The organism is Limnobacter sp. (genome assembly GCF_964228395.1).
In the GTDB taxonomy this organism is placed as follows: Bacteria; Pseudomonadota; Gammaproteobacteria; order Burkholderiales; family Burkholderiaceae_B; genus Limnobacter.
On record NZ_CAXQZX010000129.1, the window covers coordinates 1 to 57,671 of the forward strand.

Annotated in this window: 52 protein-coding genes (1 of these 52 running past the window's edge); 24 read left to right on the plus strand and 28 right to left on the minus strand. The window is 53.5% G+C overall.

All coding sequences use genetic code 11. From position 1 onward, the window contains the following. Positions 1 to 95: 95 nt before the first annotated feature. On the plus strand, positions 96 to 647 hold the full coding sequence (locus ACEQU8_RS10870; protein WP_370263539.1) for an NUDIX domain-containing protein: 552 nt from the start codon (positions 96 to 98) through the stop codon (positions 645 to 647). On the opposite strand, the gene ACEQU8_RS10875 is transcribed toward ACEQU8_RS10870, so the two are convergent. Further along, entirely contained in the window at positions 610 to 1,494 is an 885-nt protein-coding gene (locus ACEQU8_RS10875; protein ID WP_370263541.1) for an alpha/beta fold hydrolase, read from the minus strand. The genes ACEQU8_RS10870 and ACEQU8_RS10875 overlap by 38 nt on opposite strands. Before the next feature lie 132 nt (positions 1,495 to 1,626). Beyond that, positions 1,627 to 2,118, minus strand: coding sequence for a flavodoxin family protein (locus ACEQU8_RS10880; protein ID WP_370263687.1), 492 nt, complete (start codon positions 2,116 to 2,118; stop codon positions 1,627 to 1,629). Positions 2,119 to 2,242: 124 nt separating this feature from the next. Here ACEQU8_RS10880 and ACEQU8_RS10885 point away from each other — a divergent pair, with 124 nt between their 5' ends. The 4 genes from ACEQU8_RS10885 (at position 2,243) to ACEQU8_RS10900 (ending at position 8,738) form a co-directional block, all read left to right on the plus strand. Next, positions 2,243 to 2,560, plus strand: coding sequence for a hypothetical protein (locus ACEQU8_RS10885; protein ID WP_370263542.1), 318 nt, complete (start codon positions 2,243 to 2,245; stop codon positions 2,558 to 2,560). A 90-nt stretch (positions 2,561 to 2,650) separates the two neighbouring features. Further along, positions 2,651 to 3,991: a TolC family protein gene (locus tag ACEQU8_RS10890; protein ID WP_370263543.1), complete on the plus strand. Its 1,341-nt coding sequence runs from the start codon at positions 2,651 to 2,653 to the stop codon at positions 3,989 to 3,991. Next, the gene (locus ACEQU8_RS10895) at positions 3,988 to 5,604 is read left to right on the plus strand and encodes an efflux RND transporter periplasmic adaptor subunit (RefSeq protein ID WP_370263545.1); all 1,617 of its coding nucleotides are present in this window, start codon (positions 3,988 to 3,990) and stop codon (positions 5,602 to 5,604) included. The genes ACEQU8_RS10890 and ACEQU8_RS10895 overlap by 4 nt, the downstream gene beginning before the upstream one ends. After that, positions 5,601 to 8,738, plus strand: a complete 3,138-nt coding sequence (locus ACEQU8_RS10900; protein WP_370263546.1) for an efflux RND transporter permease subunit — start codon at positions 5,601 to 5,603, stop codon at positions 8,736 to 8,738. Before ACEQU8_RS10895 ends, ACEQU8_RS10900 begins: the two co-directional genes overlap by 4 nt. On the opposite strand, the gene ACEQU8_RS10905 is transcribed toward ACEQU8_RS10900, so the two are convergent. Next, positions 8,735 to 9,376 (minus strand): trimeric intracellular cation channel family protein, encoded by a 642-nt coding sequence (locus tag ACEQU8_RS10905; RefSeq protein WP_370263688.1) that lies wholly within the window; start codon positions 9,374 to 9,376, stop codon positions 8,735 to 8,737. The two genes, ACEQU8_RS10900 and ACEQU8_RS10905, sit on opposite strands and share 4 nt — an antisense overlap. Positions 9,377 to 9,533: 157 nt before the next feature. Between ACEQU8_RS10905 and glk the strand changes: the two genes are divergently transcribed. From glk to ACEQU8_RS10925, 4 genes are all read left to right on the plus strand, one after another. Next, positions 9,534 to 10,487 carry a glucokinase gene (gene glk, locus ACEQU8_RS10910; protein ID WP_370263548.1) on the plus strand — a complete coding sequence of 318 codons (954 nt, stop codon included), beginning with the start codon at positions 9,534 to 9,536 and terminating at the stop codon, positions 10,485 to 10,487. Between the two features lie 69 nt (positions 10,488 to 10,556). Next, on the plus strand, positions 10,557 to 11,180 hold the full coding sequence (locus ACEQU8_RS10915) for a cation transporter (RefSeq protein ID WP_370263549.1): 624 nt from the start codon (positions 10,557 to 10,559) through the stop codon (positions 11,178 to 11,180). A 16-nt stretch (positions 11,181 to 11,196) separates the two neighbouring features. After that, the gene (locus ACEQU8_RS10920) at positions 11,197 to 11,670 is read left to right on the plus strand and encodes a MerR family transcriptional regulator (RefSeq protein ID WP_370263550.1); all 474 of its coding nucleotides are present in this window, start codon (positions 11,197 to 11,199) and stop codon (positions 11,668 to 11,670) included. 434 nt (positions 11,671 to 12,104) lie between these two features. Continuing rightward, positions 12,105 to 13,733 (plus strand): phosphoethanolamine transferase, encoded by a 1,629-nt coding sequence (locus ACEQU8_RS10925; RefSeq protein ID WP_370263552.1) that lies wholly within the window; start codon positions 12,105 to 12,107, stop codon positions 13,731 to 13,733. On the opposite strand, the gene ACEQU8_RS10930 is transcribed toward ACEQU8_RS10925, so the two are convergent. The 3 genes from ACEQU8_RS10930 to ACEQU8_RS10940 form a co-directional block, all read right to left on the minus strand. Beyond that, a complete protein-coding gene (locus ACEQU8_RS10930) occupies positions 13,615 to 14,457 on the minus strand; it encodes a phosphatase PAP2 family protein (protein WP_370263555.1) in 843 nt (280 codons plus the stop codon). The two genes, ACEQU8_RS10925 and ACEQU8_RS10930, sit on opposite strands and share 119 nt — an antisense overlap. Positions 14,458 to 14,501: 44 nt before the next feature. Next, positions 14,502 to 15,830, minus strand: a complete 1,329-nt coding sequence (locus tag ACEQU8_RS10935) for an ABC1 kinase family protein (protein ID WP_370263557.1) — start codon at positions 15,828 to 15,830, stop codon at positions 14,502 to 14,504. 110 nt (positions 15,831 to 15,940) lie between these two features. Continuing rightward, positions 15,941 to 16,252, minus strand: a complete 312-nt coding sequence (locus tag ACEQU8_RS10940) for a hypothetical protein (protein WP_370263558.1) — start codon at positions 16,250 to 16,252, stop codon at positions 15,941 to 15,943. A 188-nt stretch (positions 16,253 to 16,440) separates the two neighbouring features. Here ACEQU8_RS10940 and ACEQU8_RS10945 point away from each other — a divergent pair, with 188 nt between their 5' ends. The 3 genes from ACEQU8_RS10945 to ACEQU8_RS10955 all read left to right on the plus strand — a co-directional run bounded on the left by ACEQU8_RS10945 (position 16,441) and on the right by ACEQU8_RS10955 (position 19,113). After that, positions 16,441 to 17,157: a heavy metal response regulator transcription factor gene (locus ACEQU8_RS10945; protein ID WP_370263560.1), complete on the plus strand. Its 717-nt coding sequence runs from the start codon at positions 16,441 to 16,443 to the stop codon at positions 17,155 to 17,157. After that, the gene (locus tag ACEQU8_RS10950) at positions 17,154 to 18,476 is read left to right on the plus strand and encodes an ATP-binding protein (protein ID WP_370263562.1); all 1,323 of its coding nucleotides are present in this window, start codon (positions 17,154 to 17,156) and stop codon (positions 18,474 to 18,476) included. Before ACEQU8_RS10945 ends, ACEQU8_RS10950 begins: the two co-directional genes overlap by 4 nt. A 124-nt stretch (positions 18,477 to 18,600) precedes the next feature. Continuing rightward, positions 18,601 to 19,113, plus strand: coding sequence for a hypothetical protein (locus ACEQU8_RS10955; protein WP_370263564.1), 513 nt, complete (start codon positions 18,601 to 18,603; stop codon positions 19,111 to 19,113). Here ACEQU8_RS10955 and ACEQU8_RS10960 read toward each other — a convergent pair. Next, a complete protein-coding gene (locus ACEQU8_RS10960; RefSeq protein ID WP_370263567.1) occupies positions 19,110 to 24,086 on the minus strand; it encodes a PAS domain S-box protein in 4,977 nt (1,658 codons plus the stop codon). The genes ACEQU8_RS10955 and ACEQU8_RS10960 overlap by 4 nt on opposite strands. An 81-nt stretch (positions 24,087 to 24,167) precedes the next feature. On the opposite strand from ACEQU8_RS10960, the gene ACEQU8_RS10965 reads away from it, so the two are divergent. Then, positions 24,168 to 25,094: a DMT family transporter gene (locus ACEQU8_RS10965; protein WP_370263569.1), complete on the plus strand. Its 927-nt coding sequence runs from the start codon at positions 24,168 to 24,170 to the stop codon at positions 25,092 to 25,094. 12 nt (positions 25,095 to 25,106) lie between these two features. On the opposite strand, the gene ACEQU8_RS10970 is transcribed toward ACEQU8_RS10965, so the two are convergent. The 3 genes from ACEQU8_RS10970 to ACEQU8_RS10980 form a co-directional block, all read right to left on the minus strand. Then, on the minus strand, positions 25,107 to 25,673 hold the full coding sequence (locus ACEQU8_RS10970) for a fasciclin domain-containing protein (protein WP_370263689.1): 567 nt from the start codon (positions 25,671 to 25,673) through the stop codon (positions 25,107 to 25,109). Positions 25,674 to 25,834: 161 nt separating this feature from the next. Next, complete coding sequence (locus tag ACEQU8_RS10975; protein ID WP_370263571.1) at positions 25,835 to 26,368, minus strand: histidine phosphatase family protein; 534 nt, start codon at positions 26,366 to 26,368, stop codon at positions 25,835 to 25,837. Between the two features lie 71 nt (positions 26,369 to 26,439). Then, positions 26,440 to 29,514 carry an ATP-binding protein gene (locus ACEQU8_RS10980; RefSeq protein ID WP_370263572.1) on the minus strand — a complete coding sequence of 1,025 codons (3,075 nt, stop codon included), beginning with the start codon at positions 29,512 to 29,514 and terminating at the stop codon, positions 26,440 to 26,442. A 195-nt stretch (positions 29,515 to 29,709) separates the two neighbouring features. On the opposite strand from ACEQU8_RS10980, the gene ACEQU8_RS10985 reads away from it, so the two are divergent. Further along, positions 29,710 to 30,240, plus strand: a complete 531-nt coding sequence (locus ACEQU8_RS10985; protein ID WP_370263574.1) for a YgjV family protein — start codon at positions 29,710 to 29,712, stop codon at positions 30,238 to 30,240. On the opposite strand, the gene ACEQU8_RS10990 is transcribed toward ACEQU8_RS10985, so the two are convergent. After that, positions 30,166 to 31,992 (minus strand): ATP-binding protein, encoded by a 1,827-nt coding sequence (locus ACEQU8_RS10990; RefSeq protein WP_370263576.1) that lies wholly within the window; start codon positions 31,990 to 31,992, stop codon positions 30,166 to 30,168. The genes ACEQU8_RS10985 and ACEQU8_RS10990 overlap by 75 nt on opposite strands. A gap of 223 nt (positions 31,993 to 32,215) precedes the next feature. On the opposite strand from ACEQU8_RS10990, the gene metH reads away from it, so the two are divergent. Continuing rightward, positions 32,216 to 36,013 (plus strand): methionine synthase, encoded by a 3,798-nt coding sequence (gene metH, locus ACEQU8_RS10995; protein WP_370263577.1) that lies wholly within the window; start codon positions 32,216 to 32,218, stop codon positions 36,011 to 36,013. On the opposite strand, the gene ACEQU8_RS11000 is transcribed toward metH, so the two are convergent. After that, positions 35,937 to 36,590: a GNAT family N-acetyltransferase gene (locus ACEQU8_RS11000; RefSeq protein ID WP_370263579.1), complete on the minus strand. Its 654-nt coding sequence runs from the start codon at positions 36,588 to 36,590 to the stop codon at positions 35,937 to 35,939. The two genes, metH and ACEQU8_RS11000, sit on opposite strands and share 77 nt — an antisense overlap. Positions 36,591 to 36,676: 86 nt before the next feature. Here ACEQU8_RS11000 and ACEQU8_RS11005 point away from each other — a divergent pair, with 86 nt between their 5' ends. From ACEQU8_RS11005 to ACEQU8_RS11045, 9 genes are read left to right on the plus strand one after another with little or no spacing between them, the layout of a single operon-like run. After that, a complete protein-coding gene (locus ACEQU8_RS11005; RefSeq protein WP_370263581.1) occupies positions 36,677 to 38,791 on the plus strand; it encodes an FHIPEP family type III secretion protein in 2,115 nt (704 codons plus the stop codon). Beyond that, positions 38,788 to 39,732: a hypothetical protein gene (locus ACEQU8_RS11010; RefSeq protein ID WP_370263582.1), complete on the plus strand. Its 945-nt coding sequence runs from the start codon at positions 38,788 to 38,790 to the stop codon at positions 39,730 to 39,732. Before ACEQU8_RS11005 ends, ACEQU8_RS11010 begins: the two co-directional genes overlap by 4 nt. Beyond that, on the plus strand, positions 39,729 to 41,108 hold the full coding sequence (locus ACEQU8_RS11015) for a FliI/YscN family ATPase (RefSeq protein ID WP_370263584.1): 1,380 nt from the start codon (positions 39,729 to 39,731) through the stop codon (positions 41,106 to 41,108). Before ACEQU8_RS11010 ends, ACEQU8_RS11015 begins: the two co-directional genes overlap by 4 nt. A 4-nt stretch (positions 41,109 to 41,112) precedes the next feature. Then, entirely contained in the window at positions 41,113 to 41,529 is a 417-nt protein-coding gene (locus ACEQU8_RS11020) for a hypothetical protein (protein WP_370263585.1), read from the plus strand. Beyond that, positions 41,520 to 42,623 (plus strand): FliM/FliN family flagellar motor switch protein, encoded by a 1,104-nt coding sequence (locus ACEQU8_RS11025; protein WP_370263586.1) that lies wholly within the window; start codon positions 41,520 to 41,522, stop codon positions 42,621 to 42,623. Before ACEQU8_RS11020 ends, ACEQU8_RS11025 begins: the two co-directional genes overlap by 10 nt. A 3-nt stretch (positions 42,624 to 42,626) precedes the next feature. Beyond that, on the plus strand, positions 42,627 to 43,283 hold the full coding sequence (sctR, locus tag ACEQU8_RS11030) for a type III secretion system export apparatus subunit SctR (protein ID WP_370263588.1): 657 nt from the start codon (positions 42,627 to 42,629) through the stop codon (positions 43,281 to 43,283). Positions 43,284 to 43,289: 6 nt separating this feature from the next. Next, positions 43,290 to 43,553, plus strand: a complete 264-nt coding sequence (sctS, locus tag ACEQU8_RS11035) for a type III secretion system export apparatus subunit SctS (RefSeq protein ID WP_370263589.1) — start codon at positions 43,290 to 43,292, stop codon at positions 43,551 to 43,553. Next, positions 43,550 to 44,350 (plus strand): EscT/YscT/HrcT family type III secretion system export apparatus protein, encoded by an 801-nt coding sequence (locus ACEQU8_RS11040; RefSeq protein WP_370263590.1) that lies wholly within the window; start codon positions 43,550 to 43,552, stop codon positions 44,348 to 44,350. Before sctS ends, ACEQU8_RS11040 begins: the two co-directional genes overlap by 4 nt. Further along, complete coding sequence (locus ACEQU8_RS11045; RefSeq protein WP_370263591.1) at positions 44,347 to 45,408, plus strand: flagellar biosynthesis protein FlhB; 1,062 nt, start codon at positions 44,347 to 44,349, stop codon at positions 45,406 to 45,408. Before ACEQU8_RS11040 ends, ACEQU8_RS11045 begins: the two co-directional genes overlap by 4 nt. A gap of 70 nt (positions 45,409 to 45,478) precedes the next feature. Here ACEQU8_RS11045 and ACEQU8_RS11050 read toward each other — a convergent pair whose 3' ends face one another. The 16 genes from ACEQU8_RS11050 to sctJ form a co-directional block, all read right to left on the minus strand. Then, positions 45,479 to 47,359 carry a hypothetical protein gene (locus ACEQU8_RS11050; RefSeq protein ID WP_370263593.1) on the minus strand — a complete coding sequence of 627 codons (1,881 nt, stop codon included), beginning with the start codon at positions 47,357 to 47,359 and terminating at the stop codon, positions 45,479 to 45,481. 21 nt (positions 47,360 to 47,380) lie between these two features. After that, a complete protein-coding gene (locus tag ACEQU8_RS11055; protein ID WP_370263594.1) occupies positions 47,381 to 48,289 on the minus strand; it encodes a hypothetical protein in 909 nt (302 codons plus the stop codon). Between the two features lie 2 nt (positions 48,290 to 48,291). Then, positions 48,292 to 49,299: a type III secretion system translocon subunit SctE gene (sctE, locus tag ACEQU8_RS11060; RefSeq protein ID WP_370263595.1), complete on the minus strand. Its 1,008-nt coding sequence runs from the start codon at positions 49,297 to 49,299 to the stop codon at positions 48,292 to 48,294. 8 nt (positions 49,300 to 49,307) lie between these two features. Then, positions 49,308 to 50,579, minus strand: a complete 1,272-nt coding sequence (locus ACEQU8_RS11065; RefSeq protein ID WP_370263597.1) for a hypothetical protein — start codon at positions 50,577 to 50,579, stop codon at positions 49,308 to 49,310. 44 nt (positions 50,580 to 50,623) lie between these two features. Further along, positions 50,624 to 51,229, minus strand: coding sequence for a hypothetical protein (locus ACEQU8_RS11070; RefSeq protein WP_370263599.1), 606 nt, complete (start codon positions 51,227 to 51,229; stop codon positions 50,624 to 50,626). An 81-nt stretch (positions 51,230 to 51,310) separates the two neighbouring features. Continuing rightward, entirely contained in the window at positions 51,311 to 51,568 is a 258-nt protein-coding gene (locus ACEQU8_RS11075; RefSeq protein WP_370263601.1) for a hypothetical protein, read from the minus strand. 46 nt (positions 51,569 to 51,614) lie between these two features. Further along, positions 51,615 to 51,764, minus strand: a complete 150-nt coding sequence (locus tag ACEQU8_RS11080) for a hypothetical protein (RefSeq protein WP_370263602.1) — start codon at positions 51,762 to 51,764, stop codon at positions 51,615 to 51,617. A 10-nt stretch (positions 51,765 to 51,774) separates the two neighbouring features. Continuing rightward, entirely contained in the window at positions 51,775 to 51,990 is a 216-nt protein-coding gene (locus ACEQU8_RS11085; protein WP_370263603.1) for a hypothetical protein, read from the minus strand. 11 nt (positions 51,991 to 52,001) lie between these two features. Continuing rightward, on the minus strand, positions 52,002 to 52,343 hold the full coding sequence (locus ACEQU8_RS11090; RefSeq protein ID WP_370263604.1) for a hypothetical protein: 342 nt from the start codon (positions 52,341 to 52,343) through the stop codon (positions 52,002 to 52,004). Further along, positions 52,336 to 52,872 carry a hypothetical protein gene (locus ACEQU8_RS11095; RefSeq protein WP_370263606.1) on the minus strand — a complete coding sequence of 179 codons (537 nt, stop codon included), beginning with the start codon at positions 52,870 to 52,872 and terminating at the stop codon, positions 52,336 to 52,338. The genes ACEQU8_RS11090 and ACEQU8_RS11095 overlap by 8 nt, the downstream gene beginning before the upstream one ends. A gap of 2 nt (positions 52,873 to 52,874) precedes the next feature. Further along, entirely contained in the window at positions 52,875 to 53,246 is a 372-nt protein-coding gene (locus ACEQU8_RS11100) for a hypothetical protein (RefSeq protein WP_370263608.1), read from the minus strand. Between the two features lie 4 nt (positions 53,247 to 53,250). After that, complete coding sequence (locus tag ACEQU8_RS11105) at positions 53,251 to 54,456, minus strand: hypothetical protein (protein ID WP_370263610.1); 1,206 nt, start codon at positions 54,454 to 54,456, stop codon at positions 53,251 to 53,253. Then, complete coding sequence (sctC, locus tag ACEQU8_RS11110) at positions 54,453 to 56,255, minus strand: type III secretion system outer membrane ring subunit SctC (protein WP_370263612.1); 1,803 nt, start codon at positions 56,253 to 56,255, stop codon at positions 54,453 to 54,455. The genes ACEQU8_RS11105 and sctC overlap by 4 nt, the downstream gene beginning before the upstream one ends. Then, positions 56,239 to 56,937, minus strand: coding sequence for an HrpE/YscL family type III secretion apparatus protein (locus ACEQU8_RS11115; RefSeq protein ID WP_370263614.1), 699 nt, complete (start codon positions 56,935 to 56,937; stop codon positions 56,239 to 56,241). Before ACEQU8_RS11115 ends, sctC begins: the two co-directional genes overlap by 17 nt. Continuing rightward, a complete protein-coding gene (locus ACEQU8_RS11120; protein WP_370263616.1) occupies positions 56,900 to 57,658 on the minus strand; it encodes a hypothetical protein in 759 nt (252 codons plus the stop codon). Before ACEQU8_RS11120 ends, ACEQU8_RS11115 begins: the two co-directional genes overlap by 38 nt. Next, positions 57,655 to 57,671 carry the 3' portion of a type III secretion system inner membrane ring lipoprotein SctJ gene (sctJ, locus tag ACEQU8_RS11125; protein ID WP_370263617.1) on the minus strand. It continues 742 nt past the right edge of the window, so the window shows 17 of its 759 coding nt (coding positions 743–759); the start codon falls outside the window, past its right edge; its stop codon occupies positions 57,655 to 57,657. Before sctJ ends, ACEQU8_RS11120 begins: the two co-directional genes overlap by 4 nt.

Sequence of the window (57,671 nt, forward strand, 5' to 3'; positions counted from 1 at the left end):
ATGGTGCCTGTGCCCTACACCAGTGGCACCTACGGCCCGCCATCGGCCACGGCCATGGCTCTGCGAGCCGGGGCTTTGTGGTCTGAGGATGGCCTATGAGCAGCGACAAAGACCCCCACCTTCTAGAAACCTGCATCGCCAGTACCCGTGTTTTTGATGGGCAGTTGATGAAGGTCAATCGTGATGAAGTGCGCTTGCCCAATGGCGAACAATCGGTGCGCGAATACACGGTGCACCCAGGGGCCGTGGCCATTTTGCCAATTTTGGACGATGGTCGGTATGTGCTGGAGCGACAGTTTCGATACCCGTTGCACCGCGTGTTTTTAGAGATTCCTGCGGGCAAAATTGACCCGGGCGAGGACCCCCTGGCCACGGCGCACCGCGAACTGCTGGAAGAAACTGGCTATGTGGCGCAGCGCATGGACTTTATCACCACCATTCACCCGGTGATATCGTACTCGACCGAAAAAATCGAGTTGTATGTGGCGCGTGGTCTTACTTTGCAAGAACGGCAACTGGACCACAACGAGTTTTTGGATGTGGTGCTGGTGGAACCCGCCGAATTGCTGTCTCAAATTCGGGCGGGGCAGGTGAGCGATGTAAAAACAATTATTGCGGCACTGTGGATGCAACAGTGGGATGCTTGAGTTGAGCCAGCATGTGCGGCCAAATGGCCCGGTGGCTGGGGCGGAACATGTCCACATGCCCAATGGCGGGCAGTTTGAATTGTTCGGGTTTTATTTCAATCATGCGCGCCGGCGCTTGAGGGGCCAGCCGCATGATGTCTTGCACATTGGCCGGGGTGGCAATGGGGTCATCGCTGGCATACAAGTACACCAAGGGTGTGTTCAACTGCCGGTAAAAATGTTCTTGCACCCCTTGGCCAAATTCGTTTTCGACGTAGCCCGGGCTGCTGCACCATTTGGCCCACTGCAAACCCACCCCCTTGGGCAGGTTTTCGCCCCAACCGAATTTTTTGGAAGGCACATAACCTAGGGTGTTGGCGGTCAAGGGAATCATCAGTTTGAGCATGAGCCAAGCCGAAATTCGCCCCGGCCAACGCAGGCGCTTGACATAACCTGATGATGAGGCCACGGCCAAAGCGCGCTCGATTCGATGGTGGTTGTTCATCAAGCCAAGCAACTGGCCTCCAGCGCTGTGGCCAATCAACCAGGCTTTTTGAGCCCCGGTGTGCGACAGTAAAAAATCCAGCGCTGCAGGCATGTCGTAGAGCCCCCAGTCTTGCTTTTTGGCGGTGCTTTGCCGCACATGTGGCGCATTTAACGAGGCACCAATTCCACGATTGTCAAAGGTGAGCACCGTGTGCCCTTGCTCCATTAACCATGTGGCAAATCCCTTGTAAAAGCGCTGCGTGATGCCCGTGGCAGGCGCGATTAAAATGGGTGTGAGCGCCGATGGGTTTTGGGGTTGATAGATTACCCCGGCAAGGGTTGCCCCTTGGGCTTGAATGGAAACAGGGTTGATTTGGCTCACGTGCTTTCCTTTTGCATCGGATTGATTCAGAAAACCAAGGGCCACAGTGTAATTGGCAACGGTTGCCGGGTCAGTGACCCAATACGCAACACTTTGTTGCGCACGATGAATGAATGCTACACATGCGTAGTATCAAAAAATTCCTTGAGCAAGCCCTGCAGCAAACCCTTCACCCAGGTCAAAGCCACGCTGAAGGTCACTGGCCCCCAGTTGCTTTTTGGCCAAAATGGCTTGCGCAGTTTGGGCATGGGTACACACCACAAGGGCTGGTGCTATGGCGTTAAGCCGCCAGCCAGTGGCTATTCTTTGGATTTGTCGAACAGCACCCTGCCCATCGCTGCCAGCACACACCACGGTGGCAAAAGGGCGACCATTGATTTGATCCAGCACGTCGTAGTAGGTGCGGTCAAACAGATCTTTCATTAAACCGCTCATGCTGCCCAGCATTTCGGGCGCAGCAAACACGTAGGCGTCGGCTTGCAGTACATGCTCGCTGGTGGTCTCGGTTGCAGGCTGAACCAGCACCTTCACATTGGTTTCAGCGCTGGCGCCGTTGCCTACAGCTTGCGCCATGGCATGCGTGGCCCCAGTGCGGGAGTGGTAAGCGATCAGCAGGGTTTTCATGGTCAAATCGGGCATGACTAGGTGTTTTCAGTATGCCACGGGCCATTGGCGTGGCATTTAAGGAAGGGTGCCATGTGCGGCGGCATTGTGATAGCATTTTTGCGTTGTTAAGTACGATTCTGTCATGCGTCGAGTCACCGTCAGTGCCATGCTGTTGTTTGCGCTGCTCTTTCAGAGCCTGGCGCAGGCCATGCCATGTTGTGACGAAGGCCAAGGCATGGGCGATCGCGGGGCGATCGAGCTTGTGGTCTCGGATGCAAGCTCCCAAGACGCAAATGACCCATGCACAGTGGCCTCGCCCGTGTGCTGTGCAGTGCCCTCATTAATTCACGCCGACGTGCCTTTTAAATCATTGGCCATGGCCGCCGTGCATGTGCCCACGGTTCACCCCTTGGCCCTGAATTTACATCCCAGTTCGCCAGACCGGCCGCCCCGCGGCTAAAGCCCCAACCCCGATTTAACTGGGCCACCGCACATGCGGCATGGCCCCCGTTTGGTTTGTGTGCAGCCTTGCGCTGCACTGGAGGCACCCATGTTGGCAATTAAACCTTTAAAAATATTCGCTTGCGCCGCTCAGGCCATGGTCTTGGCGTGGGGCCCGGCCAGGGCAGAATCGCCCGAGCGGGTTGACAACGTCGAATACACCTTGGCACAGGCCTTGGCTGATGCGCCTGGTGTTGTCGACAACACAGTGCTTACGCTAGCCCAAGCCTTGGCACTGGCAGAGCAGCATTCGCAGGCCCTGCGCGCACAAGATTCCGCCATGCAGGCGGCGCGCCACCAGGCGGTCGCTGCCTCGCAGCTGCCCGATCCCATGCTGATGTTAGAGGTCAGCAATATTCCGGCCGATGGGCCTGATCAATTCAGCCTCGGCGCTGATTTCATGACCATGCGGGGGGTGGGCTTGTCGCAAACACTCACCCGGCAAAACAAGCGTCTGGCCCAAGCCGATGTGTTCAGCAAGGGGGCAGACCTGGAGCAGGTGCGAAAGTGGCAGGCGCTAAGCGAATTGCGCATGGGCGCCGCCCAGGCTTACCTGGATCACTTTTACCTTCAAGCCATGCTTGAACTGTTGCAACAGCAACGCACCGAGTTGGCTTTACAGGTGCAGGCGGCCGATGCCTTGTACCGCGCTGGCCGTGGGGCTCAGGCCGACTGGTTTGCTGCCCAAACTGAATTGGGTTTGATGGACGTGCGCATTCTGGACGCGCAATCGCAGTTGCAAAATGCCGCTGCTGAGTTGGCCCGTTGGTTGGGGGATGTCGCCCCCTTCAGGTCATTGATGGCGGTTGATATTAAGCGCACGGCGTTGGCCGGCAAGAACCTTCAAGCCGAGTTGGGCAGGCAGCCCCAGGTGTTGGCGCTTCAAACCCTTGCCCAACAGTTATATGCCGAGGCTGAGGTAAGGCAGCAGGAGAAAACCGCCGACTGGACTGTCTCGGTGATGTACGCGGGGCGAGGGCCCGCTTTTTCAGACATGTTGACCTTGGGCGCATCCCGCCCATTGTTTGTGGATGAAGACCAGCGGCAAAACCAAGCCCTGGCTGCAGCCAATGCCCGGGCTGCTCAAGCCCAGGCTGAGCGCACGGAGATGCTTCGGAAACAGGTGTTGCAAGTTCAGCGTTGGCAACAAACCTGGCAGAGCAACCTGAAGCGTCTGGAGGACTTTGACCGCAGCTTGATTCCCTTGACCCAGCAACGCACCGAGGCTGCACTGGCGGCGTACCGCGGTAACACCGGTGGGTTGGGCGATGTGTTGGCTGCCCGCCGAATGGCTTTGGACATGCGCATGGAGAAGCTTCGCATAGAAATGGAAACCGCCCGCTTGTGGGCACAACTTGAATACCTGATCCCTCCCGAGGTGCAACCATGAAAAAAACACACATTGCAATGGCCGTGTTGGCCGCTGGCGCCTTGGCTGGTGGTGGCTATGGCCTGTGGGCTTTGGGCATGAGTCAAGGCATGCAAATGATGTCTGCCCCAATTGGCGCGGCGCAAACCAACACCGAAGGCGGGGTGGCTGACAACCCTGCCAACTGGACCATTCCCCAAGGTGAGGCAGCCACTCGCCGCCACATGGCCACTGGCATCAAGGCCGGGGATGTGGATCCGCAAACCGGGCTGGTGGTTCAGTATTACCACGACCCCATGGTGCCGGGTCGCAAGTTTGACTCTCCGGGCAAAAGCCCTTTCATGGACATGATGTTGGTGCCTGCCTACGCTGGCGCTGGCGTTGCTGATGCAAGCTCGGTTCAAATCAGCCCCCGGGTGCAACAAAATCTGGGCATACGCACAGCCGTTGTTACCCAAGGCGCTTTGGCCACCGAGGTGATCACCAATGGCACGGTGCAGTGGAATGAGCGCGAGCGGGTGGTTATCCAGTCCCGCGCAACTGGGTTTGTGGAAAAGCTCAACGTGACGGCCACGCTGGACACCGTCAAGGCAGGCCAGCCTTTGTTGACCCTGTACGTGCCAGACTGGGTGGCCGCGCAGGAAGAATTTTTAGCCATTGCCCGCATGCAAGGCCAAGGCCTCGAGCCCTTGCTGGAAGCGGCACGCCAGCGCATGCGGCAGGTGGGCATGAGCCCGGCGCAAATTCGCTTGGTTGAGCAAAGTGGCAAGGTGCAACCCAGAATCGCCATCACCTCCCCTCGAGCTGGGGTGGTCACCGACTTGATGGTGCGCGAAGGCATGACCGTGCAAGCAGGCAGCACCTTGATGGATATCAATGGTTTGTCTACGGTGTGGGTACAGGCCGAGGTGCCAGAGGCTCAAGCTGCGTTGGTGCGCCCGGGCATGAGCATCAAGGCCCAAGCCCAGGCTTTGCCAGGCCAGCAATTTGAAGGTGAGTTGCAGGCTGTGTTGCCACAGGTCAACCCCAACACCCGCACTGTGTTGGCACGCATGGTGTTGAAAAATCCCAAGCAATTGTTGTTGCCCGGCATGTTTGTGCAGGCCACTTTGCTGGGCGGTCAACGCAGTGAAGGGGTGCTGGTGCCCAGCGAGGCGATCATTCGAACGGGCAAGCGATCGGTGGTGATGTTGGCTGGGGAGGACGGGCGCTTCTCGCCGGTTGAAATTAAAACAGGCCTGGAACAGGGCGGGCAAACCGAGGTGCTGCAGGGTTTGAAGGCGGGGCAGAGCGTGGTTTTGTCTGGCCAGTTCCTGATTGATTCTGAAGCCAGCCTGCGTGGCCTGGAGGCGCGCCTGAACACCGATGACCCTGGCGCTGCCGTGCATCGCACCGATGCGGTGGTGGAGGCTGTTGGGGAAGATTACATCACTGTGACCCACCCGCCCATGCCCAGCCTGGGGTGGCCCGAGATGACCATGGACTTTGCCCTGCCTGCCGAGGTTGAGGTGCCACGCTCCAGCCTGAAAGCCGGGTCGAGCGTCGACATGGAATTCCGCTTGGTGGAAGACGACATTCCCGCCGTGGTCAGCATTCAGCCCAAGAGCACACCATCCAGAGGGGGGGCACAATGATTTCCAGCATCATTCGGTGGTCGATTGCCAATCGGCTGCTTGTGTTGATTGCCACCCTCATCGTGAGCGCATGGGGTGTGGTGTCCTTGTACAAAACTCCCCTGGACGCGCTGCCTGACCTGTCGGATGTGCAGGTCATTGTTCGCACCAGCTACCCTGGCCAAGCGCCGCAAATTGTGGAAAACCAGGTCACCTACCCGCTCACCACCACCATGCTATCGGTGCCCGGGGCCAAGGATGTGCGGGGATTCTCGTTTTTTGGTGACAGCTTTGTGTACATCATTTTTGAAGATGGTGTGGATTTGTACTGGGCCCGCTCCCGCGTGTTGGAGTATTTAAACCAGGCGCAAAGCAGTTTGCCAGCGGCGGCCAAAAGTGTGCTGGGGCCCGACGCAACCGGCGTGGGTTGGGTGTACCAGTATGCTCTGGCCGACACCACCGGCAATTTGGACATTGCCCAGTTGCGGGCGTTGCAAGACTGGTTTTTGCGTTACGAATTAAAAACCGTCGAAAACGTGGCCGAGGTGGCGTCCATCGGTGGTTTTGTAAAGCAGTACCAAGTGGTGATTGACCCCCAAAAGCTGGCTGGCTATGGCATCACCTTGAACGAGGTGATCACCGCCATCAACCAAGCCAACCAGGAGGCCGGCGGTTCGGTGATCGAAATGGCCGAGGCCGAATACATGGTTCGCGCCACCGGCTATCTTGAAAACCTTGAAGACTTCAAAGCCATTCCCTTAAAAACCACGGCGGCAGGAATCCCGGTGCAACTGGGTGACTTGGCCTACATCCAAGTGGGGCCGGACATGCGCCGAGGCATTGGTGAGCTCAACGGCCTGGGCGAATCGGTGGGTGGCGTGGTGGTGATGCGCAGTGGCAAAAATGCGTTGCAAACCATCGATGCGGTGAAGGCCAAAATTGAGAGCCTGAAAGCTGGCCTGCCCGAAGGCGTTGAAATTGTGCCGGTTTATGACCGTTCAACCCTGATCAACAACGCCATTGACAACCTCAGCAACAAGCTGATTGAAGAATTCATTGTGGTGGCCTTGGTGTGCTTTGTGTTCTTGCTGCATTTTCGGTCTGCCTTTGTGGCGATTGTGTCGCTGCCGCTGGGTGTATTGGTGTCGTTTATTGTCATGGAGCAGCAGGGCGTAAATGCCAATGTGATGTCCCTGGGCGGCATTGCCATCGCTATTGGTGCCATGGTGGATGCCGCGCTGGTCATGATCGAAAACGCCCACAAGCACCTTGAGCAGTGGGGGCACGACCACCCGGGTGAAACCCTGCAAGGGCCCAAGCGTTGGCAGGTGATCGGCAACGCCGCTGTCGAGGTGGGCCCCGCACTGTTCTCTTCCCTGCTTATCATCACGCTGAGTTTTATTCCAGTGTTCACACTGGAGGCGCAGGAGGGCAAGCTGTTTGCACCCCTGGCCTACACAAAAACCTACGCCATGGCTGCGGCGGCGGGCTTGGCCATCACCTTGATTCCGGTGCTGATGGGTTACCTGATTCGCGGAAAAATTCCCCGCGAGGAAGACAACCCTTTAAATCGTGGCCTGATCGCCGCATACCGGCCTGCACTGGATGTGGTTCTGCGGTTTCCAAAAGCCACGGTGGCCGCGGCCACTGTGCTCCTGGTCGTCAGCTTGTACCCCCTTGCTCAACTGGGCACAGAGTTTATGCCACCGCTGGATGAGGGTGACCTGTTGTACATGCCCACGGCCCTCCCGGGGTTGTCGGTGGGCAAGGCTGCAGAATTGCTTCAGCAGACCGACCGGCTTATTAAAACCTTGCCTGAGGTGCAAAGCGTCTACGGCAAAGCAGGCCGCGCTGAAACCGCCACCGACCCTGCGCCTTTGGAAATGTTCGAGACCACCATTCAATTCAAACCCAAGGACCAATGGCGTGAAGGCATGACGGCCGACAAACTGGTGGAGGAACTGGACCGCATTGTGCGCGTGCCTGGCCTCACCAACATTTGGGTGCCGCCGATTCGCAACCGCATCGACATGTTGGCCACGGGCATTAAGAGCCCAGTGGGCGTTAAAGTCACTGGACCTGACCTTGCAACCATCAATCAAATTTCGGTGCAGGTTGAACAAGCTGTTAAAAATCTTGAAGGTGTAAGCAGCGCCTTTGCAGAGCGACTCACCGGGGGTCGGTACATCGACGTGGACATCGACCGTCAACTGGCCGCTCGCCATGGGCTGAACATTGCCGATGTGCAGGCCATCATCGCCAGTGCGGTGGGTGGCATGAACATCGGGGAAACCGTGGAAGGTTTACAGCGTTTCCCCATCAATGTGCGCTACCCCAGGGAACTGAGGGATTCTGTGAACGGCCTACGCAACCTGCCCGTGTACACCCCGGCGGGTCGGCAAATTGTGCTGGGTGAGGTGGCGCGCATTCAGGTGACCGATGGGCCCCCCATGTTGCGCAGCGAAAACTCTCGCCTGGCTGGTTACGTGTACATCGACATTCGCGGGCGAGACCTCAAATCCACCGTGAAAGACATGCAGCAAGTGGTGCGCGAGCAGGTGAACTTGCCACCCGGTTATTCCGTGTCGTGGTCGGGGCAATTTGAATTTTTGGAACGCGCCACTGCAAAGCTAAAGCTGGTGGTGCCTTTCACCTTGCTCATTATTTTTGTGTTGCTGTACACCACCTTCAAGCGCATGGACGAAGCTGCCCTCATCATGGGCACCCTGCCATTGGCCGGGGTGGGAGGCGCATGGCTGCTGTGGATGCTCGACTTTAACTTGTCTGTGGCGGGTGCCGTGGGCTTTATTGCCTTGGCGGGCGTGGCGGCCGAGTTTGGGGTCATCATGCTGCTCTACCTTAACCAGGCTTGGGCAAAGCGCATGGCGCAGGGGCAGTTGGGCGAGGAAAACTTGCTGGATGCCATTCGCGAAGGGGCGGTGCTGCGGGTGCGCCCCAAGGCCATGACGGTGCTTACCATTTTGGCTGGGCTTATTCCCATCATGTGGGGCACGGGCACGGGCAGTGAGGTGATGCAACGTATTGCCGCGCCCATGGTGGGCGGCATGATCAGCGCGCCTTTGTTGTCGATGTTTGTCATCCCTGCGGTGTTTTTGCTGCTGCGCCGTGGGCAGGCCAGCAAGGGCAGTGCTTAATTGCGCCACTGTGGCAGGCGAACATCCTGCCACACCGCCCACACCCGCAAGCCCAGCGTGGCCGTGACGCAACCCAGCATGTTCACGTAGGCGGGGCAACCCAACTCGCGCAGGCCAATGTACACCCAGCCGCCCACGAAGGCGCAAATGGCGTAGGGGCGGTGGTCTTTAAAGGCGTTGGGAATTTCGTTGCACACAATGTCGCGCAGTACTCCGCCAAACACGCCTGTGATCACCCCCATGAACACGGCGACCAAGGGTGGCATGTCCATGGTGATGGCTTGAAACACCCCAGCGGCGGTAAACAGGCCCAGACCCAGCGCATCAGGCCACTGAATTGCCCGCTCTGTAAATTCAAAATGCCGTTGGCGCATAAACAACATGGCCAGAATGCAAAGCACAAACACGGCCCAGAGCAACTCAATGTACTTCACCCAAAAAAACGGGCGTACATCCAGCAGCAGGTCGCGCAGCGTGCCTCCGCCAAATGCAGCCAAAAAGGCCACCACGCAAACACCCACGGCATCCAGCCGTTTGCGCGCGCCTTCTAAAATGCCGCTGAGCGCAAATGCAAAGGTGGCCACCACTTCAATGGCCAATTGAATGTGCTGGCTCAAGGGGCTGGGGTCTAAGGACATTGTCACAGGGGGTTTGGGTGGGTAAACGCCTGCATTGTGCACCAGGCGGGTGCGTAGGCCAAGCCCGCGCAAACCTCTGCCAGCGCCCCGTGCCTGCAGGCGTCGCATTTTGCACCCGGTGGTATTCTTGCGAAGGATGGTTTTGGGGTATAGGGGTATGGCGGCTTTTGCTTTGGTGGGCGATGTTGGTGGCACCCACGCGCGGTTTGGATTGGTGTGCCAACACACTGGCGCTTTGCTCCACATGGCGGTGTTGCCTGTGGCGCACTTTGACACCTTGCAACATGCCTTAAGGCATTACCTTCAAAGCCAAGGCTTGAACGGCGTGCAGAATGCTTGCATCGCGGTGGCCGCGCCTGTGTTGGGCGATCAAGTGCAGATGATTAATCACCACTGGAGGTTTTCGCAGCAAGCGCTTCAGCATGAATTGGGTTTTTCGAGAATGCTGCTTGTGAACGATTTCAAAGCCATGGCCATGGGCATGACTGTGATTGCTCCAGACTCTTTTTGCACCTTGCAACAGGGCAACGGCGACCCTCAAGCTCCCCGAACCGTGATTGGACCGGGCACGGGCCTGGGCACAGCGGCATTGGTGCGCCATGGTGATCAATGGCTCGCTTTGCCCGCGGAAGGTGGTCACGTTGGCTTTGCGCCACGTGACGCACTGGATGTTGCCGTATGGACCCGGCTAAACGAGCAATTTGGGCGAGCATCGGTGGAACGTATTTTAAGCGGCCCGGGCTTGCTCAACCTGTACCGAGCCATGGCAGACATTCAAGCCCAGCCTCCTGTATGCGGTGATCCACCCAGCATTGTGGAGGCCGCCAAACAAGGTGATGCTTTGGCCAGCGCCGTAGCGCATCGCTTTTGTAGCATTTTGGGGTCGGTGGCCGGCGACCAGGTGTTGGCCTTGGGTGCGCGCGGTGGCGTTTATTTGTGCGGTGGCCTATTGCCGCGTTTGCCGTTTGCCATGGTGCAAGCCGCTTTTCTGGAGGGGTTTATGGCCAAGGGGCGCTACCAGGGCTACGTGGCGGATGTGCCTGTGCACCTGTGCACGGCTCCCCATGCGGCGCTTCATGGGGCGGCGGCTTTGTTGAGCCAAGCCGCTTGACCTTGCCATGGTGTCAGGCTTTCCAATACAGTGAATTAAGTTATTTAAAATCAATGCCAAGGATTCAACATGCCCGGTTGCCAGCACCACTGCCATGCCAATGACGCCACTCAAAGCGCCGCCATCGACCCGGGGTTCCGCAAGGTGCTGTGGATCGCCCTCATCGCCAATGCGACCATGTTTTTCATTGAAGTCGGCGCCAGTTGGTCGGCCGGCTCGGTGTCGCTGTTGGCGGATTCGCTTGACTTTGGGGGCGATGCGGCCAATTACGCTTTGTCGCTCTTCGTCTTGGGGATGGCCCTGCAAACGCGGGCCAAAGCGGCCTTGCTCAAGGGCATCTCCATGGGTTTGTATGGCACTGGCGTATTGGCCTTTGCCGCATATGCTGCTTTTCAGGGAGATGTACCTTCGTATGCGACCATGGGCGTGGTCGGCGCGATGGCGTTGGTTGTAAACGTGGGTGTGGCCGCCATCCAGTATCGGTACCGCAACGGGGACTCAAATATGCGTTCGGTCTGGTTATGTAGCCGCAATGATGCAATCGGCAACCTGGCCGTGCTGGCTGCCGCCTTGTTGGTGGGGGTGAGCCAAACCGCCTGGCCCGACCTGGTGGTGGCTGCGCTGATGGCCTCTTTGGGCCTGAGCGCATCCATCAGCGTGATTCGCCAAGCGCGGGCGGAAATTAGCAGTTAAGGCCATAGGAATTAACATGAAAATCAGTGATGTTTCCAAAAAATTGGGCTTAAAACCCAAAACAATCCGGTTTTACGAGGAGCAGGGCTTGATTGCTCCGCAGCGGGCGGATTCTGGCTCCTGGTTCAGCAAGGGCAAAAATCGTGTGTTTGCGCAAGAAGACTTGTCCCGGCTGGATTTTGTCAAGAAGGCCCGCGAACTGGATTTCTCGATCAAGGAAATTCAGTCTGTTCTTGAGCATTACGATCAAGGCCCCTCTTGCGGATGTGGAGCGCGAAGCAAGGTGGATGAGTTATTGAAACGCAAGTTGGATGAAGTGCGTGAACTGCAGCACAGCCTGAAGAGTCTTGAAGAAAAGTTGCTTGAGATTCGCAGCAACAACGCGGCAATTGCTTCCCGGTTTGCCGACGCGCCCGATGAGCCGCAAGGCGAGTTTTTGATTGCAGACTACATTTTGCCTGTCTCTGATGGTGACAAAAAAAAGGATTGACCTTCCAGTGACTGGAACATTCACCATGAAGTTTGGGAATGTTCCCACGTGCTTTAAAGGAGTTTTTATTATGAAAGTTAAATTGTTTGCTGCTACCGTTGGCGTGTTTGGCTTGGTGACTGCGGCCTTGGCCGCATGCCCGCTGTGCGCATGAAGTAATGAATGACCGGGCTTTTTTAAGCCCGGGCAGCACAATGCGGGGGTTCGACCGGTTGTCCCATCATTAAGGCTTTGGGTTGTGCCACGTAAGTGCCAAACGATCGAAAAAGTCTGACATCATGTTATTTATATATGAATTGTTAATCATATATAAATAAGTAAAATCCGTCCATGCAAAGTGTGAAGAAAAGTCAGCCATGGTTTGCAAAGGTACAATTGGCCGACACGGAAAGCATGGTGGCATTTTTTTAATGGAATCGACCAGGACCAACACAATGTTGTTGCGCAAAGTTTTAAGCCCCACAAACTGCTGGATCGCGGGCGTGTCGATTTTCATCATGGCTTTCGCCAACGGCAGCTTCCTCGGCAGGCTTGTGGATGTGTATCCGCCTAGCGAAGGCAACCTGCTGTTTCTAGCATCCGTGTTTTTGTTGTTTACGCTGGCCACCACTTTGTTGTTGGTTTGGCTGTGCCATGGACGTGCAGCCAGGTGGGTACTGGCTTTTTACCTGCTGGCTTCCAGCATGGCCGCGTATTTCATGTCGGCCTACGGCACGGTAATTGACCAGACCATGCTGGAAAACACATTGCAAACCAACGCGGCCGAAGCAGGCGACCTGTTTTCAGTGTCCCTGCTGTTGTACTTGCTTGGGCTTGGTCTGTTGCCGGCCTGGTGGGTACTGCGTCGCATGCCCAAGGCAGAAGGCTTGCTCACTGAAATGCGTTCCAAAACCTTGTTCAGTGTGTGTTTGCTGCTTGCCATGGCGTTGCTTGTCGTTCCTTTCACATCCCAGTACGCGTCTTTTTTCCGTGAACACAAAAGCCTGCGCTTTTACGCAAACCCAACCTATTTCACCTACTCTGCCATTCGCCTGGTTAGCAGCAAACTGAAAGGCAGCGTTGCACCCACTGTTGTTCAAGCTGTGGCGCCTGATGCGAGATTGAACGATGAACCCGCGCCTCATCTGAAAGAGCTCGTGATTCTGGTGGTGGGCGAAACCGTCCGGGCCGACCGTTTCTCGCTCAACGGATATGGAAAAAATACCAATCCGGCTCTGGCCAAAGAAGAGGTGGTATCGCTGACCCATGTCACCTCTTGCGGTACGTCGACCGCAGTGTCGGTGCCCTGCATGTTCTCTCTGGCTGGGCGCGAGGGCTTTGATGGTGAAATGGTGAATGAATTCGAAAATGTGCTTGATGTGCTAAGGCGCGAAGGCGTTGAAATTTTGTGGCGCGACAACAATTCAGACTCCAAAGGTGTTGCTACGCGCTTGCCTTATGAGAATTTTCGCGACCCTGCCATTAACCCGGTGTGCGATTCTGAATGTCGGGACATTGGTATGCTGGACGGCCTCGAAGACCACATACGCAAACACCCCGGCAAAGACTTGCTGATCGTGCTGCATCAAATGGGCAATCATGGCCCTGCTTATTACAAACGATACCCACCAGAATTTGAGCGTTTCACACCCGTGTGCAAAACCAATGAGTTGTCAAAATGCACGGATGAAGAAATCAACAACGCCTACGACAATGCAATTCTGTATACCGATTATTTTCTGGCAAAAACCATTGAATTGCTGAAAAAATTTGATGCAAGCCATGAAACCGCGATGCTGTATGTGAGTGATCACGGTGAATCGCTAGGCGAAAAAGGCATGTACCTGCACGGCGCACCTTACCTGTTTTCGCCCAAGGAACAAACCCATGTTGCATCGCTTTTGTGGTTTGGTAAAAACTTTGACTATCACCTCAATGATTTGAAGCTGGTCAAGGATTACCCCTTCACCCACGACGATCTGTTTTGTTCCCTAATGTTGACTTTTGAGGTGGAAAGTTCGGTGTGTACCCAGCGAACCAGTGCCGTGAAAGCGTATTTCGAACAGCAACAGCAAGCAAAGTAACGCCCCAGCACAGCCAGGCGGTGGCCAGCACATGGCTTACAAAGTGGGCCCCTTTGGCAATCTGAACTCCGCCTGCAAGGCCACCCAGAACCATCACGCCAATGGTCAACCGGGAGCGTCGCTGCTTTAGCCAGGGCATTGAACTGTAAAGCAGCACAATCCACATGAATGCTGTGGACGCATGCCCGCTGGGAAAGCATTTCCCAGGCCCCGGGTTGGCAACAACCGGGGTGTGCTGGAACAGTCGAAAGTAGTCGGCCGTTCCTCCATATTGGTATAAATCCCAAGGGCAACTGTGTGCAGACTGGGCTTTCAGCACGCTCACCACCAGGGAAGCAAGCAAACTGGTTATCAGGATGAAAACAATTTCCCTGCCCTGGCTTTGCCTAACCGATTGCAGGCTCAGAAGCGACAAGAAGCCCAGCCAGATTAGTGCTGCAACCCAGCGCAAGCCGTCGTGCAACAGCAGACTGAGCACACGGTTTTGCTTCAGCGGAAAAACAGATGCTTGCGGGTCAAAAAACACATTGGACAAGGCTTGATCCCCGCCGGTGTAGCGGTTGAGAAAAAAAATGAATACACCCAGCAATGCCCAGACTGCCCAGTGTTTAGTGTGAAAAGGTTGTTTCCAGAGCAAGCTGATCTCCATGCCCACTTGATTGGCTTTCAACTGAATAGTGAAAGAACGAATTGACGGTTGATTAATACCAATTGGGATGACCAATTCGGAATATCACAGGGGTGGCTTAGCGCAGATCTTGCTCACGGCTAAAGCACCATGTTTTTGATATCGACCTTGGCCTTCAAGCGGTTGGCCAACAAAAATAAACCACCCAGCTTGCGGTGTATAAACAGGCAGTCCACCGGCGGGGCGTGCCAAAATTTTCGGTCATCAGCAAGGGCCATGCCCTTGTCGCGAATGCGTGCTGCAAGGTCCGTGGTGCCAAATGCAAAACCACCGGGTGTGCACAGCGGCACGCAGGCCAACTCCATCAGGTCTAGCACCAACTCGCGGTGATGGGGCATGGTGGTGTCGTCAAAATAGCCTATGTGCATGGCTGCTTTTTCCAGGCCATGCCGGTCGCTCTTCAGCGCAGCTTTAATCACCAACTCGTATCCATGCACCAGTTTTTTTGTAAAAGCACGGGTGGCCCCAAAATCCAGAAGAACCACTTTTCCTGTTTTGGGGTTGTAGCGGTAATTTGCGAAATTGGGGTCGGTTTGCATCAGCCGCATGTTGAACAGCTCTAAAAACAGCAGCTCAAACAAATGGCCGGCCACCTTGTCACGTTCAGCCTGTGGCGCGTCAGCAAGTGCCTCTATGGGCTGGCCTTCCAGGTAGCGCATTGCCAAAATGTTTTTGGTGCTTAAGTCACGTTCAACTGTGGGCAGGTCAAAAGCAGCGTGGTCGCCCAAAGCCCGGGTGTAGTGCTCAATGCAATTGGCTTCCCGCAGGTAGTCTGCCTCTTCGTGCAATTGCTTTTTGGCTTCCTTCAGCAGGGCGGTTAAATCAAAAGTTTTCGGCACCAAGCCCGTGAATCTTAAAATACTGGCCACATTGTCGATGTCGCTGTTGATGCTGTCGCGCACGCCGGGGTACTGAATTTTAATGGCAAGCAAGTCACCATTCAGGCTCACCGCTTTGTGCACTTGGCCAATCGAGGCGGCAGCCATGGGCACCAGGTCGAATTCTTTCACTTTGCTTTGCCAGTCGCTTCCCCATTCGGCCTGTAGCACACCGAGCAACTGGGCGCGTGGCATGTGTTTGGCGTCTTGCCGCAGGCGGGCCAGTATCTCGGTCAGTTGGGGTGGCAATATGTCCCCGGTGTCCATGGAGATCAACTGCCCCAGCTTCATGGCCGCTCCCCGCAGGTTGGCCAATTGCTCGGCCACGCGTTTGGCATTTTTTGGGGTGAGTAATAGGTCGCTGAGGCGTGGGCGTTTGCCCATGGCCAGTTGCTTGGTGCCGTTTTTTACTACCGAGCCAGCCACGGTGGTTGCCAAAGCCCCAAAACGGCTCAAGCGGGCCAGTCGGCTGGCGGGGACTGCTGACTCATTTGTATTGCCAGGGGCTAGAGGTTTCTTGCTAGACGACATGAAAAAACTGCTTTAGCGCAAGTAAGGCATTCATGTTAAAGCAAAAGGCGCCTGCAATGGAAACCGCGGGCGCCCCTCAATATCTGGCCAAGGAAACCAGCTTCAAAGAATTAGGTTGCATCGCCTTGAGTCAGGTCAACACGATCGATTTTGCTCAACACCTCGGCACGAGTGACTGTTGATTTGAAGGTTTGTTCGATGATGGACGCGTCACCCGCTGCAATATCGAGGTCGCCATTTTTCACCGCCTTTTTATACTCGTTCAATACGGCTTGACGGGTAGCCTGGGGAAGAACATTAGAGGCACTGTAGACATGACCTGTTCCATCACCCTGTTGGGTCGCGGGATTGGCCAAGACCACAGCTGGCAGAGAGGCGGAAAAGGCAAGTACGGAAGTAGCGATCAAGCGACGTGTATTCATGGTAATACTCCTTTTGAATGACTTCATAAAACTTTTGCCGTTGCATTAATGCGTTGGCACAATTCACACTTTACGCAAACTCAAATTACCAAGCACCCACAGAAAAATTACAAATTTGTAATTTAAAAAAAATCAATCGACACATATACTTAACGCTATGTATGTTCACTTCGAATACCGTATAAGCCATGAAAATCCTGGTAATTGAAGACGAAAAGAAGCTGGCCAGTTATCTTCAAAAAGGCCTCAGTTCAGAAGGATTTGTGGTGGATGTTGCACACACCGGCATTGACGGTTTGCATTTGGCCACGGAGGGCCTTTACGACCTGATTGTTTTGGATGGCATGCTTCCCGATCTGGATGGATTGGGTGTGTTGGCTGCCTTGCGTCAAAACATCAACATTCCTGTGCTCATGCTGACCGCTCGTTCAATGGTTGAAGACAGGGTCAAGGGTTTGCAGGCCGGCGCAGATGATTACCTCACCAAACCATTTGCTTTTTCTGAATTGGTGGCGCGTGTTCATGCCTTGGCACGCCGTACTCAGGGACTAACAACCACGTCGGCAGAGAAAAGCCATTTAAGTTTGGCCGATTTGGAGTTGGATGCGGTAAAACGCCAAGCAAAGCGTGCTGGGCAAGACCTTCGCCTCACGGCAAAAGAGTTTAGTTTGTTGTGGTTACTGTTGCGTCGAAAAGGCGAAGTGCTGTCCCGTACTGAATTGGCCGAGCTGGTGTGGGATATGCATTTTGACAGTGAAACCAATGTGGTAGATGTCGCAGTTCGCCGCCTACGAAGCAAAATGGATGAGCCCTTTGATCTTCCGCTTTTGCACACTGTGCGTGGCATGGGTTACGTCTTGGAGCAAAGGGTGGTTGAGCCGAACACGGAGAACCTATCATCGTGAGGCGTTCGATCGCTAAACGTTCGTCTTTGCAAATGTCGGTCCTCAGTATTTTTGGGGTGGTGTTGATCGCGTTTTTCGGCTACCACTGCGTGTGGATGTGGCAAGAAGTGCGTCACCAAGAGGCACTTGAACGTGCTGCTGTAGCAATTGAACAAGTGTTGACCCGCAACAGCGAGTTGTTACCCACAGAAATGTGGAGGAGAGTGGACGAACTACTGGTCAGCATAGGCAATGTACGCGCCAAGGTTTACGGCGTGGAAGGTCAGGTTTTGTATGGTCCACAGGTCTTGTTGAGTCAAGTTAAACACAAAGAAACACTCTTCTTTCCCCTGGAAAATCTTGGTGGGGCCATGCCGATCCAGCGTCTAGAGTTAGCGATGGACATTTCCGAAGACAGGAAGTTTTTGAATTTCATCGGAGCAATGTTTGCAGTGGCCGCTTTGGTATGGGGAGTCTTGGTGATGTTGCTAAGCGGAACACTCGCTCGCTTTGAATTAAAACCATTGAACAAATTCGGCCGAAAAATTTCTGAGCTTGACCCATCGGATCTAAGCTTGCGAATCAAAGGGGACGGGGAACCGGAAGAGCTTTATCCGGTGATCGAGCAGTTCAATAGATTGATGTGCAAGGTTGAACAGCATCAAGAACAGCTGCGTTCGTTTAATTCAAATGTGGCGCATGAGCTAAATACCCCGCTCTCAAGTCTGACTGTGAGTCATGAGCTATTGCTTCGTGAAAAATACCCAAATCCGGATCATTTGAAAGAAGCATTGCATAGCCATCTTGAAGAATTACAGCGCATGAACCGCATCATCCAAAGTATGCTGTTTTTGTCGCATGCCAGCCAAGGGCAATACAAAGACTTCCGGTTGATTGACAAGCTGAGTCAGCCCGTCATGGTTGTGATGGATTACATGGAAGCCATGCTTGAAGAAAAAGGACTGCACTTTGAGCTACGGGGGGATGCCAGTGCTCGGGTGGACACTGAGTTGATTAAGCGTGCCTTATCCAATTTGGTTTCTAATGCCATTAGATATGCCAATCCAAAAAGCACTATTCAAATCAAAATCGATCACGAGCAAGCCAATCACTTGGTGCGTTTTACGGTCAGCAACGAAGGCGAGTGTATTCCAGAAAACAGCGTTCCTCATTTGTTTGAGCCGTTTTATCGCGTTGATAAATCGCGAAGCGAAAGTGGGCAAAATCACGGTCTGGGTTTGGCAATTGTGGCGGCCATCGCTCGCCTGCATGGAGGTGAGCCGTTTGCTCAATGTGATGGTCAGTGGGTGCGAATCGGATTTACAGTAAGGCGCGTTTAAACTGAAAGGTCTGGGTTACACCTTAATCATAGTGAGTTCGCCTGCGGAGTAAACCTTCGGGCTTTGGGCGCGTTGACGGTAAAGGATCGCTCTTTAACCACTCTTTTTGTCAGGTGTGCTGCCCATGTTCAAGCGTAATCACTCCAGCCACGGCTCCCTGTTTAATCCACCCCCCAAGTACGCAGGCCTTAAAAAATTTCTTGTATTGGTTGTGGTCTTTGCAATGGTGGTGGTGGCCCTTGGCGCTGCCTTCATGGGCTTTCAGAATTACAAAATGCAAGCGCCCATTGAGCGTACTCTGGCCTACGCGGGCAAGAATGCATGTGAGTTTCGCTTCGAGGGCACTGGCGTTAGCCTGATGCAAAGCCACTGCGAGCACAACAAAGGCGTGTATGTCATGACCACCACGGGCATGATGACGGCACCGCTGATCGACCCGTCGGTGGAGGCATTGCTCAATCAACATGGTTGCGATGCCCCCAACCGTTGTCAGTTTCACCTCTCGCTGGGGCGAAAGGCCGTTCAAGGGCAATTTGAATACACCATCAATGGTCAGCAGGGGTTTTATGAATTTCGCTGGCCCAAAGACGACGAACCCCAACTGGTCAAGTCTTCGACTGCATCCAGCAACATTTAAGCCTTGCGCTGGGGTTGAAGTTCATTTAAAGCCGCCACAATCTCCGAGATTTTTGGCGGTTTGGCCAGCACCTTGTTCACATGCCGCATAGACTCATGTTCAAAATCCAATTGCCTGGCCCAGCCCGTGAGCATGTAAATCGGGCACTTGGGTGCCATGGCTCGCACCGCCTCTGAAACCCGAATACCATCCATGCCTGGCATGCCGAGGTCGGTGATCACCACATCCACAGGCTGTTGGGTTTGCAGGGCGTGTTCAAAAGTTTGCACACCCTCGCGCCCCGACTCACACACACTCACGTAAAACCCACGTGCGCGCAGGCCATCGGCCAAGGCTTGCAGCACCTTCACGTCGTCGTCAATCAACAGCACATGCATGGGGCCCGTTGGCGCAGCGAGGGCAGCAGGTTCAGGAGCTTTGGCCTGCAGACGTGCGTGTGCAGGTAAACACAAGGTAACGGTGGTGCCTTCGCCCACACGGCTGTCTACGTCCACCTTGCCTTGCATGCGCTGCACAATGCCGTACACCATGGCAAGGCCCAGCCCGGTGCCTCGTTCGCCTTTGGTGGTGTAGAAAGGCTCCAGGCAGCGCTTGCGGGTTTCTTCGCTCATGCCAATGCCGTTGTCCTGTACCGACAGGCAAAGCCAGCTTTGTTTTTCACAGGTTTTCATCTGTGCCTTCAATACGATGCGCCCGCCGGTGGGCAGGGCGTCCACCGCATTGAAAATAAGGTTAATCAGCGCCTCGCGCAGTTCCGATTCTGGCGCCTCAACGGGTGGGATTCCTGTTTCGCATTCCAAGTTGAATGCAATGCGCAGTCCGCTTTTTTGCGGCATGTCGTGCCAGCGCGCCCGTGTCAGCTCCCGGCATTGTTCGCAAATTTGGGCAATGTTGATTGGTGACAGGGTGGGCAAATCGGCGCGACCGCGGGAAAATTGACTCATGCGCTCCACGGTGCGAGACACATCTTCGATGGCCAATTGAATGGTCGACAGTTGTTTTTTACCGCGTTCAGACAAGCCCACTTCACTGTTGAGCAGGGCATCGGTGTACAGGGTCACAGGCGAAATGGCGTTGTTGATGTCGTGGGCAATACCGCCTGCCATTTCGGCCAGTGCGCGCAAACGCTCCTGTTGCAGCACCAGTTGTTGGGTTTGCTGCAGGTTGTCGTAGGCACTCTGAAGCTCTTTGAGCAAGCTGGTTTGTGCCAGCGCCAGGCCCACGTGTTCAGCCAGTTGCCTTAAAAAATCCAGTTCCTCTTGCGAAAAGGCATTCAAACCTCGGCGGGCCACGGCGATCACTCCGAGCACTTTGCCGTCTTTCATCAATGGCGCCAGCACCATGCTGTCCAGCCCTGCTTTGCCGTGCATATCCTCGCCGGTTAGACAAAAGCTGCTCCCCAGGTTGGGCTGGTAAACAAACTCCCCGGCAATGGCGCGTGCCAGGTGCACGCCCCGGGCGGGCACGGGCTGGTGTAAAAAGAACCCAATTTCAGCAGCCATGGGTTCGGTGTTCTCGCCCATGGACATGAAGGTGATGGTTTGCGCATCAGGGTCATAGGCCGCCGTCAGGCTAAAGTCGGCCGGTAGTTCCCGTTCAATCGATCGGCTCACCACCTGGTAAATGCTGGCCAGGTCATCCCGGGCACCAATGGCGCGTGTGATTTCGTTCAGCAAATTCATTCTGGCCAACTGGGCACGGCTGCGTCGCTCCGATTGGCGGATGTGGGTCATGTCCGTTAGTCCGCCAATCATTCGGATAGGTTTGTTTTTGCTGTTGCGGATGATATTGCCGCGGTCCAGCACATCCACCCAACCACCATCACCATGCAAAAAGCGGTACTCCTCCTGCCATCGTTCCTGGCCATTTTCCAGAGCCTCGTTCAGGCTTTTCAACACACGGTCCAGGTCATCGGGATGCACTCGGGATTTCCACGATCCAAGAATTGGCGTGAACTTGTCAATGCGATGCCCAAATTGCTTCTCGTAGCCATCGCTCCACCACAATTGATTGTTCACAATGTCCCAATCCCAAATGCTGTCGCGAGTGGCGCTGGCCACCAGGCGGAAACGCTCTTGGCCCTCCTTCAAAGCCGCTTCGGCGTGCTTTCGTTCCGTGATGTCGCGTTCAATGGCCACCCAATGCGTGTACCAGCCCGATTCGTCACTCACCGGTACAATGTCCAACTCCAGCCAAAAGGTCTCGCCGTTCTTGGTGTAGTTGATCAACTCTTCCCGAACGGGTTTCCATTCCTGCAGGGCTTTGCGAATGCGGTCCAGGGTATCGCGTTGGGTCTGTTCACCCTGCAAAATTCGGGGTGTTTGTCCTATCACTTCCTCGCGCGAATAGCCGGTGCGACGCACAAAGGCCTCGTTCACATACAAAATTCTCGGGCCTGGGTCATTCACTGGTTCGGCCTCGGTGATGATCACAATGTCGTTCAAGCGTTCTACACAGGTTTCGAGTAGTTTTAAGCGCTCGGCATTTTTATTGCGCTCGTCGGCGTGAATAATCCTGTCCAGGGTGAAAGACAAATTGTTGCTCACTGCTTTCAGCAGTTGCGTGACTTCTGGGGTGAAAAAATGCACGCCAGAGCCAAACAGCACCAAACTGGCCCTTAGCAGCCCATCAGCGTGAATGGGCAAAATGGCAAAAGACTCCAAGCCCTCTTGCAAGGCTTGGGCATGCCACATGGTGGCCTGGGGTTCATCGGCCACGTTTTGGCAAATATAGAGCGAACCGCTGCGAAGGCGTTGTACCAACACATCGTCTTTGGGCAGGGTGGTCGACGCCATGATGCGGGGCACAAACTCTTGTTGTGCACCATCGGCTGCCAGCACGCGCAGGTCCCCGACGGCTTTGTCGTACTCGCAAACCCAAGCCAGCGGCAGCCCGCCCTTGGCGCAAAAAATACTGCACACTTGTTGGTAGAGCGTCTTGGGTTGGGTAAATTTTCGGGCTGCATCGTGCAGCTTTTGTTGAGCCTCAAGCAGCCCATTCATGTATTTCAGGGTTAAGGCATTAACCTTCGACTCCGTGATGTCCTGGAAGGCCCCCTGCACTCGCACAATCTCACCCTGCGTGTTGCGCACCGCCTCACCCACCACCCGGGCCCAAAATCGCCTGCCTGTGCTGCTCACCAACTCGGGCTCCATTTCAAAGGGTGTACCTTCCCTGCTGCATTTCAACAGGGCCTGATGCACCAGGTCACGCCACTTCCCAATGTAGAACTTCATGCCTTCTTCGAAGCTGGCTGGCAACTGGCCTTGCGGCAAGTCCAGCATGTCAAAGATCTCCTCCGACCAATACAATTTCAAAGGCTCGTCAAGGTCAATGGCCCAGCCGCCCAGCCTGGCCAGGCGACCACCAATGCGCTGCAACGCCTCTGTGCGGGCCAAATGGTCGGCGGCTTTACGTCGCTCTGTGATGTCCCTCTGTATGGAGGCAAAGTAGGGCACGCTGCCGTCGGCGGCCACCACCGGTACAATATCCATTTCAAGCCAGTGCGGCTTGCGGCTTTTTCCATAGTTCACCAGTTCGGTGTGCACCGATTTGCCTTGCTCCAGGTCCGCCCGAATGCTCTTTAGCGTATCGGGGTCAGTCAATGGCCCTTGCAACATGCGCGGGCTTTTACCAATCACCTCTTCTCGACGGTAGCCTGTGATGCGCTCAAAGGCCGAATTCACATAAACAATTCGAGGCCCTGGAGAGGTCAGCGGGCTGGCCTCGGTGATCATCACAATGTCATTTAAGCGCTCCACGCAGGCATCCAGCAATTCCATGCGCTTGGGGTGCCTGGCCAGGCCCACAATGCGAGGCGTGGTTTTAACGGGGGGGGTGGGCTGCGTTTTGTCCGCTTTGCGATGTCGCATGGGCAGGGTGAATGTAAAACTTGCGCCTTCGCCGGGCACCGAGTGCGCTTGTATGTACCCCCCATGACGTTCAATGATGCGCTTCACATTGGCCAGCCCCATGCCATGCCCTTGAAAATCATGGGCGTTGTGCAAGCGCTGAAACGGCTTGAACAGTCGGTCAATTTTGTCTGGGTCAAAACCTGCGCCGTTGTCGCTGACGCAAATATCAACCATCTCGCCATCGACAGTGGCCTCCACCGTGATCTCGGGCACATCCCGAATCTGGCTAAATTTCACCGCATTTGAGAACAAATTGGTGAACACCTGCTCCAGCAAAGATTCATCACCCTCCAGCTCGGGCATCTGCCCAATGTGCCAAATGGTTTTTGTTTCCTGCTGACCCGCTTCCACTTGTGCCCGGGCTTTTTCAACCACCTCGCCCAAGGCCACCATTTGAACCTTTAAATCCCCAGTGCCCAGTCGTGCAAAAGCCAGCAGGTCAGACACCAGTTGCCCGCCTCGTTCACTCGTTTCACCAATTCGATTTAAATAACGAAGTTCCTGCTCATCCAGCTTGTTCGCTGCACGGCGCTGCAAACTGCCTGCAAACCCCTGAATGATGTGGATCAGCGAATTCAGATCATGCGCCACCCGCCCGGCAAAAGTGTCCAGCTCCGCATTCAACTCTGTCAGGCGTTGGTTGCTGTCGGCCATGTACTCCAGCAGTGCCTTGTTTTCACGCCGCAAACGCCGCACCTCCAAGGCGCGGTGAATCACTGGCATGATGTCACTCACCTTGAAGGGTTTCAAAATGTAGTCAAGCACGCCCACCTTCATGGCGTCTACGGCGGTTTGTATGCTGCCATGGCCAGTCATCAGCACAGCACACAGGTCGGGGTCGATGGCCTTGGCTTGCTGAACCAGGTCCAGGCCGCTCATGCCGGGCAAGCGCAAATCAGTTAAAAGCAGATCAAAAGCCTCCACCCGCAGAGCCTCCAGTGCCTGCTCGGGGTCAGGGTAAGCCCTCACGCCAAAGCCTGCATCTTGCAATAGACTGCTCAAGGCCTCCAACTGGGGTCTTTCGTCATCCACCAGCAGCAGGCGGGTTTGGTCGAGCATGGTCACTCCGGGTTGGTCGACGATTTTTTGGTTTCACACACCCCAATATACTTGGCCTTAACAATTACTGGATTTCATGGCATGAGGCAATCCCCACATTTGAGAAACACCGCATCGGCGCTGGTGTTTGTGCTCATTTGGACCAGCGCATTCCCGGCGGCCAAGTTTGGTCTGCAAGACAGCCCACCCTTGCTGTTGTTGGCGGTACGTTTTCTGATTGCTGGGGCGCTGATATTGTTGTGGGTGCGTTCGAAGGGCAAACGTCTGGCCCTGAAGTGGCGCGACTTCGGTGTTCTAGCGGTTTTGGGCTTGCTCAACCATGCGCTTTACCTGGGTTTGAGCTGGACCGGCATGACTCAACTGTCTTCAGGTCTGTCGACCATCATCATCAGCGCCAATCCGATTGTGGTTGCAGTGTTGTCGTCCATATTGCTGCGCGATGCCCTCACCTTGCGCAAGGTGTTGGGGTTGTTGCTGGGCTTTGCCGGGGTGGTCTACATTGCGCGCAACCGCTTGGGCTCCAGCCTGGACACCGACATGGGCCTGTTCTTGGTCGGTAGCGCGCTGATCACCCTGGCCTTTGGTACCGTGTTGTACAAGCGCTGGCCAGTGCAGCTTGATCTAAGCACGGCCACGGGTTACCAAATTGTGTTCAGTGGCTTGGCCCTTCTGCCTGTGGCCCTTTGGCTGGAGTCACCAGCCCAAGTGACGCTCTCTTGGACCTTGTTTGCTGCCCTGGCTTGGCTGGTGTTGGTGGTTTCTATTGCGGGTTATCAAATCTGGTTCGGTATGCTTGAGCGAGGTACAGCCAGCGCCGCCAGTGTCTGGATGTTCCTGTGCCCTCCACTGGGCCTCGTGGCGGGGGCTTTGTTGCTGGGCGAGCCCTTAAATTTATTGGATTTTGGTGGCATTGTGCCTGTGGTGGCGGGCATCGCTTTGGTGACCTGGGCGCCGATAAAAAAAGGCGGGCTTGAACACCCGCCAAACAGCAAACCAAAGGTGGAGTGAGAACTTTTGCGTTTATGCGTTGCCTGGCAGCAGCACGCCATCAATCACGTGAATGACGCCGTTGGCCTGGTTAACGTCGGCAATCGTCACTGAGGACCGATTGCCTTTGCTGTCTTCCAGCACCACTTTGCCGCCTTCCATCAAGGCTTTCAGGCGTTCGCCGGCCACAGTTTCAATCTCGGTCATGCCGCCGGCTTGCACAATCTTCTGTGTCAAATCTGCAGCAGTCACCTTGCCGGGCACCACATGGTAGGTCAACACACCGCGCAAATTGTCGCGATTGTCGGGTTGTAGCAGTTGTTCCACAGTGCCACCTGGCAGGGCTTCAAAAGCCGCGTTGGTGGGAGCAAATACGGTGAATGGGCCCTGGGCCTGAAGGGTTTCATCCAAACCAGCGGCTTGTACGGCTCTTACCAAGGTGGTGTGGTCTGAAGAATGAATGGCGTTTTCTACAATGGTGCGCTGTGGCAGCATTTCAGCGCCGCCCACCACCGTGGCCGCATGCAGTGGTGCCGTAAACACAGCAGCGCTTAATGCCAGGCTTGCACCCAAAACAGTTTTAGACAGTGTGGTTTTCATCATTTGGAAACCTCCATCAAATGGATCATCTCATCCATGTGAACAACAGGTCGGCACTCAACCGACCACCTGCAAAATTGGAGGGTAATCCCGGGCAGGGAGTTCCGGCCCTTCGGGTTAAGTTGTGTTAAGAAGCGTTGGCCAAATTCAGCCAACTTCAATTAGGGTTGTGGCTTGATGCGGCCCAGCACCTCAAGACCGGCGTCAGGTCGTATTTTGAATAGAATCACCTCACCCGGTGCGGGAAAAATCCCGGTTAGCGCCGTGATATTCACCTGGTGAGTCACCAGCAACACCTTGTCTGTGGCTTTAAGACCATTCAAAAAGGCAAGGGCGGCTCTGGTGTGGGTGTTTTCATTGGCCCGGTTCTCAAAAAACGAGTTCAAAGCCGGCAATTCGCGCACCTCACCCACATCCATACTGCGGGCCGTGTGCAGGCAGCGGCACCACTGACTAGAATACACGCCGGTGAATCGAATGTTGTGCTGCTTGAAGGTGTTGCCCCATTGCTGGGCCTCCATGAGCCCAGCCTCGCTCAAATTGCGCTGAGTGCTGCAGTCGCCAAGCTTAAAACCATCAGGATCGCCAAACCCGGGTGCGGTGGCGTGTCGCATCATGGCGTGTACGCCCTCCTGTTCAAGCAGGGCCAGCGGGTTGGCCCACGTGGCTGGATGGGCCAGCATCAACACACTCACACAACAGGCACCGAGCCATCTTGTAAACCATTTTTTCATACTGCCACCTACCCACTACCACGTACCACTACTTAAGCCACCTGCCGACTGTGCAAAGCCAATTGATTAAGCAGCAGTTCAAATTCAATCGGCTTTGCAAAATGGTAATCCATGCCGGCCTCCATGGAGGCTTTCACATCCTCTTCAAAGGCATAGCCCGTCAAGGCGGCCATTTTTGTGTGGCGATTGGGGCCGTCGCCCTGGCGGACACGCTTTGCCACTTCCAGACCCGACAGCTTGGGCATGTCGATGTCCATCAAAATAAAATCGTACGGGTGTTGTTCGGCCATCTGCAAAGCGCTCAAACCATCTTCGGCCACAGTCACCCGGTGTCCATCACGCTCCAAAAAAGTACGCAGTAACTTCACATTCAAAGGGGTGTCATCGGCCACCAGCACATGCAACGCTCGCACTGGCTCAACCCGGTTGCTGGCCTCTTGTTCGGTCAAGGAGGCGCGTTTCAAAGGCACCGAGAAGGAAATGGTGGTCCCCACTCCGGGTTCAGATTCCAGATGAATTTCACCCCGCATGGCCTCAATCAGGGTCTTAACAATTGACAAACCCAAGCCCGTGCCACCGAAGCGGTTGTCATGGTCGGTGTGCACCTGCACGAAGGGTTGGAACAAACTGGCCTGTTTCTCTTTGGGAATGCCCAGGCCCGTGTCCTGAACCGCCACGTGAAGCAGATCCGTGTCGCCGCTGATCGAAATGCTGTTCACCTGCAGCCGAACTTTGCCTTGAGAGGTGAACTTGATGGCGTTTGAAAGCAGGTTTTGTATCACTTGCCGCAGGCGACCCATGTCGCCAAGGTAAACCGTATTTTCAGGCACTTGTTTGTCAAGTTCAAAAGCCACGTCCTTGCTTTGGCAATTCATTCTGGGCAATTCAGTGCTGCTGCCAAGCAGCGTGTTCAACAGGAAAGGCGCCTGGTTCAAGGTCACCATGCCGCTTTCCATTTTTGAAAAATCCAAAATATCGTTCAGCAAACTGGCCAAAGTGTCTGCTGTTTGCACCAAATGCCCGGCTTGCTCTTTGTGTTCCCCCGGGGGTAGATCCATGTGCAGCAGCTTGGCAAACCCAATCACACCGTTCAACGGGGTTCTTAATTCGTGGCTGAATGTGGCCAAAAACCGGCTTTTCTCGGCGTTGGACTCCCGTTCTGCCATGGCTGCAATCGACGCCTCGCGCAAACGCTCTTCAAGCTCAAGCTGGCGGGTTTTGTCCAGATGGGTGCCCACCACCCGCACGGCCTTGCCTTCAGAGTCGCGCACAATCATCGCGGTTGAAAGAATGTGCACCCAATGCCCATCCCGGTGAGCCATCCTGAACTCGGCTTCAAAATGCCGGCATTCCGGGTCCTCCAGGCATTTGGCCAGGTGGGCCTTGGCGAGCTCCAGATCCATGGGGGCGGTCAAACGTTCCCAGGTCGAAAAATGGTTGGCCAATTCATGGTCTTCATAGCCCAGCAAGCGCTTCCAGCTCGGGGAAAAATACACTGTGTTTTGGTCCAAGCGGAGGTCCCACAAGCCATCGCGCGACCCTTCCATGGCCAATTTGAAACGTTCTTCGCTTTCGGCCAAGCTGTCTCGCATCTCGTGCTCGCGGCTCACGTCTTTGCACATGATGATGATGCCACCCCGCGTTCCATCCGGCTTTTGCCAAGGCTCAATGGCCCAGTCCAGCCAGATGGTCTCCCCGTTGGGAGCAATCCACGGGTCGCTGGTGGCAGACAGGCTTTGCCCCTCCAGCCCCGCTCTGTGCGCCTGGCGCCAGCGTTCATGCAAATTGGGCACCACCTCGTAGTGGTTTTTGCCCACCAGGCTGCCCTTTGACTGGGTGAAAGTGCTCACCCAGCGAGACGACGCAGCCACGTAGTTCATTTGGGTGTCGAGCATGGCCAATGGCACCGGGGCCTGCACAATCAGCGCCTCTACAACCCAGTAGCTTTCCTTGGCGGCGGCCAAGGCCACCTCCAGCTTCTCGCTCTTGGCTTTCAGGCTTTCATTGATGTCCAAGATTTGCCTGGAAATGCCCTGCAACTCCAGCGGCATTTCAGTCAAACCCGACCGCAGCGCCTCGCCCGAGGCGCCACTTCGAAGTTTGGCAAGGTAGGCTTGTGCTGCGCGGCTCAGGCCCCGCCCCAAGGCCAGCACCATCAGCAGGGTTACGGCGGTTCCCAACACCAGGGCGCCCACGGCATACATCAAAGCCATGGACACGGGGGAGTTAATTTCATTCAAGGGGGTGAGGGTCACAGAAATCCACCCCAGACCTGAAACCTGCTCCGAGCCATTGATCGGCGAAAAAGCCACCAGGTAGTCTTGTCCATCTGGGAGGGTTTCAATGGACCAGCTGCTTTGACCGTTCAGCGCTTTGCTAAAGCCAGGCATGGCCTCCCAGCGTGCATCTTCCTGCATGTCCGATAGTTCCACTCGGTTGCCCAGGCGCAAACTGCCATCGCTGGCCAAAATCAGTGTGGGCGTGTTTTCGCTCAAGCGGCCAAACACATCGGTTTGAATCTCCAAGATAAAATCTTTCCAGTCCAGGTGAATGCCATACACCGCAATCACATTGCCTTGGGGGTCACGCAGGGGGGCCGTAAAATCAATGAACTGGTACTTCTCGTCTTTTCTGGAAGGCAATAGCGCAGCCAACAGCGAGGCTTCATGCACATCCATCACGGCAGGTTCTTCCAAGCCCCTTTTAAACCAAGGGCGTTTGCCCACATTTTTGCCCACCAGCAAATCGTCGTTGGCGGCCAGCACGGTGCCATCGGGGGCGGCCACGCCGATCCACAAATAGCCTGGCCTGGCTGATTGCATCAGCTCGATGACTCGGGTTTGCTGGGCAGGCGAGTGGTCGCCATGCAACTCCTCCAGCTTCATGGTGAACACCAAATTGTTCAAATGGCTCAGCAAATTTCGGTTTACAGCTTGCGCGATGTGCTCAGCTTGCAGCTGGGCTGCACCGCCGGCTTTTTGGGTGGTTTGGTCTTTGAGCAGCGAATAACCCGAGAATGCCAGTGGAATGGATAGCAGCAACAACACCAGCAGGCTGCCCAAAACCAGACGGATGGAGAAACTGGCGCGTATGCGGGGGACAAACATAGTAGATTGTTTAAAAGCGTGAAATCACACTGTAGCGCAAGCCCAAGGCAGCCTCAATTCAAATAGAGGCCACAAAAGTGTTTAATTTCAGTGCGGTGAATCAAATGTCTGAAGGGCACCACAGCCATTGTTTTGCCACAATGGTGGCGTAGTATCTTTGGCTTACCCTGCCCCAGCGTATTGCTCGAACCCGCCATGAATGAATTAACCCTCAGCCAGGAACTGGCCATTCGCCTCGCGGGCGTTCTGGGTTTTGCGCTGAATATGCTGGGCTTTGTCCTTATTCAGCCCAAGCTCACCAAGCTCACGGTGGCTGGTGGGTCTTTTGCGTGGGGTGTTCAATACGCCTTGCTCCAAGCCCACACGGGCATGTGGATCTTGCTGTTGGCCGGTTTGCGCCAAACCTTAAGTGCATTCACCGATGGTTTACCGCACCGGCAACGGCTGTTTCTGGCCTTGCTGTTTGGCGCCATCGCGATTGGTTTTGCTGCGTTCTCTTGGTCGGGGTGGTTGCTAAGCGCCGTGCCCGTGGTGGCCACCTTGATCGGCACTTGGGCCTTTTTCATGCTCAGCAACACTGCCCTACGCCAGACCACCTTGGCCAGCAATGCGCTCTGGGCGGCCTATGGGTATGCCACGGGCTCGTACGAATTACTGCTTACCATGCTGGTGCTGAGCCTGGCCACCCTCACCGGTTTGTATCGCCTGCGTTTGGCTCGCCTCTAACAAATTGCGCCTGGCCACAATCGCAGGTGCAATATTTTGCAAAGCGGCCCGCAGGGCTTCAGGGTCCAGGGGTTTGAAAAGCACCCCATCCATGCCACTGGCCATGGCATCTTTCACCTCATTTTCCATGGCTGCGCCCGTTAGCCCTATGATGGGCAGCCCACCTTGGGCACCCAATGCGCGTATTGCACGGGTTGCTTCCAGCCCGGTCATATTGGGCATGTGCACGTCCATCAACACAAAATCCAGGGTGTGCCCGCGCTCTTTAACCTCGTGCAGGCCCGATGCGCCGTCGCTGGCCAGCACGCATTGCACGCCAAGCTGCTTTAGCTGCATGGCCGCCACCTTGCGGTTAATCGATGCATCATCAACCACCAAAGCAGTCAGTTTTGGTGGCAAAGGGCGATGGGTTTGGTCATTGCCTTCAGCGCGCAGGGCCTCCACATCAGCCGCGGTGGGCAAGGTGGCTGGCGCTGGCAGGTCGATCCAAAAGCGACTGCCCCGGCCGGGCTCGCTGTCAAAATCAATTTGACCCCCCATGCGTTCGGCCAGTTCACGGCAAAGGGCCAAGCCCAAGCCTGTGCCACCATAGCGCACAAACGTGTCGTCTTCTGCTTGCGAGTAGGGTTTGAATAACTTCTGCCTGGCGCTGCGATCAATCCCGATGCCAGTGTCTTGTACCAAAAAACGCAGGGCTGCTTCACCTGGCGCAGGTTCAACCTGCATGGCGGTCAGCGACACCGAGCCCTGCTTGGTGAATTTCACCGCATTGTTCATCAAATTCACCAGGCTTTGCACCAATCGACGCGGGTCGGCCACCCAAAACGGTGGGCAGCCGGGGGCCAACTCGCAATTAAATTGCAATCCTTTGGCTTGAGCGGCGGGTTTGATCATGGCGCTCACATTGTCCATCACCGCCTTGACAGAAATGGGTTGAAGGGCAATCGCCAACTGGTTGGCCTCCAGGCGTGCAAAATCCAGCACATCGCTCACCAGGCTGTTCAAATGTTGGCTAGACACTTCCAAATCAGCCACCAGTGTGGCCTGGCGTTCAGTCAGGCTGGTTTGCCGCAAGCCGTACACCATGCCTTGAATACCGTTCAAGGGCGTGCGCAACTCGTGGCTTACCGCGCTTAAAAACCTGGATTTTGCATCCGTGGCCTGCTTCAAGGCCACCCGGTTTTGCAACAGGTCAAACACCAGTTTCAGGCAAAAAGTCATGGTCAAATGCACAGCCAACAGCACAATCAGCTGCCCCATGATCAAACGTTGCATCACCGCGCCATCGGCCACATGGCCGCTCAAGGCAAAAGCCATCCAGCCGCCTGTAATCAAGCCAGCCGAAATCACCAAAGCCCCTCGGGGGTAAATCACGCAGTAAATCAATGCGATCACCGGCGCAATCAGTAAGGTGGGGATAAAACCGCGCCCCACCACGGCACCCACCAGCATGAAGCAACACAGCACCATGAAGTAATTGAGCTCCGGCATGCGCTTAAAAGCCGCAAAATAAAGCATGTAGGCGAAGGCCAAACCAACCGCCAACACATTGGCTGGGAACGACAAAGTAAAGTCTTGGCGCACCACATCGCCCAGCAGGTTAGAGCCGGCCAGCACCGCCACCAGCACCACCACACCAAGCTTGACCCGCGCGCGCAGGCCCAGCAGGCGCTGGCCAAATTCATCATTGGCCATCACATCGGTGATCTGCTTGGCATTGGGCCAAAGCCAGTTCCATTGGTCGGCAGTCATCTGGGCGTAAACGGCGGAGGTTCTAAGACATTCTTTATTGAACCACAATACGGGGTAGTTCACCGATCAAAATGGCTTGCAAACTCCCCTTACTTCCACCCACACAGGGTCGCCAGATTACTGTCCGCCAAGGGTTTTTCTTCGTGCGCTCATGAACCGTCTGGGGTTGCGCATGGTAAACTTCGGGCTGTCAAAAAAATCAATGTATTCAAGAGGCCCCGCGATGAACACGCGCCCCGCTTCTTCGTCTGCCAACGGCACCACCCTGGTGGCCAACGGCCCCGCAGTCGAAGCCCAACTCCGTGAACTCCTGCAAAAGCGTATTTTGATTCTGGACGGCGCCACCGGCACCATGATCCAGCGGTACAAACTCAGCGAGGCCCAATACCGGGGCGAGCGTTTTGCAGATTTTCACCGCGACGTGAAGGGCAACAACGAATTGCTGGTGCTTACTCAGCCCGCCATCATGACCGAAATTCATGAGCAGTACCTGGCAGCCGGGGCCGACATTTTAGAGACCAATACGTTTGGCGCCACAACCGTGGCCCAGGCTGACTACGAGATGGAACATCTCGTGGACGAAATGAACCGCGAAGCGGCCCGCCTGTGCAAGCAGGCTTGCATCAAATCCTCCACGCCCGACAAGCCCCGCTTTGCCGCAGGTGCCCTGGGCCCCACACCCAAAACTGCGTCCATCAGCCCCGATGTCAACGACCCGGGCGCACGCAACATCACGTTTGACGAACTGGTGGCCACGTACTACCAACAAACCAAGGGTTTGGTTGAGGGGGGCGTTGACCTGCTACTGGTTGAAACCATTTTCGACACGCTGAACGCCAAAGCAGCACTGTTTGCTATTGACCAGTACTTCGAAGATTCTGGCAACAAGCTACCCATCATGATCTCCGGCACGGTCACCGACGCCTCCGGGCGTGTGTTGTCTGGTCAAACCGTCGAGGCGTTCTGGAATTCCGTTCGCCATGCCAAGCCCATCACCATCGGTTTGAACTGTGCTTTGGGCGCATCGCTCATGCGCCCCTATGTGGCTGAACTGTCCAAAATTTGCGATGTGCCCATCTGCGTGTACCCCAACGCGGGTTTGCCCAACCCCATGAGCGACACCGGCTTTGACGAAACCCCCGAAATCACCTCGGGTTTGGTCAAAGAATTTGCGCAAGCTGGCTTTTTAAACGTGGCTGGCGGATGCTGCGGCACCACGCCCGACCACATTGCCGCCATCGCCAAAGCCCTGGAAGGCATCGCCCCCCGCACCGTTCCCACGGTGGAGCCAAAGTGCCGTTTGTCGGGTCTTGAGCCGCTGAACATCGACGACAACAGTCTGTTCATCAACGTGGGAGAGCGTACCAACGTCACTGGCTCCAAAGCCTTTGCCCGCATGATCCTCAATGAGCAATACGACGAAGCGCTCAGCGTGGCCCGTCAGCAGGTTGAAAACGGCGCACAAATTGTGGATGTGAACATGGACGAAGCCATGTTGGACTCCAAAGCCGCCATGGTGAAGTTCTTGAACCTCATGGCGTCTGAGCCGGATATTTCGCGCGTGCCCGTCATGATCGACTCCTCCAAGTGGGAAGTGATCGAGGCCGGTCTGAAGTGCGTACAGGGCAAGGCGGTGGTCAACTCCATCTCCATGAAAGAAGGCGTGGAAGAATTCAAACGCCAGGCCAAACTGTGCAAGCGTTATGGCGCCGCGGTGATCGTGATGGCCTTTGACGAACAAGGCCAGGCCGACACATTCCAACGCAAAATCGAAATTTGCGAACGCGCCTACCGTGTGCTGGTCGACGAAGTGGGCTTTCCTGCTGAAGACATTATTTTCGACCCCAATATTTTTGCCATTGCCACAGGCATTGAAGAGCACGACAACTATGGCGTTGACTTCATCGAGGCCACCGGCTGGATCAAGAAAAATCTGCCGCACGCCAAAATCTCTGGCGGCGTGTCCAATGTCAGCTTTTCATTCCGCGGCAACGAACCCGCCCGTGAAGCCATTCACACCGTGTTTTTGTACCATGCCATCAAAAACGGCATGACCATGGGCATTGTGAATGCTGGCATGATCGGCGTGTACGACGACTTGGAGCCCGAGCTCAAAGCACGCGTTGAAGACATCGTCTTAAACCGCCAGCCCAAGTTGCCGGCCAACGACCCCGACTTCGGCAAAACCGCCACCGAGCGCATGATCGAATTTGCCGCAACCCTCAAGGCGGGTGGCAAAAAACAGGAAGAAAACCTGGAGTGGCGCAATCAGCCCGTTGAAAAGCGCTTGGCCCACGCCTTGGTGCATGGCATCACCACATTTATTACCGAGGACACCGAAGAATGCCGCGCTGCCATAGCGGCAAAAGGCGGTCGCCCGCTGCACGTCATCGAGGGGCCCTTGATGGACGGCATGAACATCGTGGGTGATCTGTTTGGCGCTGGCAAAATGTTTTTGCCCCAAGTGGTCAAAAGCGCCCGCGTCATGAAGCAGGCGGTTGCCCACCTTATTCCTTTCATTGAAGAAGAAAAAAAGCAGCTCATCGAAGCCGGTGGTGATGCCAAAGCCAAAGGCAAAATTTTGATTGCCACCGTCAAAGGCGATGTACACGACATCGGCAAAAACATCGTGACCGTGGTACTTCAGTGCAACAACTTCGAAGTTGAAAACATGGGCGTCATGGTGCCTTGCGAGCAAATTCTCGCCAAGGCCAAAGAAATCAACGCCGACATCATCGGTTTGTCCGGGCTTATCACACCGTCACTCGAAGAAATGGCCTATGTCGCCAGCGAAATGCAGCGCGACCCCTACTTCCGCGACCGTGGTATTCCCTTGTTGATTGGCGGTGCCACCACCAGCCGTGTGCACACCGCCGTCAAAATTGCACCGCACTACAGCGGGCCCACGGTGTACGTTTCAGACGCCAGCCGATCGGTGGGAGTGGCTTCCAGTTTGTTGTCCGAAGAGCAAGCCGACCAGTTCAAGGCCGATCTGCAAGCCGAATACGACCGGGTTCGCGAACAACATGCCAACAAAAAGGCGCAACCCATCATCAGCATCGAAGCAGCACGCGCCAACAAACAAAAAATCGACTGGGCCAATTACACGCCGCCCAAGCCCAAATTCATCGGCAAGCGCTATTTTAAAAATTACGACCTGGCCGACATTGCCCAGTACATCGACTGGACCCCCTTCTTCCAGACCTGGGACCTGCATGGCGGCTACCCCCGCGTGCTTCAAGACGAGGTGGTGGGCGAAGCCGCCCGCAAGGTGTTTGCCGATGGTCAAGCCATGCTCAAAAAATGCATTGAAGGCCGTTGGCTGCAAGCCAACGCAGCGGTGGCTTTTTACCCTGCAAACACTGTGGACGATGACCACATCGAGGTGTACACCGACGACACCCGCCGCTCGGTGTTGTTCACCTATAGCCCACTGCGCCAGCAGGGCGAAAAGCGTGAAGGCATACCCAACAAATCGTTGGCTGACTTCATTGCCCCCAAAGGGCAGGGCGACGATTACATCGGCATGTTTGCTGTTACCGCCGGCATTGGGGTGGAAAAAAAGGAAGCCGAATTCCTCAAGGCCCACGACGACTACAGCAGCATCATGTTCAAAGCGCTGGCTGATCGCATGGCTGAAGGCTTCGCGGAATGCCTGCACCAACGCGTGCGCAAAGACCTCTGGGGTTATGTTGCTGATGAGGCCTTAAGCAATGAAGAACTGATTGCCGAAAAATACCAGGGCATTCGCCCCGCACCGGGTTACCCCGCCTGCCCCGAGCACACCATCAAGCGCATCATGTTCGACGTGATGCAGTGCGATCAAATCGGCATGACCCTCACCGAAAGCCTGGCCATGAGCCCGGCGGCCAGTGTGAGTGGGTTCTATTTTGCCAATCCGGAAAGTGATTACTTCAATGTGGGGCAAATTGGTGTTGACCAGTTCAGGGCCTTGCAGGAACGCTCAGGCCGGGCCGAGGAAGAGTTGCGGAAAGCCCTGGGGCCTGTACTTTTCGTTTAGCCGGCAGACCTGCTTTTTTTAGGTACTGTGCAAACTTTTCACGGTTAACCATTAGCAACTCGCATTGTCTTTCCGGCCAAGCCCGAACTGGCCTGAAGCCCATGCTGGTCTGAAGGTTTTTGCTGGGCGTATTGCGAGAATCGCAAAATGCGCCCACCACTTCCGTACGCTCAAATGCGTGTATTAGGGCCATGGTCCACATCAGCCTAGCCAAACCGCACCGTCGCCATTCTTTCTTCACCCAAAGCCTGGCAAGAATCCATCCGAATCCGTTTTGATGTAATTCGACCTGACCAACAAACTCTCCATTTGCCTCTCTTGCGGTCCAGCTAAGCACGGGCTCGTCCCCAGGCCTGAAAGCTGGGGTGGGATTCATGAAAGGTAGCATGCCAGCGCACCACCAATGGTGTGTGCGGCGATCCTCGATCTGCATATTCGCGGCGTTTAAGCTATCAAGCTTGGCTTGAGTTTCAACGTTGCAGGTGATGCTTAGCTGGCTCAGGTCCTTCATTTGATTCTCTGTGGGTCGCCTTTTAACTTGGTGCCATAGACCCATAAATCGGTTCCATTCCAGCATTGGTAGGTGGTCAAGCTTATAGAGGGAACCTCGCCGAAAAGACCGCCACTTAACTACATCAGGAATTTTTTGGACCAGGCCTAATCGTGATCGCTGCACTGAATCGCTTTGCCCGCTTGGCTTCAGCTCGATCTGAAGTGGTTGGTGCTTCTTTGATCGTCTTGATGATCGTCATGATGGTGGTTCCAATCAGTCCATCTGTGCTCGATGTGCTTCTTGCACTAAACATTTCAGTGGCCATTTTGCTGGTGATCAGCGCTGTGCTCATCGAAAGCCCTTTGGCTTTCTCATCCTTCCCAGCGATTCTTCTGATGACCACGTTGTTTCGGCTATCGCTCACCATTTCGACCACCCGTCAAATCTTGCTTGAAGCAGACGCGGGTCAGATCGTTCAAACTTTTGGCGAGTTTGTGGTGGGCGGCAACGTGGCTGTCGGGCTCATTATTTTCATCATTATTTCTGTCGTCAACTTCCTCGTGATCACCAAGGGCTCCGAGCGAGTGGCCGAGGTGGCAGCTCGCTTCTCTCTGGATGGGATGCCCGGCAAACAAATGTCCATTGATGGAGACCTAAGAGCTGGCTTAATTACCCAAACTCAGGCCAAAGCCAAGCGCGCAGCGCTTGAAAAAGAATCCCAATTGTTCGGCGCGATGGATGGCGCAATCAAGTTCGTAAAAAACGACGCAATTGCCGGTTTAATTATTACTGTCGTTAATTTGCTTGGTGGTTTGGCTGTAGGCATGTTGCAACTGGGTATGGATTTCTCAACCGCGGGCAACACCTTTGTGATCTTGTCTGTTGGCGATGGCCTGGTGGGCATTATTCCCTCGCTCATGATCTCGATTGCAGCAGGCCTGATCGTAACCCGCGTGACCAAAGGCGAGGCGGATGGGTCCAGCACCGCTTCAGACATGATTCTGGACCTGACCCGAAACACCAACGCCCTTCAAATCAGCGGCATCGTGTGCTTTGCATTTGCATTTGTACCAGGCATGCCCTCGATAGTTTTTTTGTGCACGTCGGCTGGTTTTATTGCAGCTTGGCATTTGGGCACCCGCCTAAAAACTGATCTGGATGAAAGTAAGCCCGCTGATACCTCAGAGCAGGTGCTAGAGCAAAAAAGCAAAACAAAGCTAGAAGACGTGCTGCAAACCAAAACCTTCAACGCACTCGAGGTTCGTTTGCCACATGGCGCCGAACCCACTTTAACAAATTTGGTACAAAACATCTGCAGATTGGCACGCAACCGACAGGTCGAGCATTTGGGCATACTGCTTCCCTTGTTCGAATTCACCTCGCATTCAGAACCCGATATTGAATTCTTTGTGTACGGGGTGCCGTGTTTAACCATCAAGATCTCTGACAAGCGAATGGCCCTGCGATCTCCAAAAGAAAAAGTTGATGCGGTAGATGGCTTGAATTACACCATCGAAAAAGATCCAATCTCAGGCAAGTTCAACATGCTCTGCGATCCCGTTCAGAAGCCCTTGCTTGAGGCAAACGGAATCGAGTTTGTCAGTTATGAAAACCGACTGGTCTCACAAGTCGAAGCCCTCTTGGTCAAGCGAATAGACCAGTTGTTTACACTCAATGAATATCAGGCGCACATCACTGGGCTAGGTGAGCAATACGCCGAGCAACTCAAAGAACTCGAGCGTGTTTTGCCGAGCACCAAAGTCGTGGATATTTTGCAGCGTCTGCTCAACGAGTCTGTGTCGATCAAGAACATGCGTTCGGTACTCAACAGCCTCATCGACTGGGGCCAACGTGAGCGCGACACAGCCGTGATTGGCGAACAGGTGCGTCGGGTTCTTAACGAACAAATATGTCATCAGTACGCACGCCAGCGCAAGTTGCACTTGTTCATGCTCGACACAGAGTTCGAGCAACTCATTCGTGAGGCAACGCGAAGCAACAGCCAGGCCATCTACCTCGATATCGACTCAACATCCTTGAATTACATGGTTGATGCTGTTGAAGAGCAGATTGGCATGCACACCCTGGGCGAATTCATGCCGGGCATTGTTTGTTCAATGGACTGTCGTCTGTTGTTCAGGCAAATCATTCAGGATCAGCTTTTTGGCGTACCAGTGCTTTCGCATCAAGAACTCTCAAAACAAGTGGAAATTCAGGTCATGGGCAGCATCTATGTTGAAGAGCCCAGCGATGAAGAGCAAGAACAAACCGGGGCGAAATCATGATTTACACCATTGTTAAAGCAAAATCGGGCCTACACGCTGGCGCCACTTGGAGGCTGGATAAATCACTGCTCACCATGGGGGCAAGCTCCAAGGCTGATGTATTTTTATGCGACCCAGAGGTGCCTGATGTCTTGTTGGCACTGCGCAAAATGGGGCGTCGAGTTCGTATCGATACCCTGCACGCCGATGCAAGGCTAAAGTCCGCAGACGATCGTGAAATCAACGAGGTGTTGTTTCCATCCCAGGTGATTAGCTTGGACTATCGGCATATACAACTCGAGATTCAAATCCACTCGGCTTCGCACAGTTTGGCTGCTGCTTTTGGCGACAGCTTTGGAACATTCTTCTACGGAATTGTTGCGGCCTTGCGAAGTTTGGGAGCGAAGGCCTTTGTAGCCCTGCTGTTCCTGATCGGCTTCATCATGACTGTGATGATTGTGTTCTTTGGCACAGCGGGTGTTGTTAAGTCCGAGGCGAAGGTCAATCCAGTCCAACCCATACCAAGAACCATTCTCCGAGACCCCCCACCCGTCGCCCTGCTAGAAAAGCACATGGTCAATAGTGTCGACAGAGAGCTTCGGGAGTTTGCACGCCGATCAGGTAGTGTCAATTTCAAGGTGGATGTGGACGGCGACACGGTGACCGTGGATGCACAACTGAACAGGATTCAAGGCCAGGAGTTTGAACGCGAGTTGATCCGTTTGGGGCGCGACTACGGAAACTACGTCAGCTTGGTGGCCAGAATGGATTTTACAGAAGAACAAAAACTGGTTGACGGCATAGAAATAGAGCGCATGGTGCTGGGTGCACGCCCTTCAATCATCCTGCGCGATGGCATGCGTCTTTATCCCGGCGGTGTCTTCAATGGCCTAACCGTTGTATCTATCGATTCACAAAAAGTTGTTCTCAAAGGCAGTCATACCTATGAGGTCGTGTTGTGAAAACGGCTGTAATACCGACAGTTGGGCATGAACTCATTGCCCAATTCATTGGAAGACTCAGTCAACTCAAACCTGTTCGCAAAATTGGCTTTGTCAACGAGATCATTGTGACAACGCTAAAAGCCAATCTGCCCGACGTCATGCAAGGCGAATTGTGTGAGATAGAAACCTCTCATGGTGGCACAGTTCTGGGTGAAGTGATCGCATTCAACCAGGACGAAGCCACCATTTCATGTTTGCAGGCCGTAACAGGGATCACCTTGGGGGCCAAGGTTGTGCCCTTGGGCCGTCAGCATTGCATCAAGGCCCAGGAGCATCTGTTCTCGGCTGTTCTTGATGGCATGGGGCGTCACATGGATGAGCCGCACAACCGTCGCCTGGGGGTTCTTTCAAGCAGTGAGGACGCATCGCCCGTGCTTCGTGAAGCTCCTCCCGCCACACAGCGCCCACCAATCAATTCGGCCTTTCAAACCAAGGTCAAGCTGATTGATTGCTTTCTCACTTTGGGTCGAGGGCAGCGCGTGGGCATTTTTGCCCCGCCTGGCTGCGGTAAAAGTACTTTGATGGCCCAAATTGTGCGTGGAACTACAGCAGACGCAGTTGTCTTTGGCTTGGTGGGTGAGCGGGGCCGAGAACTTCGAGAATTCATGGAGAGAGAAATTTCTGAGGACATTCGAAAAAAAAGTTTTTTCGTGTGTGCCACCAGCGATAAGTCGCCGACTGAACGGGTTCGATCGGCTTTCACTGCCACCGCAATTGCAGAACACCTGAGGGATCAAGGCAAATCTGTATTGCTTGTTGTTGACTCACTCACCCGCCTGGCCCGTGCCCAACGAGAAATCGGGCTCATGGCGGGTGAGCCTGCAACGGCCTCGGGTTTCACTCCATCGGTGTATTCCATTTTGCCAGAACTCATCGAACGCGCTGGATGCACCAACAAGGGCGATATTACAGCGATTTACACGGTGCTGATGGAAGGTGAGCGGATAGAAGATGACCCCATCGCCAGCGAGGCTAAAAGTTTGCTGGATGGCCACATCGTGCTGAGTACAAAGTTGGTCGAGCGCAATCACTTCCCTGCCATTGACCCGCTTCGCAGCCTGTCTAGAGTTATGTCGCATGTGGCGCCAGCACGCACCCAAAGAGTGGCAGCCTTGGCCCGTCGCGCCTATGCCCTGTATCAGGAAGTGGAGCTGTTGATTCGTTTGAATGAGTACACCCCAGGCTCCGATGCATTGATCGATGAGGCCGTACGCATCAAGCCCTTGCTGGATGCCTGGTGTAGGCAAGACCGTTTCAAACCCGAAACCATGGAGTTGTCCTCAAGAGGGCTGGAGAAGATCGTCTCCAAGTTTGAAACACTGAGTGAAGGCTAGAACCATGGCCAGCGATCTTGAAAAACAGCTTGAACAAGTGCGCACAGTAAGAAACCTGCGTGTTCAAGCTCGGTTGCGCGAGCAGCAGGCAAAAGACAAAGAAGTAAAAGCTGCGCAACACGAACTTGCACGCGCTGAGCACGCAGTCCTTGAGCAAGAGCGCAAGGCCATCACCCTACAAAGGGATGGCTTGCAGCAATTGGTCAATGATAGCGTGACCGTTATGGATCTGTTGAAGTTCAACAAGCGAAAGGTTCGCAGCATCAAGCACATCAAGGACGCCAAGGTCACTGTGTTCGAGCGAACCCGAGAGGCCATGTTGGCCTTGGAGCAGCTCAAAGAGCGCGTCAAAGCCACCAAAGAGGCCGAAAAAAAGCTGATGGGTATCGACGAAGTGATTGCGGGGAAGCTATGGAAGTAACCGCAGAGGCAGAGGAGCAGGTGTTGGCCAACGACCTCATGTCATGGTCGCTGGCTCAGCTAAAAAAAATCAAACCGGAAGATGTTCACTGTTCAATTTTTGCCCCAAGTCAGGGTGTTATTCAGCACACCTACCATTACGACAATGGATATTTGGCTGAACTCAACATTCGCCGAAGCACAGGTATTCCTCGTCTGGGCTCCAAACTGGATTTGATGTGGCTTCGCGGGGTGAACTCCGAGGGGGGAGCGGTGTTCATCGGGATCGATGCCGAGTACGTGTTCGAGAGAACCGGCATGCTCACTTCACCATCCATTGTGCAGGCCGCCAACAATTCCACTGTCCCCATATTTGACATTCTGGTGGCTGTTGTCTTCGAACTAGAGCCCATCCTGGGGATCCAGGCCGAGTCACTGTTAAGCGAACAAGAGGTGCTTGAATGCCTACCCGAGGCGCCCATTCATGATTATTTGGCCCTGGATCACAAGCGACGCACAAAACTCGTCTTTTATGCAGAACAGGGAGTGCTCAACGCCATGGAGGCCAACGCCCGTGATTATTGCGTCGCCTACTGGCAAAGCCACGACCAGTTTGCCGCATTCATTCGTCGGCCAATCCGTCTTGGCTTTTTTTTATCAAAAAGACTTTGGGACTCCGAAGAATATGCTGCCCTTAGGCAAGGCGACTTATTGGCTTTGCAAGGGTTTCGACCCAGTCCAGAAACCTATCGATTGCGGGGCTATCTGTGCCTGATGAATCACGACGTGCTTGGTTACAAATATGAGGTTCAATTCAATATGACAGACAACTCTGTTGAGGTGGAGTTTACTGGCGAATCCATCAATGATCCGCAAAACAACACCCTGCAACTCGACGCGCCCCCCCATGAACAAATCGAGCTCGACATCATTGCTGGTCAAACCACGATTCCGCTGGGAGAGCTATGCGCGGTGCAAGCCGGAACCCTCATTGAACTGGGGCAGCATAACCTGCCCATGGTGACTTTGTGTGTAAATGGCGAGGCAGTGCTCCACGGGGAGTTGGTGCATTTTAAGGATCAAATCATGGTCCAGATCACCAAGCGGTTGGTGTAGCCCGTGGGTAGCGATGCCATCAATCCGATCGGGCTCATTGTCACGATTGCGTCCCTCTCTTTGTTGCCTCTGGTGGCAGTGACCGCAACCTCTTTTTTAAAATTTTCAGCGGTTCTGCTCATCCTGCGCAACGCGATCGGCGTCCAGCAGGTGCCTTCCAATCTCGTTTTGTACGGCATCGCCATGGTGATGTCGCTGTTGGTGATGGGGCCTGTATTAACCGATGCTGGGCAGCGTTTTGCCCCCGGGGGCGCCATGCCAGTGACCGGCTCAGAAGTGTTGCAATCCATCAATGCAGCAGTTCCCCCCTTCAAAACCTTCATGCTGGCCAACACAAAAGCCGACTACCTAGAAAGCTTCCACGCCACCGCTCAACGGTTCCAGCAAAAATACAATGCACCGCCCATCGACAAAAACGACCTGTTTGTGGTGTTACCCGCCTTTGTTGCTTCAGAGTTGGCCGAAGCATTCCGAATTGGTTTGTACTTGTATTTACCCTTTGTGATCATCGATCTTGCTGTTTCCAGTGCGTTGATGGCCCTGGGCATGATGATGGTTTCACCCATGTCACTCACCGTGCCCGCAAAAATTGTTTTATTTGTCGCGGTCGAGGGCTGGGCCAAAGTGTTGCAAGGCCTTGTCAATTCCTATGTGGCCTAGCTCTGTATGCTGATTTACTACGTCAAACAGGCCTTGTTTCTAACCCTGCTCATCTCTGGGCCTGTGGTTTTGGTCACCGCCGTTATGGGGCTGGTGCTGGGCTTTATGCAAGCAGTTTTTCAGCTTCAGGACCAAGCCATGCCCTTTGCACTCAAGCTGGTGGTGGTGGTCTTTGTATTGATTGGTTTGGGGCCTTGGATGGCATCCAACCTGATTGAATACACTGACCAAATCTTCAGGTTGATCGCCCACAATGCAACCCGCACATGATCGATGAGCTACAGTCTGCCGATGATGCACTTCGACAATACATCGCTGTGCTGATGTATTTTCTGCCCAGGTCTTTTGCCTTTATGTGGTTTTTCCCGGTGTTCAACAAAGGGGCCACAAGCACTCTGATCAAATCGGCCGTCGCTACGTCGCTGGTGCTTTACCCCGCGTTCTCAGTTGGCTTTCAAATGGATGCCGAAATTGTGGCGCCTAGCTTGACCGTCACTACGTTTTTAAGCGAGGTCATGCTGGGTGCCATGTTGGGTATGACGATATTCATGCCCTACGCTGCTTTCAAGGCGTTTGGCGCCTTTATCGAGGTGTTCAGGGGGGCAACCTTTGCAGCGCAGGCCACGGGGAACGACTCGGGTGAAGAGCTGCCGCTGGAGACTTTGTTCGGCTACTTGTTTGTGGCACTTATATTTGCTGGTCCGGGCTTGCATGCAATCGCAGTGCATCTGCTTAACAGTTACATGCTGATGCCGCCAGGCACGATTGTTACAGCATCGCTCACAGACTGGGGGCTTACGCTGCTTCGAATGGTGGCTGACCACGTCTCTTTTGGCATGTTGTTGGCCGGTCCAATTTTGGTGGCCGTGTTGGTGGTTGAGCTGTGCGTAGAAATTGTTTCAGCCTTTGCACAGCAGTTGCAGGTCTACAGTCTTCAGTTTGGCCTGCGCAGTGTTTTTGGAATTGCAGCCTTGCTTGTCATGCTGCATTACACTGAGGACGAAATCTTCCGGCTCTTTGCTCAATACAGCGACAACTTAAGTACCCTGTTGGGGGTGGCGCCATGAGCGGCGAAAAAACAGAAAAACCCACGCAAAAAAAAATAGACGATGCCCGAAAAAAGGGGCAGGTCGCCGTCAGTAAAGATGCCCAAATCGTGTTGAAGCTAGGTACCTTCTACGCATTTCTGTTTTGGGTTGGCGGCAGTTACATAGAATATTTTTCGGAGCTACTTGATCTGATTATCAACGCAGGAGCGGTCGCTGATAAAGCCCGTGGTCAAGAAATTACCGACATGGCGCTTAAGGTGTTATTGCTCATCACGCTGCCCTTGGTGTTTGTGTGTGCAGTCATGGGCCTGCTGGCCACCTGGATGCAAATTGGCTTCTTGGTCGCGCCTGAGGGAGCAACGCCATCATTAAAAAAAATGAACGCCATTGGCAACATCAAAAATATGTTGTCCAAAAAATCCCTGGTTCAACTTATGTTGTCTGTCGTCAAAGTTTGTATTTTGGTTGGCCTGGGGTATTTGGTTTTTATAGGCAATTTGCCTGAAATGCTCTACAGCTTTCGCGTGGGCGTGCCGCAATTTCTCGATGTTCTCATGCTGATCCTGAAGCAGCTTGTCATGTATTCATTGGCGGTGTTTGTTATTTTGGCCTTAATCGATTGGACCATGGAAAAGGCACATTTAACCAAACAGCTCATGATGAGTCACCAAGACATTAAGGACGAATACAAACAGCGAGAGGGCGACCCCCGCCTAAAACAGAAGCGAAAGTCTATGCATCGCAGCCTATTGAATGCGTCTCTGAATAAGGTAGGTGGCGCGAAGGCGGTTGTGGCCAATCCTACGCATATTTCTGTGGCACTGGATTACGAGCCTGGCAAACATGATCTGCCGTATATTGTTTGCATGGGTGTTGATGAGGATGCCATGTTGATTCGAGAGGAAGCAAAAAAGCATGGCGTACCCATTGTGACCAATGTCAAACTGGCCCGCATGTTGTACCAAGATTGTGACGAAGAGCAATATATCCGGAAGCAGCATTTGCAACTGGCTGCCGAAGTGTTTCGAACCGTGATGGAGTTACAACTTCGGCAAAGCAATATGAGCCAAAATTAAGGCCTATTCCCCCTGAGGTTGCTTAGGAGGAATAGGCCTTGTAAGTTGCCTCTGGCGAAGGTTCTGGCGGCTACCCTTCAGAGCCCTCGGGCTGTGCCACTGGTGACACATCGCCGAGGGTAATTACCTTAACAAGAGAGTTCGGGTCTGGCATTTTGATGAATCCCGTGGTTTCTAAAATATACAAAGCTTGGTCAAGTTGGTCTTGGCTTATGTTGTTGATGTCCCAACCAAACAAATTAGCCATGATCTCGCCGATTTGATTTTTGTGGGGAGCTAGCTCTGGAGAGTCTAGTTTATAAGCACCCCAGCGTGGGTCAGGTTTAATGCCAGCGTCCATCATAAGCCTAGCCCGCTCGGAGGGGTCGGCTATCCACGAAAAGGCGTTTCGACTAACCCAGACCTCTGCTTCGTGTTGCTCAATCACTTCGACGTTTTTCCCGCCTGCGCCCTGAACCCCGCTTATGGAGTCTAACCCTTCGCGATTTCCAGCCCAAACCTTCATGGCAGCCAATATCTCTGTACGCTGCTCCTGCGTTAAATGCCCCAAGCCTGCATCTTCCCAATGGCGGCTGTTTTCATTGAATATGGGCGGATCACCTACTAGCATCTTGGATATTTCATCGCTCACACTCTTGCCATAATATTTTCCATCTTTGTAAAGATTGGTATCACTCTTACGTTTTAGTACTGCTTCTAAATGATCAATCATCCTTTCCCCTGCCCCGTTGTGGGCATATACTAGGGTGTATGAGGCCCACCAAAATTCCTCGGCACTTTTGTCCTCAGGGGCCGGCTCGACGGGTTGCTCTTGGGGTGGTTTCACTGCGCCAAGCAAAGACTGGCCTTGCGGCGTGAGGCTAACGGCATTTGTGTTTTTATCAATGTGAACCAAGCCCATCACAACCAGGGTATTAAGATCTATCGCGTTAAACCCACCACTTTTCCCGCCCAGTTCGCTCATCAGAGCTACAACTTCATCGGGCAAATGCAGACCTGGTGGAAGTTCTGCGGATTCGCTCCGGTGCGACATGGCCGAATGAATGGCGCTGTAACTTTCAGAAATGGTGGTGAGCGCCCCAGCTGTGCTGGTCGGGTCCGCGGGGATCCAATTGCCCTCAGCATCAAAATAAGCACCCGCGGAACTAATGTAATGCTCTGTTTTGGGGTCGTTCAATTTGAATAAATTGCTATCAGGTATAAAACCCGTGCCCTCTTGGGCGAATACATGAAGTAGCGCTTTGCCCATAGGGCTGATGCCCCAGCCGCTTGGCGAACCGCCAGCAGGACCATCAGCTATGCCCATTATTTTTAATACATTTAAGTGGCCCTCAGTGAATCCACCAGGAGGATTCTCGCCAAATACCCTGACCAACAACTCGCGCAATTCCGGGTCATCAATTGAATCCAGGTTGATCGGTGGCAAGGGGCTATCGGCATAATTCTCTGCGTAAATTTTTTGTGCAGAGCCGACATAACCATACGCCACTGCTGAGTTTTGTCGCAGTTGCTCTGGCGAGGCGTCGCCCAGGTCAATTTCGGAGCCGACAAATCCTGCGGTATTGCTAACAAGCACAGGCGGCCTACCTTGGTAAAACCCAGCAGCCCAATTGCGAATGTGCCCCATCATCTCGGCGGTGGGGCGCAATTGGTTGATCTGGTTACCACCGTTGGATGGCCTGTATGGGGTGGACGGGAAGCCGTCGATTCCCGTAGCCTGATAACTAAACTTTAAAAGGTCTGCAAGGGTTACTTGATCGATCGATTTGCCTGAAAGATTGGCAATCCAGGCCAATACCAGTTGGAGATCCTCCGGTGTTTCAGTCGCAATTTCATAATGGGACTGCATGTTTTTAAATTGGAAGGTGGTACCGGCTGGGGCTTCCTGAGAAGACATTAGACTCGATCCGTGATCGGTTGCACCCTTCACTACATTGCCATTGGTCATCATGATTCCTTTTTCTGAAAATGCTTAACCTGCACCTTGAGCAGCCGATTGTTGCGCGTGATTTGTTTGTTCGTAGAAGGACATTAATTGCTGGAAAATGGCGCGGGCTTCTTCCACCTCGGCGTTGGATCGCCCAGCTTCACGCTGGAAAAATGCATCCAGAAACTCGCCTGTAGCCGAAAATGGTTGAGTGATCAGGGCAAGCCCTTGTGGGCTGGTCCAGGTGTTGTTCATGGCGTCATTGAGCCTGGCATTGCGAGAATTGGTAGACTCGTTGCCTGTTTTGCCAGTGCCAGCATTTTGTGATGGATCGGATGGGGGCTTGTTCTTGGTGTTCAAAGCGTTAAAGGCACCACCACCCAAACTTACTACGCCTGCAAACATGGCGGCACTAAACTTAGCAATGGCGCCGCGAAACTGCTCGTTGGCCGAGTCAATCATGCCGTCTTTTTGCACCTTGATCATTTTGGTGATCATTTGACGAACATCGGTACCCAGCGCATACATCAACGCCATAAACTCGACGAAAATATTGCCAAAAGGGTGACTTGTTACAAGCACAGCACCATGACGCCCCTCGCCATCTGCTGGCCTCATAGAAAGAGATTCCTCTCCTTGAAGTACAAAGTCGATCTCCTCATCGCTTAGCCCCCACTTTTCTTTCATGTCTTGTCGAGTGATGGACGTCTGCCCTGAAATCACACTCAAAAATTGACGCACCTCATCTGGTTGCATGAATTCGTCTAAGAACCTCTCCGCCTGTTCGGCTGTTAAGCCTCGCTGATGCTGAAGGTAATTCATCATCTGAGTGCGTTCATGGTGGTCAAGTGGCTTTTGAGCCTTGGCTGCCCCACTGGAGGGCGGGGCGCCAGAGTCGTCGATCGCAAGGCCCGTTGGTTCAGGTGAAGCTTGAGGTGCAAGGGGATCGGTCATCACTAAATTCCTATGTTTATTTCTTGTTTGTCAAACAGATCCACCAAAAGATCCAAAAGGCGTTCCATATTTTGTTGAACGTCATTGACTCCATTCCAAATCATGTTGATGATGGTGGTAAGTTCTTCAATATAAGCTTGCTCGATGCCATAGGCCTTTAGGGCCTTGGCCAATTGAAAATTCAGCACCGCAATGTCGATATCCATGCCGGCTTTACCCATGTAAAGCAAGGTTTCGATGTACTCGGTAATTTTTGCGAAGGCATCAAATCCTGAATGTTGGGGCGTGATGCCCAAATTGCCACCAAGCGATTGAAGGAAGGATCTTGAAGTACCGCCAGCAGCGCCTGCAGCGCCGGCTGTGCCCGATGTGGTCGAGCCACTGACGGCTGCGGCATGTGACGCTGCACTCGTGGCTGCACTTGCGCCTGGGCCACCCACCGCCTTACCAAGAGCCGAAATGCCCGATGCGGCTCCCCGGGTGATCAACAGAATGGCCACCGTTACCACGACGGCAGTGATCACTGCAGCCACCGCCGGTGGCAGGTGTTTGGATAGCTCTTGAATGACCTTGCCCATAAATTGATCGATCATTGACTCCTTGCCTGCCGCCTTGGAGATCAATGGTTCAAGAAACATGGTGACGGCCATCACCGCCATGGCAATGGTCATGGGAGTGGGAACCACCACCGCGACCATGATTGAAAAAGCAGTCAAAATTGGCGCGAAAACCTTCATGAACTTCTCCATGGGGCCCTTGCGTTTCTGCTTCTCGATTTCTTTTATATACTTGTCGACCTGCTCGCGGATCTGAGCCGCCTTTTGCCGCTCTGCCCCAGAAAGCCCCTCTATGTGTTGGCTAAGCGAGTCGCGCATGTTCTTCAGGGCACCCACCCAAAACTCGGCCATCAACTCATAAAAACCTTCACCCTCCGAGCTTTCAGCAACAACTAGAGATTCGCCCACGCGGGGATGATCGCCAGCCGCTGCCTGTGGATTTGGCGTGTTCATGAAATCACCTATGCTACGTTCATTAGCGATTGAACATGTTTGTCGGCCTTGAATTCAATTACATCAGTCATCTTCTCTTTGATAACCTTAAGCTCTTGTTCCAGCGTATTAATTTGTGTTTGCATGGACGCAATCTTGCCTTCGAGCTCACTCATCAATTGTGCGTCGCCAGATTGATCTGCCTGCAATTTGGCTTCTTTCAATTGATCCAGCAAAATCTGTTTCGTACCCATATCGATTGCCTTGAGTTTGTAGACCGTCACAATCGCGTGATCACCCAAACTGCCGTGTTCCTCGATGTGCGCAGCCGCTTCGGCCATGACAGAGATTTTTGCGTTGATGGCTGTCACGGCAACAGTGTCGCCGCGGCGAATAGCGTCAGCCCGCAGTGCTTCCAGTTGTTTAATGGCGTCTTCTACATTCTCTTGGGAAAACGACTCCAGATTGGTGATGTTTCTGGTCTCTGTTTCCCAAGCTTTGCTCATGGAGTGCTCATTGCTTGCAACATCGGCGCCTGCCAGTAAGGCGCGGTTGCGCGTACGTTGTGGGCTTGCCTGGTCTAGACCGCTGGCTTCAAAGTAGTTGTCCAGCGCTCCAAGTACACTCTTGCGCAAAAGTAAGTCATCTCCTTCCGGGTTGGGTGGTTCGGAGGGGGGCTTTGAAAGCTGGTTTTGAAGCTCTTCTTGAAGGTCTTTGAGCATAAGATCGGCGAGGTTGTACCCAGCATTTTCCAAACCATTGATGGCATCCAGCATTTTTTGAGCTTGCTCACGCGAGGAGCCAGAATTCTCTGCGCCCAAGGGCATTTGTTCGTCAATGACCGTCTGCGCTTTTTCAAGCACGCTCACTTTGCCACCAACCTCGGTTTGAGCTGCACTCACCAAGGCGGCCACCCCCACCTCCCCATGACCTGTAGCTGCGCTGATTGCCTCCAGTACTCCCAATCGACCTTTCTGCGAATTAAGCTCTTGCTCTAGCGGGGTAGCCCCAGCTTCTGGCCACTTAGCGATGGCCTGCTCCAATTTTTTGATGGTTATGGCCAAACCTTCGGTGCTTGGTCCATCTGCCACTTGGGCTTGGTCGCTTTGCAGCTGTTGCAAACGTTCAAGTAACCCGGTCGCTTGGTCCTTCGTGATAGTGCTCAGGTCAGTGATGCCTAACTCTTGCATTGCTTTGAGTAAGGCTTCATCCAATGACGGCGCTTGTTGCGTGGCTGTCAACTCAGGCGAACCAACATTTGTGGTGTTGGGGGGGGCGGCGTGCGTTGTTGCGTCTGGCATGGTTATCTCTTTAGGCGATCTTACTATTCAAGGAAAAATGCTAACTATTGACCCAGTAAGGCTTTTATCCCCTGGCCGCCGTTGGCGAGCTCTTGCTCGTAGTTGTTCTGCAAAGACTTAATTTGTTCAGTAAGTAGGGAGACTCTTTTGCCTTGCGGAATGACCTTGAGTTTTGCTTCTTCAAAGTAAGCATGTAGGTCTTTGGCTTCGGCTTCACTGAGCTTTTCGCCACGCAGTAATTTGCCGAGAGAGTTTTCTGTGGTGTCCGATTGTGGCGGGTGTGCCTTTTGGGCACGCATCACAAATTCGCGCATGTGGGAATTTAAGTTGATTACTTCACCATCTTTCCCTACGCTGAGAAGCCTATGAATTAGGTTGTCGGCCGCTGATTCCAAGGGCCCGTACTCTTCAGCCATCTCTGTTAAAGCCTGCATTTCCTCCCGCATTCTTTTGGTGCGGATTTCCGTGATGGAGGACAAAGCACCGCTGTAGTCGCCTTCGGCAATTTGGTTCAGCACAGCGAACCATCGTTTGACTTCCTCCCTTTGTTCGGGGCTTGCCTTATTCGAAGACTTTTGTGTGCCTGCCTGCTCGTCTACAACGCCGTTGGAATGATGAGATGCTGGCGCTTCAATAGAGGGGTTCCCCATGAACAGCTCCTGAAATGCGATTGAACCCTAAGATGGGCCTCAAGAAAGAACATGCAAGTATTTCTTGAGGTGTTTGAAGATTTACTGCATGGCGCGTTCAATAATGCGCTTGGCTTCGTCGCTAATTGTTTTAGCAACATCAATCACAGCGCTCACCGAACCAAGAACTTCTTTCAGATCTGTGGCCAAGAGGACAATTTGCTCTGGTGTAACGCCTGCTTGTGTAATCCCTTCTCTGAATCGGTTAATAGCCGCCTCGCGTTCTGCGGTGGCTTGGAGCAACATGGCTTCCTGTGCAGCGTTGTCAGCGTGACGGCTATATGCTTGGGGGGCACCCATAAAGTTCTCCTTAACTCATCAATTGAGTGTTTAAGTTGCTCTTAATTCAGCTGCTTTCTTTTTTATCGTGATCCTCTTCCCCGTGAATCCAGGAGGGCGTGATGATATCCTCTGTGCCATAAGAAAGAATAACGGCGTCCAGCAAGGGGTTTTCTGCGGGCGCCGCGGGAGAGGGAGGTAATCCTGGAATCGACATGGTAGGCTCCTTATTTATTGACAATACTTTTTAGTGGCTCGGTAAGGTCTTTCATTAAACCCGAAGCGAGTTGCCACATTGCAGTCATCATTCCGACTTCATAGTTCAATGCGGGTCCGTCTGCGATTCGGCTTCCAAAATCTGGCATGGCCAACATTTGCTTGACATTGCTACCGTGTCGATCTGCAAATTGCAGTACTTTGTCGCCGGCTTGAATGACTTCCATGGGGTTTCCTCCTACTGCTGCTTGATCAAGGACTCAAAACTTTCTGACACCTTGGTGCCAACTTTTCCTGTGAGTTGAACAGAAACTGAATTCATGGAGCTTTGATGCATGGCATGCACCAGGCCCATCACATTGTCTTTGTAATCAAAGTCTTTCAATTTGGAAGACACTGCCAGCTCACCACGAACCAGGCGATTTTCAGCACCATCAATGAATTGCTGTATCGTGCCCAGTGCCTGATTGCCGCCACCCAGCAATTCTTTGAATTGCGAAACGTCGGCCGCGCTGATTGCCGTTGAGGCTACCGGCTTGATTGCGGTGGTCGATGTAAGACTTGCCAGCGAGTCAATCAATTGAGATCTCCATTGGAACCCCCAATTGTTTGGAAAGCCCCTTTGACAACATTGCACCTAAAACCTTTTGCTCAGTCAGGCTTAAACGCTTCGGCAATTCAAGGGCAAGCTGCAATACCCCTTGTGACCAACGACCACGAAGCCGCAAAGCTCCCAAAGTGGTGTTTTCAATCACCATCGTGAATGGCTCTTTTGTATCTTCCAATTTGCCAAAACACTCTTCCTGTTTATTGAGTGAGGAAATAAGGCAGTTGGTTCCATTTGGGCTGCTTTTGTTTGAATGGTCGTTGAAGCCCTTGTCTGGTGAGGCTTTGGGTTCATCTGACAAAGGGTTGAATAACAAGCCTAGAAACTCACCTGTTAAATCCTCAGGATGGTCGGCCTTTAATTGATTGCAACGCGAAATGTGTGGGGCATGGCGTGATACATCAACGCGGCTCGATGGTTCCACTCCACTGGCATGTTTTTCCAGCCGATCTCGAACGCGATTCGCAGTTGAAAGTGGGTTTTGTTCTTCACGGATTGTCATCATCAACTCCTTTCAAGCCTGTTGATTTCCCAAAGTACTTTTTGAAATAAGCTTTGCTCTTGCTTTGAATTGGCGGGCTCCCAACCTTTCACAATACGAATCAGAAAGCCAGGCGAGGGGGTTTCAGTAAATTCAAGACGAACTCCAGGCCAGTCCGGTGGGTTACTTGCGAGATTTTTACAAGTCGCAAGCAAGCTTGGAGAGATGTTGTTTTCGTCAATCCAAAGCATGAAAAACGTCAGTATTCGCTTTCCGTTTTGTTCAATTGAAATGCTGTTTTCTGGGTCAGGGGGTAACAAGGCCCAATGTTGGTCCATTATCAGAAAACCGTCTTCCTCTGCGTTGACCTGTTTTGAGCTGCCGGCTTTGTCCATATTGTTAGGCCTTCAGTTTGGGAACAACCATTAGCCCACTTGTGCGCATGCTCTTTTCAAGGTGATCCACAACCTGTTTGCGATGAAAATTATTCTTATACATACCGTGCAATAACTTACTTTGAAGAATTTGCCGGTTGTAATTGGTTAAAAACATATTGCTTGCACCCACTCGGAGCCCTTGGACTGAGCTCGCTGATCGAATGAGTGCGCTAACACCTGCAAACAGGTCGTTGGATACTGTAATTTGCAGGCACGCGTCCATGAGTTCTGATACTTTGGGTAATGATTTAATTTTTGCCTTTTCACAACAGCTGAGAAATTGTTTGTGCAGGCTTTGCGCCTTGATGATGGTGCTTAATTCGCTGAGTCGCGAAAGGATCGCGTGTTGCCTTGGTGTTGTAATCCGATTGGGGTACTGGCTCTTTTCGCGTTTGAGGATCTCTACGAAGTTGTTGTGCATCTCCACCAGTTGCTCTGTTCCATCGCCTTTGTCGATCGACGCCTTGACATGCTTAAAAAGCTCCAGAATTTCCGCATTCTTTTTTTCGCTTTCCGGTAACTCTATCAAGCTGTAGGCGCGGACAAACTCACGCAGGCTGACGTTGCTCAGCTTCATGTCGTGCCCCTGATCAATAGCACTCAGCTTTCCAAGAATAGCCTCGCCGTGAACATTCTTTAAATAGTCGCGATGCTTGCCAACAAGCACCCTCGTTTCTGGCGTTATAGAAGGATCCTCAAGAATAATTTCTGCAAGTAAAAATTTTCGAAGAATTTTGTCTTGATCGCTGAGCTTGGTTGAACGGTCGATCAAACTGGGGCTTTTTTTGCGAAGCGATGCCTCAAAGGACTCAATGTCCTTTTGAAGAAAGAGTGGATCGCTGGTGAACATGGCTTGGTAGCGAAGGACATTGGTCGACACCTTATGTTTTGGCAATTTACTTCGGTGTAAGCCTCTCGCATTCATCGCAAGGGCTTGCTCCTCAGCGCTAACCTGGGGTTTTGTAAGTGCTGCTTCTTTGTTTTTTTGGTCAATACTTTTGTCGCTTGGCGTAGCAGCTGTTTGTTGGTTGCTGTGTGCCTTGATGAACTTTGCAACTCTCGATTTTTGTGTTGCACTGAGTCCACTGGATCTGTTGGTGTTTTGACCGCTTTGCAGTGCCTCGGTGTTTGTGACCTCCGCCACAATCGGGGTAAGGTTGTTGCTCATTGTTCAGGTACACGTGAAAGGGTTTTATCCAGGCGCATTGAACCTGTGGGTTGAAGAGAATCAGACTTATAGGAAAAGTTTTTGTCGATTAAATTGGCTGCCGCACGGGTGGACTTGTGGTTTTGAGCGGGGTCCTCAATCAGCCTGGGCACGATAAGAAACAATCGCGAAAGTTCCTGGTTTCGTTTTTCGGTGGTTCGAAATGCATTACCAATAAGGGGCAGGCTTCCCAGCACTGGCACTTTGTATTCAAGGTCGTCTTGCGCGTTTCTGTTGTAGCCGCCTATTAGCACGGCTCTCTCTCGTTCAATCAGCGCTTGGGTACTAATCGAGGTGTTCTGAACCCTTGGCATGCCGATGCCCGCTTGTTCCGCAATGGTGCCATCCTGAATATCGACCCGCATAAAAATACGTTGCTCGAAATCATCAGACACAACTCTTGGGGTTACTTGTAGTAGGCTGCCCGCCGTAACTTCTTTGACCTGAGCGACTCTTTCCCCGGTCAATTGAAGAAATAGGGTTTGGCTCAGATCGATGTAAGCCGTGACGTTGTCTTGCGTCACGATGGTTGGACGTGCAAGTACCTTGATGTTTTCGTTTGCATCGAGTGCGCGCAAGCGGGCTAAAAATCTCGCGGGATCAACAATTGAACTTGCACCAGGTGTAAAAAAGTTTTCACGCCCCACGCTTTGCCCTGGGAAGTTATAAGCCACGTTTCCAGCGTTTAGGCCAAACTCCAGGCCAAGCTCACTCATGGTCTGTTGATCCACCTCCACCATGATGGCTTCGACTTCAATCATGGCCACAGGTCTGTCGAGTTTGTCAATCAGGTCTTTGTAGTAGTCGTATCGGCTTGCCGCGTCTCGGATTAAAATCGAGTTTGTTCGTGGGTCTGCTGTTACGCTGACAGGCATTGGATTGTCGGTTTGCTTTTTTTCGCGATTACCACTTAAGTCGCTTGTTTCAGACACCGGCAGTTGAGCCATGCCTTCGCTTGCTGCGAGTGCTCCATCCCGAAACATGAATGCGTTTTCATTGAGCATCCCGGCCTTGCGACGCTCGGGTGCGTTTTGAATTCGCTGGGGGGGAAGCCCGAGAAGGTTAAGCAGCACACTGAGCGCTCCGGGTGTCACCACTTTCGTATTTCGTACATCCGTGGTTCGATCATCGACTGAGGCGTATTTTAGAGGGAACACCATGAGTTTGAGACCGTGTTTTTCGGCCTCGCTGGGGTCGGGTAACGGCTCTCCAAAGGTTGCTTCCACCAATTGAATATAAGCCTTGGGGCCTGAGACGACCAGTTCCCTTTTGTCGCGGTTAATCACAAACGGAAAATCTTTGTAGTAGAGACCACTGGAGGTGAGGAGTTCTCGCCAGTCGTCATTGGAACGGTCAGACCCACCCACATAAATTCGCTTGGTGCGCCAGTCGCTGGATTTGTAGACATACACATTGATGCCATTGACAAAATAGTTCAGCTCATAGGCCCCTTTGAAGTACGCCATGACGTCTTCAATTGACCGAACTTCAAATCGGCCACTGACTGGCCTGTTGGGTAGGCTGTCAGACAGGACCCGAAAGCCAAACATCGACACGAGGCTTTCCATGACCCTGCGGGCACTTTCGTCTTGTGCAATGTAAACCTTGAGCTCATTTTTGCTTTGTGTCGACAAAGACGTGGAGGCTGGGGCGGCTACAGACGATTGGGCGCTTGGTCTCGCAGTGGTTTGCGCTTGTGTCTCCGTTTGATGAAGAAGCAGTGATGAGAGCAACATGGCGAGGCTAAGAAATCGTTTCATTGTCGTCCTCGCTAAAGTGCATGACCGTTTCAAGCTCCCGGCCCAATGCCTCTATTTCTTCTTTATAAATTGCCTTTAGATTGTCTAGGCAGACCCGTATTTCAGCGCCGTTGCTGGTGCTGATCATGACCTCAAATGGGGAGAGATTTTCTCTGGGTTTTACCGCCCATTTTTTCAGGTTGAGTTGCTCTGCCATAACCCGTGAAACTTCAGCTTCAACCATGCTGAGTTGACTGGTGTGGCAGCAAATAAGGAGCTCGCGACCATGATGTTGAACTTTGAGCAGCTTATCGACCAAGACCTCAATTTTTTGATGAGGCGCCATGTCGTCAATCATTTGATCGAACACGGCTTTACAAATTTCGGTGCAAATGGTTGATGACTTCGCCAACAGCCCCTGCTCCTTTTGCCGGGTAAGTTCTTTGAGCGCATTGAGGTCTGCGTGGATGGAGGCAGCCATCCGTTCCCTGGCCGTTTCCCGAATTTGAGTGGCTTCCATTTCAGCGCGCTGTCGTATACTTGCTGCGGTTTCTTCGGCTTTGGCCACAATCTCGACGTGGCTGGCCACATGGTTAAGAAGATGGGCCGGAATGATTGGCCCACTTGTTTGAAGCTCCCTTGGAAAATGCACTCGGCGAAGATTTTTAAGCATCGCTGGTTTCCTGCCATGGGTTTGTTTCATCCAGTTTGGCCAGTGTTTCGGTTTCCTCGTCCTCCTGAAGATCAAAGGGTTCGATGTCATCACTGGGGTACCTGAGCAATACCCGCTCGTGCAAGGCGACAAGCATGGGTTCAAACCAGGATTCGCAACTGGCCTGGGCTTCTTGGGGAATGAGATCCACCGATTTCAAGATCAGCGTTATTTCAAATGGCAAAGTCAGCTGAAATCGTTTGTAGAAATTCGGGTAAAAGCTTTGCAAATAAGCCCCAACACAAAGCAAGGCACGGGTATGCATGTGCATGTTGTAAGAGTCGCCTTGGTTGAGGGTGATCAACAATGATTCGCGCCAAGCTTTTAAGGCATGTGGAATCTCGTGGCGCCATTGAATGATTTGTCGCACCTGTTCGGGGGAGTCCACGCCGAAGTGCTGACTCCATTTTTGGGCACTTGCCTGAAGAATATTTGGACCCAAACTGAGGGTTGCGGCCTGGACGAACGTTTCAGAGATTTCCTCTTGTTCGGCCAGAGCAAGGCTGCGAAGTTGGGGGCGCTCAATCAAATAGGCGTCGGGGGTGTCTGGAAGTGCCAAACTGCCCCGCAGCTCCAGAAACAATAGATAACTGGGTTGCTTGAGCAGCTCAGTCGCGTAGGGCAAGTGGATGACTTGGCTGCTGTGTATGCTCACCAAGGGGTTTCCCCACCAGCGCCACCAGTCTTGAAGGTAATTGCTTGAATCATTCATTCTTTGTTGAACT

Coding starts and splice junctions, on each gene's coding strand:
- ACEQU8_RS10870 (WP_370263539.1), top strand. CDS start 96: ATGAGCAGCGACAAAGACCCCCACCTTCTAGAAACCTGCATCGCCAGT.
- ACEQU8_RS10880 (WP_370263687.1), bottom strand. CDS start 2,118: ATGAAAACCCTGCTGATCGCTTACCACTCCCGCACTGGGGCCACGCAT.
- ACEQU8_RS10885 (WP_370263542.1), top strand. CDS start 2,243: ATGCGTCGAGTCACCGTCAGTGCCATGCTGTTGTTTGCGCTGCTCTTT.
- ACEQU8_RS10890 (WP_370263543.1), top strand. CDS start 2,651: ATGTTGGCAATTAAACCTTTAAAAATATTCGCTTGCGCCGCTCAGGCC.
- ACEQU8_RS10895 (WP_370263545.1), top strand. CDS start 3,988: ATGAAAAAAACACACATTGCAATGGCCGTGTTGGCCGCTGGCGCCTTG.
- ACEQU8_RS10900 (WP_370263546.1), top strand. CDS start 5,601: ATGATTTCCAGCATCATTCGGTGGTCGATTGCCAATCGGCTGCTTGTG.
- ACEQU8_RS10905 (WP_370263688.1), bottom strand. CDS start 9,376: ATGTCCTTAGACCCCAGCCCCTTGAGCCAGCACATTCAATTGGCCATT.
- glk (WP_370263548.1), top strand. CDS start 9,534: ATGGCGGCTTTTGCTTTGGTGGGCGATGTTGGTGGCACCCACGCGCGG.
- ACEQU8_RS10915 (WP_370263549.1), top strand. CDS start 10,557: ATGCCCGGTTGCCAGCACCACTGCCATGCCAATGACGCCACTCAAAGC.
- ACEQU8_RS10920 (WP_370263550.1), top strand. CDS start 11,197: ATGAAAATCAGTGATGTTTCCAAAAAATTGGGCTTAAAACCCAAAACA.
- ACEQU8_RS10925 (WP_370263552.1), top strand. CDS start 12,105: ATGTTGTTGCGCAAAGTTTTAAGCCCCACAAACTGCTGGATCGCGGGC.
- ACEQU8_RS10935 (WP_370263557.1), bottom strand. CDS start 15,830: ATGTCGTCTAGCAAGAAACCTCTAGCCCCTGGCAATACAAATGAGTCA.
- ACEQU8_RS10940 (WP_370263558.1), bottom strand. CDS start 16,252: ATGAATACACGTCGCTTGATCGCTACTTCCGTACTTGCCTTTTCCGCC.
- ACEQU8_RS10945 (WP_370263560.1), top strand. CDS start 16,441: ATGAAAATCCTGGTAATTGAAGACGAAAAGAAGCTGGCCAGTTATCTT.
- ACEQU8_RS10955 (WP_370263564.1), top strand. CDS start 18,601: ATGTTCAAGCGTAATCACTCCAGCCACGGCTCCCTGTTTAATCCACCC.
- ACEQU8_RS10960 (WP_370263567.1), bottom strand. CDS start 24,086: ATGCTCGACCAAACCCGCCTGCTGCTGGTGGATGACGAAAGACCCCAG.
- ACEQU8_RS10965 (WP_370263569.1), top strand. CDS start 24,168: ATGAGGCAATCCCCACATTTGAGAAACACCGCATCGGCGCTGGTGTTT.
- ACEQU8_RS10970 (WP_370263689.1), bottom strand. CDS start 25,673: ATGAAAACCACACTGTCTAAAACTGTTTTGGGTGCAAGCCTGGCATTA.
- ACEQU8_RS10980 (WP_370263572.1), bottom strand. CDS start 29,514: ATGTTTGTCCCCCGCATACGCGCCAGTTTCTCCATCCGTCTGGTTTTG.
- ACEQU8_RS10985 (WP_370263574.1), top strand. CDS start 29,710: ATGAATGAATTAACCCTCAGCCAGGAACTGGCCATTCGCCTCGCGGGC.
- ACEQU8_RS10990 (WP_370263576.1), bottom strand. CDS start 31,992: ATGACTGCCGACCAATGGAACTGGCTTTGGCCCAATGCCAAGCAGATC.
- metH (WP_370263577.1), top strand. CDS start 32,216: ATGAACACGCGCCCCGCTTCTTCGTCTGCCAACGGCACCACCCTGGTG.
- ACEQU8_RS11000 (WP_370263579.1), bottom strand. CDS start 36,590: ATGCTGGAATGGAACCGATTTATGGGTCTATGGCACCAAGTTAAAAGG.
- ACEQU8_RS11010 (WP_370263582.1), top strand. CDS start 38,788: ATGATTTACACCATTGTTAAAGCAAAATCGGGCCTACACGCTGGCGCC.
- ACEQU8_RS11020 (WP_370263585.1), top strand. CDS start 41,113: ATGGCCAGCGATCTTGAAAAACAGCTTGAACAAGTGCGCACAGTAAGA.
- ACEQU8_RS11025 (WP_370263586.1), top strand. CDS start 41,520: ATGGAAGTAACCGCAGAGGCAGAGGAGCAGGTGTTGGCCAACGACCTC.
- sctS (WP_370263589.1), top strand. CDS start 43,290: ATGCTGATTTACTACGTCAAACAGGCCTTGTTTCTAACCCTGCTCATC.
- ACEQU8_RS11040 (WP_370263590.1), top strand. CDS start 43,550: ATGATCGATGAGCTACAGTCTGCCGATGATGCACTTCGACAATACATC.
- ACEQU8_RS11045 (WP_370263591.1), top strand. CDS start 44,347: ATGAGCGGCGAAAAAACAGAAAAACCCACGCAAAAAAAAATAGACGAT.
- ACEQU8_RS11050 (WP_370263593.1), bottom strand. CDS start 47,359: ATGATGACCAATGGCAATGTAGTGAAGGGTGCAACCGATCACGGATCG.
- ACEQU8_RS11055 (WP_370263594.1), bottom strand. CDS start 48,289: ATGACCGATCCCCTTGCACCTCAAGCTTCACCTGAACCAACGGGCCTT.
- sctE (WP_370263595.1), bottom strand. CDS start 49,299: ATGAACACGCCAAATCCACAGGCAGCGGCTGGCGATCATCCCCGCGTG.
- ACEQU8_RS11065 (WP_370263597.1), bottom strand. CDS start 50,579: ATGCCAGACGCAACAACGCACGCCGCCCCCCCCAACACCACAAATGTT.
- ACEQU8_RS11070 (WP_370263599.1), bottom strand. CDS start 51,229: ATGGGGAACCCCTCTATTGAAGCGCCAGCATCTCATCATTCCAACGGC.
- ACEQU8_RS11075 (WP_370263601.1), bottom strand. CDS start 51,568: ATGGGTGCCCCCCAAGCATATAGCCGTCACGCTGACAACGCTGCACAG.
- ACEQU8_RS11080 (WP_370263602.1), bottom strand. CDS start 51,764: ATGTCGATTCCAGGATTACCTCCCTCTCCCGCGGCGCCCGCAGAAAAC.
- ACEQU8_RS11085 (WP_370263603.1), bottom strand. CDS start 51,990: ATGGAAGTCATTCAAGCCGGCGACAAAGTACTGCAATTTGCAGATCGA.
- ACEQU8_RS11095 (WP_370263606.1), bottom strand. CDS start 52,872: ATGACAATCCGTGAAGAACAAAACCCACTTTCAACTGCGAATCGCGTT.
- ACEQU8_RS11100 (WP_370263608.1), bottom strand. CDS start 53,246: ATGGACAAAGCCGGCAGCTCAAAACAGGTCAACGCAGAGGAAGACGGT.
- ACEQU8_RS11105 (WP_370263610.1), bottom strand. CDS start 54,456: ATGAGCAACAACCTTACCCCGATTGTGGCGGAGGTCACAAACACCGAG.
- sctC (WP_370263612.1), bottom strand. CDS start 56,255: ATGAAACGATTTCTTAGCCTCGCCATGTTGCTCTCATCACTGCTTCTT.
- ACEQU8_RS11115 (WP_370263614.1), bottom strand. CDS start 56,937: ATGAAACAAACCCATGGCAGGAAACCAGCGATGCTTAAAAATCTTCGC.
- ACEQU8_RS11120 (WP_370263616.1), bottom strand. CDS start 57,658: ATGAATGATTCAAGCAATTACCTTCAAGACTGGTGGCGCTGGTGGGGA.